Raw genomic sequence first — 57,671 nt, 5'->3', positions numbered from 1 at the left:
TCGCTCCATCGCGCGCTTCCATATACCCGTCAAGTGAGACCATCATCGAATAAATCACCTGTCTGTTGCGCTTTCGGCTCATTGAACGCCCCCTCCGCTCTGGCTGACGCGAAAGCTGGCATGGATCACCGAGCCACTCGTCGATTGGCTTGTCAGCTCCAGATTCGGTAAATGATTACCGCGATGTTCGAACAGCCTTACTCCGTCACCGAGCAGTACCGGGACGATGTGCAAATGAAGCTCATTAAGAAGACCAGCCGCAAGACATTGCTGCACGACGTCCGCTCCCCCGCCAACTGAAATCTCCTTTTCACCCGCTGCCGCTTTGGCCGCTTGATAAGCCGCAGCCAAACCGTCCGTCCAGAAGATAAAGGTAGTGCCGCCTTCCATTTCCTGCGGAGGGCGCGGCTCATGAGTCAGGACGAAAACAGGAACGTGAAAAGGAGGACGACTCCCCCAATAACGCTCACCGTGGTCGAACATTGTCCGCCCGATGATCACCGCCCCCGTCCGATCAATCAACGACTGCAAATGAGCCGACTCGTGACTCTCCATTCCTCCGTCCAGACCGTGACGCTCCCGCCAGCTGCCAAGCTGATAGACCCATTCATGGAGAATACGACCGCCCGTTCCAAGAGGATGCTCTTCGGAACTGTCCGGTCCGGTGATAAATCCGTCAAGCGAGATCGACAAATCAGCAAATGCGGCCATCGCTATTTCACCTCTCCGCGATCAACAACATAAGTCGTCAGCGCTTTCACTTTTCCGTCCTCCAGATCGTACAGATCACAAACAGAGAAGGCATGTCTGATCCCTTGTTCAACCTCCATCTCCATTGTGCCTTCCACGACGGCCCACTGCTGATTGGCGACAACCCGTAGCAACTGATGCTCCTCCAGCGGCTGCGCCATCATTTGCGAGATTCCATCAAGCAGGGCCTGTTTCCCTTTCAATGCAGGCTCGCCAATTACAGTCCATTCAATATCCTCCACCACATGCTCGGCAATCCACGTAAGGTTGCCGGAAGTAAAAGCCTGGTCAAACTCCCGAATAAATGTTTCATCATTTGTCATGTCCGCCACTCCTTATCAGCCATTTGTCTTTCATTATAGACAGAGTTGCGGGTCAACATTTCTTATATTTTGCGAAGAAGCTGCTCGCTAAGAAATTTCTTCATTAAAATAGGCAAGGAAATTAAAATTGGCGGTTCGCCGATGCGCGGTGGATGCAATGATAATGCTTGATAGGGCACCCGGTTCCGACCGGAGATGATAATCGGATACGGGGAGCGGCAGCGCAATGTCTCGTGCGGAACTAAAATGCTTTGCGCAGCCGTCCCCCACTCTACCGATGTAGCCAATAAAAAGTATGTACCCGGTTCGACGCCGGAAAATGAAAACTCTCCTGGGGAGGCGAGCAATGTTCCATAAGCGGGCAAGCCTTCCGGAATCGGTTTCGTAAACAAGCCGACAAGAATCACACCCGAAATTGGATGGGCTGACTGGATGCTGCCTTCTACCACACCGCCACCTGGTTGAACAGGGAGGAGCGCCTTCCACTCCCCGGCATCCTGCAAGCGGCCAATTAGCTGCTCGGTAAGCTCCTCGGAGCGCCGAAAAAAAGCAGGCGTCATCCCGACCCGTTCCGTAAATCGCGTTGTAAATGTTCCGAGGCTTTGCTGGCCGATTTCCATCCCGATATCACGGATCGTCAAGTTTGTCGTCAGCAGCAATTCCTTTGCGTGCTGGAGACGGAGGGATGCGATGTAATAATGCGGGGAAAGACCCGTTCTTTCCTTGAAAAGACGCGAAAAATGATACGGGCTATACGCCGCTTCGCTTGCAAGCTGTTCTAAAGAAAGCGGTGCATCAAGGTGGTTGTGAATATAATCGAGCACCTGATCAACCGCCTTTTCTTTTGTCCAGTCCTTCATCTCCTCCCCCCTTTCTTGAAAATAGTATAGTTCTAAATATTCAGAAAATAAACACCGAGCAAGCTTCCTCATGACTGATGTGTAAAGAGGGTGCCCAAAAGCCTTCGCTTCAGGACACCCTCTTCCTTATTATGCAGGATACACGCTCACTTGCTTGCGATCACGACCGACGCGCTCATATTTCACAACACCGTCAACCTTCGCAAAAAGTGTATCGTCTCCACCTTTACCGACATTCACACCAGGGTAAACACGAGTACCGCGTTGGCGAACAAGAATCGAACCGCCTGTTACCGCTTGACCGTCAGCACGCTTAGCACCAAGGCGCTTTGAACGTGAGTCACGACCGTTCTTCGTACTACCTACCCCTTTTTTCGATGCGAAAAATTGTAGATTCATTTTCAACATGGAATTCACCTCCCATATTTATCGTCAATTTCAATATGCTTACTGTATTCTTCAGCGATCGACTGCAGCGACACGAGCATCGCCTCGAGCAAAAGCTGGACTTTCTCAAATGTCGCACGTTCTACATCCATCGGAACGGTACAGCGGAGAAAGCCACCATTCTCCTCCATTTCAATCTCAGGATCGACCTGACATAGGGAGATGATCGCATTTACAGCTCCAATCGAAACGGCTGAAGCGCCAGCGCAAACGAGATCGTACCCATACGGACCGGAGTCTGCATGTCCACTCATCGTAAAAGAAACGATCTCAGCGTTATCATTGCGTTTTACTTTTACCGTAATCATCGGACACTTAGGCGTTAATCTTTTCGATTACCACTTTCGTGTACGGCTGACGGTGACCTTGCTTACGACGGTAATTCTTTTTCGCCTTCATTTTCCAAACGATGATTTTCTTTTGACGACCATGCTTTTCAACCTTAGCCGTTACAGTAGCGCCCTCAACAAAAGGAGCACCAACCTTCACTTCATCGCCACCGACAAAAAGAACGTTGTCGAAGCTCACTGTTTCTCCAGCTTCTGCGTCCAATTTCTCAATGTAAACTTCCTGGCCTTCTTGAACTTTGATTTGCTTTCCACCAGTTTCAATAATTGCGTACATACTTGCACCTCCTCATATACTCAGACTCGCCATCAAAGGTAGGAAAAATCCGTTTGCGACCTTCTCTGAGCGGTTGTAGTCGTTTGGGTGCGACCAAATAACTAACAAGCGCTATTTTAGCACAAATAAAGCAGCTCTGTCAACGGCTGCTTTATACTCCCGCCTTCAATCGCTCAAGCTGGGCGGAAGCCTCAGTCAGCGTGCCGATAAAGCGGATCGCGAAGCTTTCCTCGGCCATTTTCCGGTTTGGAAAGACAAGGATCCGAAAGCCAAGCGCCTCTTCCAGCCTTTTCAAATGCTCCGATTTCGCCCCGAATAAAACGGTCGCGACATGGGATGGCAGCTCAAGCAGAAGCGCTTCCTCCCCCATTCCGCGATATTCCCAAAGCTGACGCTCAATCTTAAACGCCTGTGCTTCATCTGACAGCACTGCTCCTTTGCCGCCGCACGTCGGGCATGCTTTCGATAAGCTTGCCTGCAAGTTCTGCCTGATTTTTTTCCTCGTCATCTCCACGAGGCCAAGTCCGGTAAGGCCGTGAATGCTCGTTTTCGTCCGGTCACCCTTGAGCGCCTGTTCAAAGGTCTCCAGGACATATTTCTGATCGTCCTCACGCTTCATATCGATGAAGTCAATGATAATGATGCCGGAAATATCACGGAGGCGCAGCTGTTTGGCAATTTCCTTTGCCGCTTCGGCATTCGTTTTGCGAATCGTGTCATGGAGATTTGTCTTACCGGTGAATTTACCGGTATTGACATCGATCACCGTCAGCGCCTCCGTTTGATCGATCATCAGATAAGCGCCGTTTTTCAGCCAGACCTGCCGTTTCATCGCCCGTTCCAGTTCTTTTTCAATCCCGAACGCAGTAAAGATGTTCTCCTTTTCATGATAGAGGCGGAGTGTCGTTTCCCCCTGACCATAAGGAGCAAGCAGTCCCTTTAGCTGGCGGTATTCTTCAAGGTGGTCAACAACGATTTCGCTGACCGTGGCAAAAGAAAAATCGCGCATAATCCGCTCAATTAAGCCGGTATCCTGATGAATGAGCGCAGGAGCCTTACGATGCTTTTCCTGCTCCCATAGCTTGTGCCAGCGCTCGCGCATGAATTGCAGCTCGCTTGCGATCACTTCCGCTGACTGACCTTCACAGGACGTCCGAATAATCAGCCCTTCATCTCCTTCCAGCAAGGATTCTCCCACCTGTCGCAAGCGCTCCCGCTCTTCCTCGGAGGAAAAGCGGCGCGACACCCCGACATAGCCTCCCTGTGGCATATAAACGATAAATTTTCCCGGAAATGAGACGACTCCCGTCAAGCGCGGCCCTTTTGTCCCGAAGCCTTCTTTTGTCACCTGTACAAGGATCTCTTCCCCTTCCTTCACAAATTCGGAAATACTTCTGCGCTTTTTCTCGGCCTCATCCTCCGTTGATAAATGAAAAGAAAGCAAGTCATCACGGTACAGAAAGCCGTTTTTGTCTCGTCCAATATCGATGAATGCCGCCTGCATCCCCGGCAGCACATTGACCACCTTCCCACGGTAAACATTGCTGACCACACGGTTATGTACCGGACGCTCTATCATCAGCTCGACCACTTCGCCGTTCTCCACAATCGCCGCCCGCCGTTCTCTCGTCGCCATATTGAAGTAGATCTTTTTCACACTCGTAACCCCTTTTATTCATGAACATTCTTCTCTCTATTGTACCTTATTCTTGTCCCCGCTGCTCGACAATTATCCTGCCTTATCTTCTGTCGTCCTGAGCAAAAGGGAATGAGGAAAGAGGGGCGTGATGGTTTTTCATTTGAAAAAAAGCTTGCACGAGCTCTGCTTCCGTTACGTGAGCGACAGATGCCTGCCACGGCCGGTAAATGCGAAAGTCGTGCCGGTAGCCTCTCCGTAATTGCTTGACCGCGTCCCGCACGGCGAGTGAATCCTTAAGGCGGATGACAGAATGGCGCCGAGCTGCGCTTTCATTTGAGCGAGTCATAAGAAAGCGCATGAAATGATAATGGCGCTGTTTCCACTCAAAATAATTGGCCAGCAGCAAAAAGGAAATCACGACCCATAAATTCAAATGAAACGGAAAATAGACCGCGCTGAGCAACACGAGCAACACGAGCGCCCCGATTGAAAGCTGACGCGCCCGCAGCAACGCTTTCTGATAAGGCAACACAGCCGTGAGCCAGAGATGGAGCAGCCGTCCTCCGTCAAGCGGAAGTATAGGAATGAGATTAAAGCCGAGGATCATCAGATTGTGCCAGACAAACAGCTGATGATCAGCTGCGCTCCAAAAAGGCAGCCCGATGCAGGCAAATGAGGCGAGCATCATCCAAAGATGCTGCAAAGGCCCGGCGATAACGACGATCGCTTCTTCGTAAATGGGACGATTCCCGCCATGATCCACTTCTGCCACGCCACCAAATGGGAGCAGCTCTATTTTGTAAATCCGCCATTTAAAAGCAATCGCAGCGAAAGCATGCCCCAGCTCATGAATAAACACAATCAGAAAAACCATCAGCACTTCACGGAAGTATCCAGTAGCAACCCCGATCCCGAGCACTAGCCAAAACAAAGGGTTGATTTTGACTTTGATCAGCAAATCGCGCATCTTATTCAAAGGAAAGGACATCTGTTGGATCAATATAATGTTCGTCCTTTTTTAATGCGAAATAAAAAATTCCTTTTTGCGCCTCTTCATTAATGGAGACGGTGCCGATCTTCGCCCCTGCCTGGATATGGTCATACATCTTCACACCGATGTCATCAAGCATCCCATAAAGTGACTCTGTTCCGTCATAATGTTGAACGACTACCGTTTTTCCAAGGTTCTCTTCCTCCCGTTCCCCGACTGAAATCACATATCCGCCTTTCACGGCTTCAACCTCAGCCTCAAGCCCGGTTTCAATCAAAATACCGCTGCCGTTTTGCTGGAAATCTTCACGGATCGTCCCGGCCGCCGGCAAAGCATAGACCATTTCGACCTGCTCCTCTGGATCACCCTGAGCGACCTCCTGGTTGACCGGCACGAGAGCAAGCGGCCTTCCAAACTGGTTTTCATACCAGTTGGCAATTGCCGCAAATTGCAGCTCCTGTTCATAGGCATCCGTAATAAATGCCTTCATTCCATCAAGCTGTGGAGAATTAGACTTAAACAGAATCGCGATTACGAGCGCCAAACAAACCGCTGTCATAATCCGAAAGACAAGAAAGTCACCTGGCTTTCCGCGATGCTCCCGCTCCTCCTTCTCCTGGTGAACATACACGTCAAAATCTTCTCTCGACTCCTCATGACGGTTCATCAGCAGGGGAATCGCTCGCTCCCGTCCTTTTCGACTGCTGTCAATCTGCCGTCTCTTTTTTTCCAATTCTCTGCGTACCTTGTTTAACCGATCGGACATGTCCTCCCCCCTCTTTTTGCCAAGCTGCTAAAAAAGTACGATTTTCACTTTTACAGCAGCTTTTAGTTACGAAAAAGGAAGTTGTTTTTCAGTGGCCTCCTTTTGCTCTTTAGTAAACTATATGACTTGTCCGTTTTTGATATGCCATAATAGATGGTGGAGGACCTATTAGTCTGAAATAAACGAAAACAGAGAGGATGATTGCGATGAAAAAACGCCGCATTGGCAATTCAGAGCTTATCGTTAGTGAGCTTGGCTTAGGGTGTATGAGCATCGGCACAAACAAGAAGGAAGCAGCAGCGGTTATTGACGCCGCGCTTGCAGAGGGGATCAACTATCTCGATACTGCTGACTTATACGATCAAGGGATGAATGAGACGATCATCGGGGAAGTGATCAAGCAAAAGCGGGGCGACATCATCCTCGCGACGAAAGCTGGAAACCGTTTTGAACCGGGAAAAGAAGGCTGGAGCTGGGATCCTTCGAAAAAGCATATCAAATCCGCTTTAAAGCAAAGCCTTACCCGGCTTCAAACTGACTATATTGATTTATTTCAGCTGCATGGCGGGACAATTGAGGATCATATTGATGAGACGATAGAAGCCTTTGAGGAGTTAAAACAGGAAGGTGTGATTCGTTACTACGGCATTTCTTCCATTCGACCGAATGTGATTCGCGAGTATGTCAAACGCTCTTCCATCGTCAGCGTAATGATGCAATACAGCCTGCTCGACAGACGTCCTGAGCCGCTATTTCCTTTATTAGAGGAGCATCACATCAGCGTGCTGGCGAGAGGACCGCTGGCAAAGGGGCTGCTCACGAACCGTCCGCTGGCGCAAGCTTCCTCCGCGATCAAGGAAAATGGCTATCTCGATTATTCCTATGACGAATTGACCGCATTCAAGCAAAAGCTGTCAGAAACCATCGTCGGCGAGAAAGACATTCATGCGCTTGCGCTTGGTTATTGCTTAGCGTCGCCAGCCGTCGCCTCCGTCGTAGCCGGTGCCAGCAAGCCTGAGCAAATTATCGCAAGCAGTGCAGCTATGCAACAGGCAGAGCTGACCGAAGATGAAATCAACATCTTGCAGCAGCTTACAAAAGCCGGCCGCTATACCCAGCATCAAATATAAGAAAAAAACATCGCAGCGGCTCCGTTCTGCGCCTGCTTTCGAGCTTAAGAAAAAGACAAAAGGGAAAAGCAACCCTTTTGTCTCAAGCTCGAAGCACCTACATCCTCATCTGGTCCTGAAGAATTTCCTGAATGACGTGACAGAGCTCAGGAATAATGATCCGCTCCATCGCCAGCTTCACCGCTCCCGTCGCACCCGGCATTGAAAAAATCGCCTTGCCGTCACGCACACCGGCGATGGCCCTGCTTAAAATCGCCGCCGTTCCGACGTCCTCTGTAAAGCTTAAGTGGCGGAAGATTTCACCAAAGCCCGGCATTTCTTTGTCCAAGCTGTCCCGCACTGCTTCATGAGTCGTATCGCGCAAGGCAATTCCCGTGCCGCCTGTCATTAAAATCGCATCGATATCCGCGCGGCTTGCAGCAATTTTTAACCAGTGCTGAATTTGGCTATATTCATCCTTGACAATTTGATACTCGGTTACCGCATGTCCATTTTCTTCCAGTAACTTGCGAATAAGCGCACCGCTTTCATCATTTTCATAGGTTCTCGTGCCGGAGACCGTTAAAATCATACAGCGGACGTTTTTACTCGCTTCTTCAATATGTTCCTGCTTCATCTTCTTCTCCACCTTTACACCATCGTTTCACCCTTGCTTATGTAACAGCCCTATCTTATCCATTACCTTTCTATGCCTCTGTTAAACCATGTATTCTCATTTCTCGTCAACTCTTTCATCCGATAGTCCCAATATTCAATGAATTCATAGAATCTTTAGGTCTTGCAAACTTCTCAAACTACTTTTACTATTAAGAGAGAAGAGCGATAAAGAGAAAAGGGGAACAACGTATGGGGTCATTTTTAGTCGCCTTACTTGAGGACGAGCCAAGTCATGCTACATTAATGGAGTATCATCTGACTCAGCTGGGAGCAGAAGTGCTGCATTACACAGAGGCAGATTCTTTTTTAGAGATAGAAACGAGAGTCTCCTTCCATCTGATTATTGTCAGTGATCAGCTGCAAAATGAGAGCATGCTATCTTTTATTACTGCCTTGGAACAACAGACAACAACACCGATCCTCGTTTTGACGACCGGACGTCAAAAGCGTGTTCATAGCGAAAAGAATATTGCTTACCTCGATAAGCCTTTCTCCATTCATGAATTCCGCCAGACCGTTGAAGCATCTGTCAAGCAAACACTTACGATTATATAAAAAAGAGCCTGAGAGAAAAGGGGAAAAACTCCCCTTTTCTCTCAGGCTCGAAGCAGTGGGCAGAACGGAGCCACTGCCATGTCTTACCTCACACTAAAAAACTGCTTAATCTTCGCAAAGACGCCTTTGTTTTCTTCAAGTGACATTAACGGCACCGTTTCTCCTAAAATGCGTCTGGCAATATTACGATAGGCGATAGAAGCCTTGCTTGTCGTTAATAGTGCAATAGGCTCGCCTTTATTCGCCTGTTTGATCACTTCTTCATCATCGACGACGATGCCAAGCAAATCAATCGCCAAAATCGAAGTAATTTCATCAACATCAAGCATTTCTCCATTTTTCATCATATGGCCGCGAATCCGGTTGACGATCAGCTTGGGAGACTCGATATCCCTTTGCTCCAGTAGGCCGATAATCCGGTCCGCATCACGTACTGCCGGCACCTCCGGGGTTGTGACGACAATCGCCTTATCGGCCCCTTCAATCGCATTTTTAAAGCCTTGTTCAATACCTGCCGGACAATCGATGAGCACATAATCGTATTCCTGCTTTAATTCATCAATAATGCTCTTCATCTGCTCCGGTTCTACAGCCGATTTATCCTGCGTCTGGGCCGCCGGGAGCAGGTATAAGCAATCGAAGCGCTTGTCCTTTATTAGAGCCTGCTTCAGCTTACAGCGTCCTTCGGTCACATCGACGAGGTCGTAGATGATTCGATTTTCCAGCCCCATTACAACATCAAGATTGCGAAGACCAATGTCTGTATCCACTAAGCAAACTTTCTTCCCCGACAGCGCAAGAGCGGTGCCGATATTAGCTGATGTCGTTGTTTTTCCTACGCCACCTTTTCCACTTGTAATGACGATTGCCTCACCCACATTGAAGACCCCTTTCTATCACTTTCTTAATCTATCACTTGCTTTTCGTTTTGAATATCGACAGGATGCGTATGTAGAAGCTGCTGCACTCGTCCGAGCTGGACTCTCGCATGCTCGTCCAAAAAAGCACTTGTCATAATTTCTTCTTCCTTCTCATCACCGTCTGCTTCGAATTGGCGAATCCCTCCGGCAATACGGAGCTGCGACGGAGCCATGACAGAAGCCGCGATCACCGCTGATTCATCACCTTGAAAGCCGGCATGGGCAATGCCGCGCAATGCTCCGACGATATAAATGCTTCCCGTCGCCATGATCGTGCCACCGGGATTAACATCACCGATCAGCAGGACGTCACCCCGGATTTTCAAGACTTGACCTGAGCGGATAATCCGCGTCAGCGTCACCACCTGTGCCTGCTGGCGAAGAAGCTCGGCCTCTTCCGTTGAAAGCACCTCTGATTCAAATTCCTCGACAATCAAATTACGGCCTTCTGTAATCAGCTGTGACAGTTCTTCTTTCTCAGCGGAATTGAGATAGCGGTAGCCTGCATTCACTTTTACAAGAGTATCTCGCCCTTCGCTATCCTGGTAATGCTTAGACGAAAGCTTCTCACGTAATTCCGTTAACAGAGATTCGTAAGAGCAATGGTCATCCAACTGGAAGATAAGTCCTTCCTTTGTTCCCTTTATTGTTACATGTTGCTTTTTTTGCGTCATTCGTGTTTCACCTCAGCCTGACTCACTTTGATACTCCAATAAAATGAACGTCTTTGCCAAGTGGCAGCACCGCTGGCAACTAGAGCTTATACAATTAATTCAACAGTCCGGCAAACAAACCCTCTTTTTCCCGGCAATGTACTCGTATCTCTGATTACCGCGCGCGAAGATTGGCTTGCTTTTTCACATGTTCAAACAGTTTGCGCGCCGGATAATAAATTAAGATGGCAAACGCGCTGTTTAAAATCAGACTCGGGAGCAGACGCTCGATGGCAAAAGACGAAGCTGGCAGGTCGGTTAGACCGATTAGCAAATAGAGACCATACTGATAATACTCAAAGAACAAAATGGCACTCAAAACGAGCATCAGCTGGATCAAAAGTGAATCTTGAATCCGCTTCGAAAAAAAAATGAAAAAATACCCGATAAAAGCAAGTCCGAACGCGTATACGCCAAGCAGCTGTGTGTAGACAATGTCATAACAAAAGCCAAAGGCGAGACCGTAGAACAGACTGCTCTGCCGTCCAAAGTGCAGCCCGATTAAGACAACCATCACGATCAGAAATCGGGGAACGAGAACGGAATCGGTATGAGTCGGAGTCATAAGCTGAAATAAGGTCCCCTCGACAATCAACAGCACAAAGACAAGGCCTGGAATGTAAAACCGGCTCACGATTCCTCCTCCTCAAGCAACGAGGAATCAAGCGTCGTGCTCGTCCGCTCGATCACATAGACATAGTCCAACCCATAAAAGTCGGCCGTCGGTTCGATATAGGCGTTTAACGTAAGTCCGTATTCATCCGGCTCCACCGCGACAATCTCACCAATCAGCAAGCCGCTTGGGTAAACCCCGCCTTTTCCCGAAGTCGTCACCATTTGCCCGGGTTCAATTTCAGCTTCAATATCGAGCTTTCTTAAAATAAGCAGGCCTGTCTCCTCATCGTAGCCTTCAATAAAGCCATATTCAGGCTCGTCCATCGAAACCATTGCCGAAACACGGTTTGTCCGATCATTGTCTGAAAGAAGCTGCACGACGGACGAAAATTCGCTAACCTGCCTAACCTTGCCGACAAGCCCGCCCCGGGAATCGACGATCCCCATATTCGGCTCGACTCCGTGCTCCGATCCTTTGTTAATCCCAATATATTCCGACCAGCGATCCGGATTGCGGTGAATGACGACCGCGGTGCGAATCATATAATCATGCAAGCTTTCTTCAAGCTCCAGCATTTCTTTCAGATTTTCATTTTCATTCCGCAGTAAATTCCGTTCAACAGAGATTTGCGCGTATTCCTCAAACCGTGATTTTAGCAGCTTGTTTTCCTCATACACATGATGAATATCCCGAACATTTTCAAAGAAACCCGCAACAGCATATGCGGGTTTCATAAAAATCGTTTGCACCCATCCAACAGCATCGCGTACAACTTGCTCTGGACCTGTCACCCGTTCACGGTCTGTGAGGGAGTAGCCAATGAGCGCCACTAAAATAATAATGCTGACGAGCAGAATAATTAACTTTTTGTTTGAAAAGAAGGATGGCATGCTGACACCTACTTACAATTTTCTGTCCGAACGGGACGTGATCCCCGCTTTAGACCGGAATAAATGAAGATTTTCAAGCGCACGACCTGTTCCAATCGCGACGCAATCAAGCGGGTTCTCTGCGACTAAAACCGGCATATTCGTCTCATCGCTTAACACGCGATCCAAATTGCGAAGCAACGCGCCTCCCCCGGTAAGAACGATACCGCGATCCATAATGTCTGCCGCCAGTTCAGGCGGAGACTGCTCCAGCGTGTTTTTCACCGCTTCAATAATCGTCGTCACCGTATCTTCCAGCGAGCCGGCAATTTCTTCCGCTGTCACCGTAATCGTCTTCGGCAGCCCTGTCACAAGGTCGCGCCCGCGAATATCCATATCATCGACGCCATCCGGCGCTCCGGCCGAACCGATTTCTAGCTTTAACGCTTCTGCCGTCCGTTCACCAATCATCAGATTATACGTCTTTTTCACATAGGAAATGATCGCATCATCCATTTCATCGCCGGCAACCCGAATCGACTGACTCGTCACGATCCCGCCAAGCGAGATAATCGCCACCTCTGTCGTACCACCGCCGATGTCGACAACCATGCTGCCCGTTGGCTCCCATACAGGGAGATCAGCGCCAATCGCTGCCGCAAACGGCTCTTCAAGCGTATAGGCTTCCTTCGCCCCCGCCTGTTTTGTCGCATCCTCGACAGCACGCTTTTCCACCGCCGTAATGCCCGATGGCACGCAAACCATCACCGACGGCTTTGTAAAGATCGAGCGGTTTTTCTGAGCCTGACGAATGAAATATTTCAGCATCGTTGCCGTCGTATCAAAATCAGCAATAACCCCGTCTTTCATTGGCCGAACCGCGACGATATTCCCCGGTGTACGTCCGATCATATTTTTCGCGTCATTTCCAACCGCTTCAATTGAACCAGTATCCGTCCGTAAGGCAACCACTGATGGTTCACGCACAACGATGCCTTTTCCTTTCACATATACGAGTGTATTCGCCGTCCCTAGATCAATACCAATATCTTTTGAGAACCCACCAAACATCTATGTATCTCCCTTCATGCTTAACCGAAATCATAACCTTTATTATATCGAAGAATGTTAGAAAAACATAGCCTAACTTTTCAGTTCTCCTAACCTTCCCGTCACGACTCCCGTTTCCCGCCTTAGTAAGCGTACCACTTTTGCCGGGAACTGAGCCATCCGCACTTCGCCCGAGGACCATTGACCGATTAATTAAGATGCCCTTTCTCCTTCAGGCTGATATACCTTCTATCACCAATAATAACATGATCGAGCACTTCAATTCCTAATACTTTTCCTGCTTCATGTAGCCGTTTTGTGACATCGATATCCTCACGGCTTGGCGTCGGATCTCCCGATGGATGATTATGGAGGCACACAACCGAGGCGGCCGAACGGCGCAGCGCTTCTTTAAAAACCTCGCGCGGATGGACAATGCTGGCATTTAGGCTGCCGATAAAAATCGTCTTGCGGTGCAGAACCTGGTTCTTCGTATTTAAATACAGGCAATCAAAATGCTCTTGAAGCAGGAAGCGCATATCTTCCATGACATAATTAGCGACATCCTCCGGAGAACGAATCACATAGCGTTCATCCGGTTGAAGGCTGTGCAGCCGCCGGCCCAGCTCGACTGCTGCTGCTAATTCCACAGCTTTCGCCTGGCCGATTCCTTTTACGAGGCAAAGCTCTTCAATCGCGGCTTCCTTTAACATCGATATACCATCAAAAGCCGTAAGAAGACGCTGGGCCAATTGAAGAACCGATTCCTGCTTCGTTCCCGTCCGAAGCAGGATCGCAAGAATTTCCTGATTGGATAAAGCCCGCGCCCCTTCTGTCAAAAGTCGTTCACGCGGACGTTCACGGACGGGGACATCACGGATGAGGAGTGATTGTTGAGGCAATGACAGACGCTCCTTTCTAATCTGTACGAATACGGGGACTTTCATGTGCAGAAATGAAAAAATGGACGACTTCAAAAAAACAATACGGGTGACTGCGCGCTCACTACACCATCGCCCTTGCCGGCACTAATCATTATATGTGCGGAGAAGGAACAATTCCCAATTTCTTTAATTCTCTAAGCGTACGCGCCAGCGGCAAGCCGACCACAGTGTAATAGTCGCCTTTAATCTGCTTCACTAAAAAGGCACCGAAGCCTTGAATTCCATACGCTCCGGCTTTATCGAGCGGCTCTCCGCTCTCGACGTACATCGCAATTTCTTCTTCAGTCAGCGAATAAAATTCCACCTCCGTTTTTTCGAAAAATGTTGTCGTGCCAGCCTGGGAACAAAGCGTTACCCCGGTATAGACAGAGTGAGTTCGTCCTGACAACAGCGTAAGCATTTGCCGCGCTTCCCGTTCGTCTTTCGGCTTGCCGAGAATCGTGTCTTGAAACGCGACAACGGTGTCAGAACCAAGGACTACCGCATCCCGGTGCTGCTTCCAGACATCCTCAGCTTTTTGATAGGCAAGCTGTTTAACGGCCTCCTCGGGTGATAAAGTTGGTTCAATTTGTTCGGAAATCATACTTGGAACAACGTTGAAAGAAAGATGGACCTGCTGAAGTAATTCTTTTCGTCTTGGGGAGCCTGAGGCTAAGATTAATGAATGCATGAAGGGATTCACCTCTACAATTATGTTTCTTTTTATTGTACAGGCTTTCTTTAAGAATACCAAATTTTCACACTTCACTCAATAGACTTTGACGCAGAAAAACCACTTTCCTCGACAAAGGAAGTGCCATCTTCTCCGAAAAAAAACGGCCCTATCCTGCACAAAGCGAGCAAGGACAAAGCCGTCGACTTTCCTTATTTGGACATTTCAGAAAACTGGCGTTATTCTTTATCCCAGCGTAGCCACCAGCTGTTCATAGGCCAGTAAGGCTTCCAACAGGGCCTGCTGGGTGCCCCATAAGGCAGCAGCATCTTCCGTCTCAACGTAATGTTTCAGTTGATCCTTTCCTTTTACTAAAGCGTCACCAAGCGCGAGCGCGGAAGGCTGAGCCGCATCAGGAAGCTTGGAAAACACTTGATCCCGTTCCACTTGCAGCGTATCGAGATTTTGCTCAAGCTCGGCTGCTTTTTCAGCTGTCGGCAATGTTCCTCCGGTCAAGCCATCGACAGAGAGATGCAATAGTTCCTTATATTGCCCTACCGCCCGATCAAACCAGCTCGTTACGTCCTCTGGCTGCCCTGTTACCGCTTGTCCTTCAATGCGGTATGACTTCACATACGTCTCTTGTCCATATTCCTGATAAAGGTTGCTGATCTGTCCAGCCTGAGCACGATCTCCGCCGAGACCGATGAACATATAAAATGGATCAGTATGTTCAGTTAACAAGGCCGCCAGTCCTCTATCCTGGAGAATTTGCACACTTTCCATTCCCTTTTCCGCCGCCGCGAACGCCCCTCCTTGAACAACCTCGACTGCCAGCACCGGCAGCCCGGCATCCGTCCCGGAGAAGACCGGTACATCGGCGTTGGCGCTGTTTGCTTCCGTCCCTTCAGCAGGCTCACCGGTAAAAAGAGTTAGCACGACCAGCCCCATGCCGATTCCGATGACAAGGGCCGAGCAGATCGCAGCTAACAGTGTCATCGACAAATGCGGTTTGGCGCCTTTGTAAAGAGCTTTTTTCTTCCGCTTAAATGGAAGTCCCGGGCTTTTCTCGCGGTTGCCATCGTCCCAATAAGGCTGCTCGTTCCGTTTACGCTCGGCCTGTCTTTTCTTAAAATCAAGCACATTATTAGGCCGGGGGATTAAGCTGCTGTCATCATTCTGCTGTTCGTAAGCGACTTCTTTCACCTTCTGCTCTTTCCCATTTAAACGAACTGAAATCGAATGCTTCTCCCGCTCCATATCTAGCACCTCTCTCACTCGTTAGTCTTTACTTTATTCTATTAAAAATCGCTAGCTAATAGAACTAGAAGTTTACCAAGATTTGAAATCTGTTCCGGAACAAAGCTGTTTCCGTCAATTTTCCCACTTGAATGCTACGGGCGGTGCGGCTTGTCCTTCATTCCCAGCCATCCGCCAGGCAATTTGTTCAGCCGATTCTTCTCATATACCATTCTACTAAAGACTCTCCAAAAAAATAAGCGGTTATAGCCCCTAACACGATAAATGGGCCAAACGGAACCGGCTTCCGTCGTTCTACCTTACCAATTACTAGAGCAGCCCCTCCCAGTAACGCCCCGGACAAACAGGAGAGAAAGAACGCCAGCAGCGTATGTTGCCAGCCGAGGATCAGGCCAAGCACACCAAAAAGCTTTACATCGCCTCCACCCATGCCTCCACGGCTAACAATGGCGATGATATAGAGCAAAGCAAAGCCAGCAATGGCGCCAAGAAAGGCATCCCACCACGGCTCTGACGGCAGAAAGCAAAGCCGAAGCAGCAAAATCAGCGCCGTGAAAAACAGCAGCACACGATCAGGAATCAGCATATAGCGGACATCACTGACAAAAATAATCGCCAGCAAGGACACGAGCACAAGTAATAAAAGCGTATCTCCCGTCCACCGGTAAACATAAAAAGAGAGGGCAAATAATAGGCCGGTTCCAAGCTCTACCGCCGGATACAATGGGGAAATCACCGCCCTGCAAACCCGGCAGCGGCCCCGCAAACACATATAGGATAAGAGAGGAACCAGCTCCCACGCGGAGAGACGATGCCCGCAGACGGGACACTGCGAACGCGGCTTAACAATCGATTCTCCTACGGGTAGGCGTAAACCAACAACATTATAAAAAGAACCTACTATGCAGCCTACTAAAAACAAATAGAGCATCACCAGGCGCTCTACCTCGGTCATGATCTTCCTCCTTTTCTGTTTTTTTCTAAAAGTGATTGAAAGAAAGGAAAAAAATTGATGGGCACGGAGAAAATAAGAGGTGCCGTTACGAAAAACTAGAAAGGGGTTGCGAAGAGAAAAACTTTATTATCACAATAGAACGAATAGTAGGAAAAGTCAATGCAAATGAGCTTGGGCGAAAGGTTTTTTCCCATTAGCCCAGCCCCGTTGGGAAGAGACCACTGAAAAAGTGAAAATCGTACTTTTTCAGCAGCTTCGTTCTGAATCGGTTTCTCACACCGGACATGCGGCGAGTAAAGCGATTTGTGCAAGCGTTTAAAGGCTCCCCTCTCCAGCCGGAAAGCCAGTCTCCTTCCAGGCTGCTCTGACTGCTGAAACAAAATAAAGAGAACCGCAAATCAGCAGCAGTTCATCCGCCTCCAGCTGCCTTACTTCATCAGCGACAGCCCGCTGCCACTTCTCATCATAGCGCTTTGCCGTTACCTCGGCCTGCTCATATAATGCTTTCGCTGCCGCGGCCCGAAAGAAGTCGAAGCTCGTAAAGGTAAAGGCTGCATCCAGTCCGGCAAATGGGGTAAGCAGGCTTTTCATATCCTTTTCCTTCGTCGCAGCGAGCAGCAGCTTATAGCGCTTTTGCGGATAATGCTGCTTCAACGTCTCGGCCAATGATTCAAACCCTTCTTTATTGTGTGCGCCGTCTACGATGACAAGCGGATGATCCGAGAGCCGTTCAAAGCGGCCATTCCACTTCGCCTGTGCCAGCCCCTCCTTCAAAGCCTGTTCGCTGATTGAGTAATCAAACTGCTCATGTAATTTCTGTAAAGCGGCTAGGGCCACGGCGGCATTGCTCCGCTGATGAGCACCGGCCATCTGAATCGTCACTTGTAGACTCTTGCCGTTTTTCCGTTGAAACAGAAAGCTTTGCTCTTCTTCTTTGACGGACAGCAAATCTTGTGTAAACGTCGAACCGAGCTGCTCATATTCACTTTGCCGTTCCTCCGCCGTTCTTTTGATAATCGCTTGGGCCTCCGGCTGACTTACTCCGGAAATAACAGGACGGCCGTTTTTAATGATTCCCGCTTTTTCATATGTAATGTCCGCTAAGGAATCACCAAGAATGTGCATATGGTCATAGCCTATTGACGTGATGATTGAGAGCAGCGGCGTCACAACATTGGTCGAATCAAGCCTGCCGCCAAGACCTACCTCAAGCAAAACAAGATCAGGCTTGGCGATCCGGGCAAAGTAATCAAACGCCAGAGCGGTAATCACTTCAAATTCAGTCGGGCTGCCGAGCTCCGTTTCTGCCAGCTCGTCCACAAGTGGACGAAGCTTGTTCGCGCAGGTGACGAGATCGCCGCCCGCAATCGGCTGACCATTCACAGATACCCGTTCTTCAAAGCATTCGAGATAAGGGGACGTAAAGGTCCCTACTTTGTATTGTGCTTTTTCTAATACATGACGCATAAAACTGACGGTTGAACCTTTTCCGTTCGTTCCGCCAATATGGACAACGGCCAATTCCCGTTCCGGGTGATCAAGCCGCTGAAGCAGCCACTCCATCCGCTTCAGTCCCGGCTTAATGCCGAAGGGGAGCAGGCTGTGAATCCATTCGATCACTTCATCCGCCGTTTGCATTCCTATCCCTCCTGATGACTTTCTGTTTTTCAAAACGCAAGCCGGTGTCCAGCTGATCGAAAAAAGCAGCGGATTTATGCCGGGCATAACTAGCAGGGCTAGCTTTCAAACAGGTGCCCGGACATGTTTCGCTGCTTCGTCCATTATCCTTCTAATTCCGCTATCCGCTTCTTAACCGTATCGCGCTTCGCCTGATAATCAGCCTGCTTCGCTTTCTCTTCCTCGATAACATGAGCTGGGGCCTTCGCAATAAATCCTTGATTGGCAAGCTTTTTGTCGACACGCTCTACTTCCTTGTCGAGCTTTGCCAGTTCTTTTTTCAACCGTTCGATTTCAGCGTCAAGGTCGAGCAAGCCGGCAAGAGGCAGGAACAGCTCGACGCCGCTAAGCACCTGCGACATTGATTTCTCCGGCGCTGTCACATCTGTTCCGATCACAAGTTCATTTGGATTACAGAACTTCTCCAAATAGCTGCGACCGCGCTCCAGCCGGGCAAGAACTTGTTCGTCCTTGGCATGAATCAGCAGCTCAATTTGCTTGCTCATCGGTACATTCAGCTCAGCGCGCGTATTGCGGACGGAACGAATGATTGATGTTAACAGCTCCATATCAGCCTGCGCATCTTCAAAAACGAATGTATCCTGCTTCACCGGCCACGATGCCACTGTGATCGATTCGCCCTGATGCGGCAAGTGCTGCCATATTTCCTCGGTAATAAATGGCATCATCGGGTGCAAAAGTCGCATTGTCTGGTCAAGAACATAGGCCAAAACGGAACGAGTCGTTTTCTTAGCCGCCTCATCCTCTCCATACAGCGGCAGCTTGGCCATCTCAATATACCAGTCACAAAGATCATCCCAAATGAAGTTATAGAGCAGTCGTCCCACTTCTCCAAATTCATAGCTGTCAATTAAGCGGGTAACGTCTTCAATTGTTTGCTGCAGGCGAGTCAAAATCCATTTATCGGCAATCGACTTCTCGCCGCTCAAATCAATCTCTTCATAGGTCAAGCCTTCCATGTTCATTAGGGCAAAGCGTGACGCATTCCAAATTTTATTCCCGAAGTTCCATGTCGCTTCGACTTTTTCCCAGTAAAAACGCAAGTCATTTCCCGGGGAACTTCCGGTTGAAAGGAAGAACCGTAAGGAATCGGCCCCATATTTGTCGATGACATCCATCGGATCGACGCCATTGCCTAATGATTTACTCATTTTCCGCCCTTCAGAATCACGGACAAGACCATGAATCAGCACATCGTTAAATGGCCGCTTTCCGGTAAACTCCAAGCCTTGGAAAATCATTCTTGAGACCCAGAAGAAGATAATATCGTAGCCGGTTACGAGGACATTCGTCGAGTAAAAACGCTCAAAGTCCGGCGCCTTCTCTTCGGGCCAGCCCATTGTCGAAAACGGCCACAGAGCAGAGCTGAACCACGTATCAAGCACGTCGTCGTCCTGCTTCCAGTTCTCCGGATCAGCCGGTGCCTCATGTCCGACATGCACCTCGCCCGTTTCCTTATGGTACCAGGCTGGAATGCGGTGCCCCCACCATAGCTGGCGTGAAATACACCAGTCGCGGATATTTTCCATCCAGTGCAAATAGGTCTTTTCAAAACGTTCCGGTACAAAGTTAACCTTGTCGGCAGACGCCTGCAGTTCAACGGCCGCCTTGGCGAGCGGCTCCATCCGCACGAACCATTGCGTCGATAAATACGGCTCTACGACCGCTCCGCTGCGCTCAGAATGACCGACGGAATGCAGATGATCCTCAATTTTGAACAGGACGCCATCCTCCTGCAAATCCTTGACGATTTGCTTTCGGCACTCAAAGCGGTCCATCCCTTTGTACTTTCCTGCTTTCTCATTCATCGTCCCGTCTTCATTCATCACAAGAATCCGTTCCAGCTGATGGCGGTTGCCGATTTCAAAGTCATTCGGATCGTGGGCCGGGGTAATTTTCACCGCTCCTGAACCGAATTCCATATCAACATAGTCATCGGCGACAATCGGAATCTCGCGCCCGGTGATCGGCAGCGTCACCGTTTTGCCGATCAAATGCTTATAACGCTCATCCTCGGGGTGGACGGCTACCGCCGTATCACCGAGCATCGTTTCAGGACGTGTTGTCGCGATCTCGATTTCCCCGCTGCCGTCCGTCAGTGGATATTTCATATGATAGAAGGCACCCTGAACATCTTTATAAATAACTTCAATATCGGAAAGAGCTGTCTTCGTCTGCGGATCCCAGTTAATAATATACTCCCCGCGGTAAATCAGTCCTTTGTTATAAAGGGAGACGAAAACTTCGCTCACCGCCTTGGACAACCCTTCATCCAGCGTGAAACGTTCACGGGAATAATCAAGGGAAAGCCCGAGCTTCGACCATTGATTGCGGATGAAGGACGCATATTCTTCCTTCCATTCCCACGATTTTTCGATAAAGCGCTCACGCCCAAGATCGTAGCGGTTCAGCCCTTCTTCTTTGAGCTTTCCTTCTACTTTCGCCTGCGTCGCAATTCCGGCATGGTCCATTCCAGGCAGCCATAATGTGTCATATCCTTGCATCCGCTTCACTCGAGCGAGAATATCCTGCAATGTCGTATCCCAAGCGTGGCCGAGATGAAGCTTTCCTGTCACATTTGGCGGCGGGATGACAATCGAATATGGTTTCTTCGTTTCGTCTCCCGTCGCTTCAAAAAATTTCCCTTCCAGCCAATAGGAATACCATTTTGCTTCTGTTTCCTGCGGATTGTACTTCGTTGGCATTGTCATGTCCTGGTTACTCATTTTTATATGTTGCCTCCCTGTAATAGCATTGTGGCCGCCCAATACAAAAACCCCCTCCATCCAAAGGACGAAGAGAGTTGACTCGCGGTACCACCTTTGTTTGCAGAATAAATCCTCTGCACACCTTATCCTGATAACGGTCAGTATCCGGCTTGCTTACTTCGATCATTTTCAAGAAAATGTCTTTCACCAAGCAGCTCCTAGGCGACCTTCGATTCGTACCTCTTAAGAAATCTCCCAGCAAATGATTTCTCTCTCTGAAAAGCATCCGAACCTACTCTTCCTATTCAACGCCAGCGTTATAATTGTGTTTTTATTTTAGCTTGAATGCCAGTCATCCGTCAATAAGAGGACTTGTCCCCTTAGGTTGATTTTTTCCTTTTCTGAACAAGAAGGATGACATTCTTTTAAACGATTTTGTCGCTCTTCTACCAAGCATCGACGAAAAAACCACTTTTTATTCCAGCTGTTCACTGTCATAGGCTTCTTCCGGAACAAGGGGAACTTGCTCATCTGTTTTTTCCAAAAGAAGCTCAAAACCGATCTGCTGCGGATAGCCGCTGAACGGGCCTAAATAGTCCGGCCTGATCGGCTGCGCCGCAAATTCCATCAGCAGCTCGTCTTCCGTCACCGTGAGAGTGAGCGTCGTCTCTTCCTGGCGTTCTAACGAATAGCCGCGAAAGTCCGTCTCATCGAATTCAGTAAATACCGCCTGATAAACCGTCCGGTCCTCCTCACTTTCCTTCCGTACTTCCTCCGCTTCGAGCAGCATATCCCTCATCCATTGAAAAGGATTGTCGAGCGGGGCAAATTCAGCGACAAAGCGGTCAGAGGTCGTCCCTTGAACCCACTTATCCCCGCTTTGTACAAACAGGCGATCCCCTTCAAAATGAGCATCAAAGGTGAAAAATGAATCATTTGAAACAGCGGCGGACACTTGGAAAAAGCTCTTCTCGTTCGACCAGATTCCTTGTTCCTCTGTCGCTACTGTTCCGTCCTTTTCATAAGAGGAAGCGACTTGATAAACTGCCTGCTCCCACTCTTCTGACTGAGCGTTCCAATCCCTCCATATCGCATCCATTTTCGTCGGCACGAGGAAATAGGCAGCCGCGGCCCCGATCAGGAGGGCAATGATTGGAATGAGTATCTTTTTCATCGGTCTATAAATAGCCATTTAAGTCATAGCCTCCACTTTGCTGCCAATAACCAATTTCCCGCTTCTCGGTAAATTCAAGGCGATTGACCCATTTGACCGATTTGTAGCCATACATGTCAGGATGATAGAGACGGCACGGAAAACCCATCGCCTGCTTCAGCTGTTCTCCGTCAAGCTCATAGACGAGAAGCGCCTCTTCGTCAAGCAGCTGCGTCGTTAAAAACGAGTCAAAATACATCCCGTCGCCGGAATAAGCTGTCACATAATCACTTTGCGCTTCGATCCCGAGCTGCGTCATTAAGTCTTTTACTTTAACCCCTTTCATCTCGACATGGCGCACGCTCCAGCCGGTCACACAGTGGAAATCATCGACGATCGTCGTCGCCGGAAAACGCGGCAAATCATAATACGTGATCGTCTCGCTTTTATTCGTCAGTCCATCGATCGTCAACGACCACTCTCCAGGTTGATAGCGCGGGTAATCATTTGTGACATTATAAATCCGGAAATAGCCACGCCGTCTATTTTCACTGTCAACGGCAGATAAAACCGGGGTCAGCCATTTCAGCCAGCTTCCAATCATCAAAAACAGCACGGTTAAGCCGCTCAGCTTCAAAAAGTCACGACGCTCGAACTTGTTCTCGGCAATCGCCGGAGGAAGAGCGACATGCTTTGTCCACCAGTCCGGCCATGGAGCTTTCCAGGAGTACAGATGTCCGAGCGAATGGACGAGCAGCCACGGAATATACAGAAAGGTTGTCCAATCATGGATGACGACCGCTCCATTGCGCAGCGTGACGGGAAAATAAGCCTGCCAGTACATCATCGCACCCGAAACTGCCCATAAAAAAAAGAAAATCGTATGCAGCCAGAAGTTGAACTTACTGGCCCGCGGCTTTTTAAGAAGATAGCGCCCAACGCGCAGAATGGAATAGCAGACAACCCCAATATAGAGCACAGCAATCGTCACATGAACGGATACGAGTGGCACGCCAAGCTGATTAAACCATGTCCGGGTCGTTGTCATATAAAGACAAAGTCCCGTTACAAGAAGAAGAACGAGTAAAACACCATGAATCAGATGGACTCTAGTAAGCCATCTCATCTCTGCCACACCCCATTTTTCAGAAAAGCGCTTCAATTTTTTTTAGTATACACGATTTCAGGGGAACTGGGAACGAATATGCTGCCGCCGCATAATCTGTAGAGACAAACGGTTTTAGGAGGGAGGCCTCTTTATGAAACGCCGCTTTCGTCATTTCCCGCCGCCACCCCGTCCTCGTTTCTGGTGGAAAATCAGAGCGATATGCTTGCAGATCTTCGTACCGCTTATTGGCTTTCAGTTGATTCGGACATTTTTCTTGCCGACGACATTTGATATTATTCTCCTGACGCTTATGATCGTATTTTATTTATCGCTGCGCCTCGAATTATTTTAAGAGGAGTTGTCCAAAGCTACGCTTTACGACAACTCCTCTTTTGTGAAGCAGCTTTTATCCTGCAGACAGCGAGCAGGAAAGAATGCCCTCCTCCTCGCTTTTCCCTGCTATTGGGAAGCCTCCTGTTCAATCACAATCAGCTTCTGCGTCAACCGCTGTACCTTGCGCATCGCAGTTAACCGCTTCTCTAACCGTCTGACATGCTCAAATTCACTCATGCTGCTCCGGTTTGAAACATAAGCTTCCACCGAGTAAGCGACCGGCTCAGGAAAGTTTAAGTAGGCACATGTTAAGTGCTTCTCTTCATCAAGAAGCGGAAGATGGTGCTCATAGCGAATAAACCAGCGCTGTACTTCTTCCTCCGACCAATAAGCATTTGGAAAGCTGTAGCGGCAAAAGCTCGCCAAGTCACGAGCCGGGGTATCAATACTCGCTCGTTCAAAATTGAGCAGCAATGCTTCGTTATCCGGAGAAAAAAGAGCATGAGAACGCTGCAGCCGCCCGTGGCAAAGCACAGTCCGGTATTTTTCCTTTTCAAGACAAAGCTCATACCATTTCTGCAAATGCTCCGTCGCCGCCTCCGCCATTTGGTCGAGCATAAACGCATGGGTTAAAAAAGTCAGCTCAAAAGGAGACATATACGTTTTATTCTCAGCCTGATCAGCAAAGCGCTGCAATTCCAGCCGTCTCATTTCCCATCTTTGGACAAGCTGCTGCACGGATTGCTCGACCTGTTCCTTTTGAAAAGCCTCCGTTTTAACGGTCAGCCGATGGATCACACCAAGCTGATCGGCCAGTTTTTCCTCACGCGATTCTCTTGCTGTATATTCAATCGTTTCAAACCACGGCATTAAATAATACGTGTGAGAGCCTGTCGCTACCGTATACTCCCCGTACTTCGTCGGCAAAATCGGCACCGCCTGCTTATAACCAAGCTTTGTCAGCTTGCGCAGAGCATGAATAAACTCATCTGCCTGATGGGTCGACATTGTCGTTTCCTTTAAAGCAAATTCACCGCGGTTCGTGGAAATCCGCTTTATTTTCCCGAGATCTTCAACCTGCTGTGGATACAGATCATAATAAAAGAGAACAGATGCGTACGGCGCAGGTTCATACCTCATGACGTCATCACCCTCCTTCTGCTGTCAATCGAGGAACTGAGCAGGGCCACCAGTTCCTTGCTGCGCTCCCATTTTGCAACGAGCTGATTGATTTCACCGGAAATCGCCGCATCCGTCGGATTTGTCTCAAGCAGCGTGACGAGAGAATCGAGCTCATAAGGCTTCAACAGCTCTGCCAGCAATAACATCGCCTGCTCATTCGAGACATATGTCTGCATCCCTTTCCACAGCTCAAGGCAACCATCCTTTCCATAATGCTCAAGCCAGCTTTCCAAAAATGACCGCACGGTGAAGTACCCTCTCTCCGGACGCTCCATCGTCCCCTGCCAGATCATCACCTGATACACATGCCTCGTCTCTTTGCTGAAGTGGAGCGGATCAAGCAAAGGGAGCCGCTCATCAGCCAGCTTGCTTTCAAGCGCCGCAGCCTTCTTCCTCCGCACAGCTGCTTCCCTTACTAATGACGAGACGAAGGCGTGCTGCTCCTGAGGAAGAATAGGAAGCGATTCCCGCAGCTCCGCATACAATGGCTCCCGCTTCACGACCGGTTCAACGGCGGCTTCTGTTTCCAGTCCAAAGGCGATCATTGTTCCAATCATTAAGCCAATCTTTTCAGCTACTTCCTTGCTCGGGACGGTTCCGGTTACTTCATCATGCACCGTCAGCCAGCCATCCTTCCACTCCAAAGCGGGCTCCTTGTTCGTCGCCCGAATCATCCGATCTGCTAAAATGAATGGCGTGACACGACAATGATCACGCCATTCAATATGCCAGTCAAGCAGCTCTTTATCGGACCAATACCGCAGTCTTTTCCGTCCCTGTTCCGTCTCTACAAGCGCTTCATTGACCAACCGGACATCCTGCCAGGCAAATCGCTCTTTAAGCCAATCCAGCAATTCCATGTAGGTACTCCTTTTTTACGATTCTGAGGAAACCGGAATATAAAGTATTTGACCTTCCTCGACCTGTTCATTTTGTAACCGGTTGATGCGGACGAGCTGATTGGTGGAGACATCGTAGCGGTCAGCAATCGTTTCAAGTGACTCGTTCTCCTGAATAATGCACATTTTCAGCTTAATGAACCGTTCTTCCTTCTTCGCCATCATTTTCGTTAAATAGAGCGCGTTTTCCTCTCGTGGGGTCGGCGGTTCACTTTCTGCAGGTGCCTCCTCTTCCTCCTCTACAGACAGTTCTTCCTCGGCCAACGGTTCTTCCTCTACCCTTTTTTGCGCCGCCAATGTGATTTTCGTTTCCGGCTCGGTGCGGGTCGGCGCCGCTTCCTCTTCCTCTCTTTCTTCCCCTGTCTCGACAACTGCCAGCTCTGCTTGTTCCGGCTCATTGCGCATCAGCGCCGGCTCCTCCTCCCGGCTCTCTGCCGCCACCTCAAGCGCGACCGGCTCTTCTGCTTCTGGCTTCTCAGACTCTTGACGGCTCAGTTGTGCTGCCGCCTCCTCCTGCTGCTCTTCGACTGCCTGCTTCGGTGGGGCGGCCGCACTCGGCACAGGCTGTGGCGGCTGCGGGACGCTCGGCGTTACGAGTGTGTTTTCCTGAACGGACGGTCTTACCGGACGAACCTTTTGCGCTGATGGCTGAGTCTGCTGCTCCCTTCTTTGCTCTGGTACGGTTGAACCAGGCGTCGCCGGCTGTCTTTTCGCATCAAAGGCGAAAGCCGTCGGGATCGCTCTCTCGGCCACTTTCGGCTTCGGCTCTTCTGCCTGGGGCTGTGTATCCTGCAAATTCGTCATTCCGCTGATGCTAATATCAGCCGTTAGTTGAATGCAGCTCTTCTCAGGCAGATCATAGTCGAAGGACTCTACCTGGACGTAGACATCATCCAGATCATGAATTCGGCTGACCGGAATTGTCACATCAATCGGAAAGAAATGTTTAATCGAAGCTTTGCCATTGTCGTTCGTCACAACTTCCCCCGCCGAACGGAAAGACACCTGCCGTTCTAAAGAACATTCCACATTGATCTCTTCCTCCTTTACCGCCGGCTCATATTCACCGACTAATCGCAGACCACCGCGAATATAAACGTGATCGGCCCGTTCCTCAATCACGATTTCCGGCTCAAGTGACATTCCGAGGATTTCTTCAATTTCTTGCCCTTTATTTAACCAAACTGATTCCTCAATCGAAAATGAAAGCTTAGATGAATGCTCCTGTGTCATCCTTCATTCCTCCTTCTCCTTCTCACGAAATAACGTTCGTCTCTGCCGTATTCTAGTCAGTACAATAACACTCTATGACAAGTTCTATCGCGATATTCTTCAATTCTGAAAATCACTCCATTATCGGCAGCAATTCATTTAAAAGGAAGGGAAAAACGAAACGGACATAGCGGAAGCTCCACGATATGAAAGAAGGACCTGAAAGCCGAAGCTCTCAGGTCCCTCTCACTGCTATTTAAGAGTTGAAAATACGCGTTCCGCAGCCGCGATCGTTTGATCAATGTCTGCTTCTGTATGCTTTGTCGACAGGAACATTCCTTCAAATTGTGACGGCGGAAGAGAAATACCTTGCTCAAGCATCCCCTGGAAATAGCGGGTAAACATCTCCAGATTGGACGTCTGTGCTTTTTCAAAGTTGGTCACCGCTTCATTTGTGAAGAAAAAGCCGACCATTGAACCCGCCCGATTAATATGATGTGGAATCTCGTACTTTTCGGCCGCCGCAGCTAAGCCTTGCTCCAGGCGCTTCGCCAACTCGTCAAAGCGCTTGTAATCCGCTTCAGTCAGCTGAGCAAGCGTCTCATAGCCCGCACACATCGCCAGCGGATTGCCTGATAGCGTACCCGCCTGATAAATCGGTCCGCTCGGGGCAATCTGCTCCATAATGTCACGTCTGCCGCCATAGGCCCCGACCGGCAGACCGCCGCCGATCACTTTCCCTAAGCACGTCAAATCAGGCGTTACGCCAAATGCACCTTGCGCGCATTGATAGCCGACGCGGAAGCCGGTCATCACTTCATCAAAAATAAGTAAGCTGCCGTGCTCCTCCGTAATGGCGCGAAGCTCTTCAAGGAAACCTGGCTCCGGCGGTACGACGCCCATGTTTCCGGCAACCGGTTCAACGATCACGCCGGCAATATCCGAGCCGAATTTCTCGAAAGCATAGCGAACGCTCTCTAAATCGTTATATGGCACAGTCAGTGTATTTTCCGCAATGGAAGCCGGTACACCAGGACTATCCGGCAGCCCGAGCGTCGCGACACCGGAGCCGGCTTTGATCAGCAGCGAGTCGCCATGGCCGTGGTAACAGCCGATGAATTTTAAAATTTTGTTCCGGCCGGTAAACCCTCTCGCCAGCCGCAACGCACTCATCGTCGCTTCCGTGCCGGAATTGACCATCCGTACCACTTCAATCGACGGGACCCGTTCGATCACGAGACGAGCGAGCTTTGTTTCCAGCTCGCTCGGCGCGCCGAAGCTCGTTCCTTTTTCAGCCGTCTCTTTTAAAGCGGCAATCACTCGTTCATCCGCATGGCCTAAAATAAGCGGTCCCCAGGAAAGGACATAGTCAATATATTCATTTCCGTCAATATCATAGATTTTGGAGCCGGCTCCTCTTTCCATAAAAACAGGCTCCATTTTCACTGATTTAAAAGCTCGTACCGGACTGTTCACTCCACCTGGCATTAATGGCTTCGCCTGTTCGAATGCTTGCTTTGATTTTTCAAATGAGCGCACTTGCATCAGCCTCCTTTATGAATTGGAAATCCAGCGTGCAACATCTTTCGCATGGTAAGTCAAAATGAGATCAGCACCTGCGCGCTTCATACTGATCATTTTCTCCAACACGATTGCCTTCTCGTCGATCCAGCCATTTTGACTGGCTGCCTTCACCATCGAATATTCCCCGCTAACATTATAGGCAACAATCGGCATACCGGAAAAATCCTTGACTTCCCGAATAATATCCAAGTATGAAAGGGCCGGCTTGACAATCAGCATGTCAGCTCCTTCTTCAATATCAGACTCCGCCTCGCGTAATGCCTCGAGCCGATTGGCCGGGTCCATTTGATACGTTTTGCGATCGCCGAACTTCGGCGAGCTGTGGGCGGCATCACGGAACGGACCGTAAAAAGCCGATGAATACTTGACCGCATAGGACATAATCGGAATATCTTCAAAACCGGCTTCATCAAGACCGTGGCGAATCGCAGCAACGAAACCGTCCATCATATTTGAAGGCGCGATAATATCGGCACCAGCTTCGGCCTGAGAAACGGCGGTTTTCGCTAATAGGCTCAACGAAGGATCATTTAACACCTGACCGTTTTCGATCACGCCGCAGTGCCCGTGATCGGTATACTGGCAAAGACATGTGTCGGCAATAATCGTTACGTCCGGATAATGTTGTTTAATTTGGCGAATCGCTTTTTGCACGATTCCGTGATCATGATAAGCGGACGTTCCAACATCATCCTTATGATTCGGCACGCCGAACAGCATTATGGCCGGGATTCCAAGTGATACGACTTCATCGATTTCAGCATCAACAAGATCAAGCGACAATTGGAACACACCTGGCATGGAAGCGACTTCATTCTTTTCATTCGTTCCTTCCGTGACAAAAAGCGGATAGATTAAGTCACTCGCATGAATCTGCGTCTCCTGAACCATCTTTCGAATCGAGTTCGTTTTCCGTAAACGGCGATGACGTCTAAATTGTAAATCAGTCATTTTCCTTCTCTCCCTTCGTATGTAACACAAGTTGTTCCACTAAAGCTTCTATCGTATATTTAGCAGGCATGAGATCAACCGATAAGCGGTAATGACGTGCCGTCCTGGCGGCGATTGGCCCGATGCAGGCTATTTTCGCCGATGCTGTCACCCCTTCAGCTTCCAGCTCTTTTAACAGCTCCGCATAATGAGAGACTGTCGACGAGCTTGTAAAAGTAACATAATCAAGGGTCGTATGCTGAAGCGCAGCACGTAGCTCCGCCTTTGCTGACGGCGGGCAAACCGTCTCATAAACGATCAGCTCCTCCACTTGAACACCTAGCTTCGTCAGCTCATTTGGCAACAGGCTTCTTCCAAGATTCCCGCGTGCGAGCAGAAGACGATCTCCTCTTTCCACCTTCGGACTCAACGCTTCGAGCAGCCCCTCGGCGACAAAGCTTTCCGGAATCAGATCAGCCCGCAGTCCGTACCGGCTAAGCGCCGCCTCCGTTTTTGCGCCGACCGCTGCTATGTTGACAGGCAAGGATTGACCCGTCAGCCGAAGCTCGCGCAGCCGCTCGAAAAAAAAGCGCACGCCGTTGGCACTCGTAAAAACGAGCCATTTGTAGCTGTCCAGCTGCTTGAGCACCGCTTCGCTTCGTGCGCCGTCTGCCGGAGCTTGAAAGGCGATCAACGGCACTTCAATCGCTGTCCCCCCATGCCGTCTAATAAGGGCGGAAAGAGCCTCAGCTTGTTCCTTTGCTCGCGTAACGAGAATTCTTTTTCCAGCCAGGGGAAGCTCCGTCATTGCTGATCCAGCTCTTTTTTCACTTTATCGAGAATTTCCTTCGCTCCTTGCGCCAATAAGCGCTTCGCTGCTTCCTCACCGATCGTCCGCGGATCGTCTCCGTTGACCGTCTCCTTCAAGAGAACATCGCCTTCCGGAGAACCGACAAGGGCAGTCAATGACAAGCTTTGATCAGCTTCAATAACGGCGTAACCGGCAATCGGAACCTGGCAGCCGCCCTCCATCCGGTGCAGGAACGTCCGCTCCGCAGTCACCGTTCTTGCCGTTGTGTCGTCATTAATATGGGCGAGAAGTCCGATCAAATCATCATCATCGGTGCGGCATTCAAGTCCGAGTGCCCCCTGCCCGACTGCCGGCACGCATAGCTCAGGCTCTAAATATTGCGTAATAAGCTCCTCGGAAAACTGCAGTCTTTTCAATCCGGCAGCGGCTAAAATAATCGCATCAAAGCCTTCCTCACGAAGCTTGCGCAGCCGCGTTTCTACATTTCCGCGGATCCACTTCACTTCCAGATCCGGTCGCGCAGCAAGAAGCTGAGCGGAACGCCGCAAACTGCTTGTCCCGATGACGGCTCCCGGCTTTAAATCGTTAAGCAGAACATGATCATTGGAAATTAAGACATCACGCGGGTCTTCGCGCTCTGTAATCGCTGCCAATGTAAATTGATCCTGCAAAACAGACGGGACGTCCTTCATACTATGTACGGCAAGATCAATCTCTTTATTAGCTAAAGCCTGCTCAATCTCCTTGACAAACAGCCCTTTGCCGCCGACCTTCGACAACGTCACATCAAGTATCTTATCACCTTTTGTTACAATCTCTTTTACTTCAAATTTATAGGGCAGCTCAAGTTTGTTTAATTGAGCGATGACCCAATCGGTTTGGGTAAGAGCAAGATTGCTGCGTCTTGACCCAATCACAATTTTTCGCATATGCGTTCTTCCTTCCTTTCAATCTTCTGTTCTCTCTATTCTAACCTGATCCGGCCCGATTCAACAGGAAATAAGAAAATCGTAAAACGGCTTTTCTTAGAAGCGGTGCGTGGAGCCGACGCTCTTCCGTTAATCGCCCTAAAAATTTATACCCTTTATGCTCTTTCAAGGAAAAATCCCGTCCCGCGCTTAATACCATAAATGAAAATTCGAATACTGCCCTGACAGGAAGTAATTAATCAACAGGACGAGAAAGCCGGCAATGCCTAACAGCGCCATATTATAGCCTCTCGTAAATTTGACGACCCTCATATACAGATAGACTCCATAAATCCCGAGGACGAGCACGGAGCTAATCACCTTTGAATCAAGCAGGGGGATATATGTCGCTTGCGTCGATGCCCAGACGAAGCCGAGAATCAGACCAATAAACAAAAGCGGCCAACCAATGATAACCGCGCGGTAAGAAAGCGTATCAAGCGTTGTTAAGCCGCCGAAGCGAAACAGCCTCTGGCCCCATGCCTTTCGTTTCAGCATCTGGTGCTGAAGCACGTACATAATCTGGCACGCAAAGGAAAGAGTAAAGGCAGCATAGGATAATAAAATAATCGAAATATGAATGACGAGCAGCTCTGAAGCGAGCAGAACCGTCAACGATTGCGGAATATCGCCATCAGGGGTAAACAAGCTGAAAGCCATCATGCTAAAGCCGATCACATTGGCAAAAAACACAAGGAAATCAACCCGGAAAAACCAATTGATCACCAGTGACAAGGTCACGACAAGCCAAGCGTAAAAAAACAGCCCTTCAAATGGCGTCATAAGCGGGACACGATTTAACTCCAAGGCTCTAATGATAAAAAAAGAGGTCTGTAAAACCCAGACAATAGAAAGCAACCAGAAAGCCAATCGATTGACTTTCCGGTTGTGTTGTAAAAAATCGATAAAATAGCCAAGTACGCTGAAGCTATATAAGACAATCGTAACAGGATAAATCCAGTTCATGATGAGTCCCTTCTCTCTTAAGAGCGGACAACAGCAGCTTTATGCGATGCCGTTACATATTCTTGCTTGTGCGCCTCCCACTTTTTCTCTACTTCTTCAATTCGAGCACTTTCCTGTTGAGCAGTCAATTCTTCTTCAAGACCAAAAATTTGGGTAAATAGATCGAGCGCTTCATCAGCATCCGGCTGCGCAGCAAGTTCTTTTACTTTCGTAACTGGATCACGCAAAAGCTGGTTCACAATGCTCTTTGTATGTTTTCGCAAGATTTTCTTTTCCCGCTCCGTTAAGTCAGGCAGCTTACGCTCAATGCTTTCCATTGTTTCAGCCTGTACCGCCAATGCTTTCGTCCGGAGAGCGGTAATGATCGGAACAACTCCTAACGTATTTACCCACTGCGTAAATTCAACGATTTCCTCTTCCACCATCAGCTCAATTTTCTCCGCTTCCCGCTTCCGTTCAGCGAGATTTGCTTCGACAATGTTTTGCAGATCGTCAATATCATAAAGATAGACGTCGTCAAAATCAGCCAGCGCCGGATCAAGATCGCGCGGCACAGCAATATCGACCATGAAAAGCGGACGGCCTTTCCGCTTTTTCATCGCTTTTCCCATCATCTCTTTTGTGACGACAAAGTCTCTTGCCCCCGTTGAACTGATGACGACATCGGCTTCCGCCAGCGTCAATTGAAGCTCTTCAAAAGGACGCGCTTGTCCGAGGAACTTCATCGCCAGCTCAGCTGCCTTCGCTTCTGTCCGGTTAATAACGGTAATTTTCGTAGCGCCATTGGCGTGAAGATGCTTCGCTGTCAGCTCACTCATCTTCCCTGCGCCAAGAATCACGACATGTTTACCGGCGAAGTTGCTGAAAATATTCTTACCAAGCTCGACCGCTGCATAGCTGACAGACACCGCATGCTGACCGATTTCCGTATTGGAATGAGCTCGCTTCGCAAGCGTGATCGCCTGCTTGAACATCTGATTAAAGATCGTGCCCGTTGCCTGCTGCTCCTGAGCGATTAGAAAACTTTCACGCACCTGCCCGAGGATTTGGGTTTCACCAAGGATCATCGAATCCAGGCCGCACGTAACCCGGAATAAATGTTCAATCGCTTGCTGATCTTCGCGGATCGTTACATACGGCAGAAATTCTTCCTTTTCCATGTCAAACCATTCAGCCAGAAAGGTTTTCGTGTAATGACGACCGGTGTGCAGCTGATCCGCGACAACATACACCTCGGTCCGATTACAGGTCGATATAATCGTGCACTCAAGAATACTTTTCATATGACGCAGCTTTGTTAACGCTTGAGGGAGCTCTGCTTCCTGAAACGCAAACTTTTCTCTCATTTCGACAGGAGCCGTTTTATAGTTAAACCCCACAACCAGTATATGCATCCTGACGTTCACCCCCATAATAAAAATCCCTAAGAAAACGCCAGAAGCGTCTTTCTTATCCTTCATCCGTTCTCTATCTTTTCTACCCTTTATCCTAAAGGGCGAATCCGATTCACTTTTAACTGTCTACATTATAACATGTCTAATGTAGCACTTCCAAAAAAATTGTGAACAGATCATGAAGGCTATGCTATCATGATCATATTGCAAGCTACATTCAGCATTATTACACAATCTCTACTATAACTATCATAACCGCGTAATGCAATAAGTATGTCTTATGCTTTCATCAAAGGGAGGATTTTATGAAACAGGGGCGGATTTTCCCGGGCTTTTTACTAATTGGTATTGGATGTTATTTTTTGCTGCAGCAGCTTTCTTTCCCATTTGCCGCGCAGCTTTTGTCCTGGCCTTCGATTCTCATTGTAATCGGGATCGCTTTTTTGGCCCAGGGGTATTGGGGCAGGGAAAGTTCAATGGTCTTTCCCGGAAGCCTCCTTACCGGACTCGGTGTTCACTTTCACGGCTTGCAGTTCATTGCGTCATGGCCGGATCATTGGGGAATGTATCCGTTCATTATCAGTCTTGCCTTTTTTCTTTCCTTTCAAAAGACGAAGCGTGATGGGCTGATTCCTGCGATCATCCTGCTGATCATTGCCATTATCAGCTTCACTTCACTCAACCCGTTCGCCTGGCTGCTGCATACCTTTGCGTTTCTCGGCGGCATTTGGCCGCTTATTCTCATTGCGCTCGGTATCATTCTTTTAATTAAAAGATGAACAGGAACGCAGAAAGAGCTTGAGACAAAACTAGCTTTGGACCTACTGGCAATGGCTTCACACGCCACAAGCCCGTTGTGAGAAACCCACTCACAACGGGCTTTAAAAGAGCGTGGAGGTTCCGCTCATTACATTGACGCATAGTAGAGAATTTTTTTCCATAATTCTTCTTTTCCATGGGCCGTTTCTGCCGAGAAAAGCATAATCGGATCGCTCTCATCCTTTTGCAAATCCTTAGATATGATGCTAAGATGCTTTTGCCATTTTCCTTTTGGGATTTTATCGGCCTTTGTCGCGACAACGATCACCTGCATATCAAAGTGCTTCAGCCAGTTGTACATCATTTTATCATCTGCTGACGGCGGATGTCGCAGATCGACAATTTGAATGACCGCTTTTAACTGCGGGCGATTTTGTAAATACGTTTCGATCATTCGTCCCCAGGCCTCGCGCTCGGTTTTCGGCACCTTGGCAAAGCCGTAGCCAGGTACATCGACAAAATAAAGCTGCTCATTCACCTCATAAAAATTTAACGTCTGCGTTTTTCCCGGTTTCTGGGACGTACGGGCAAGTCCCTTCCGATTGATCATCTTATTAATAAAAGACGATTTTCCGACATTGGAACGGCCGGATAACGCGATTTCAGGAAGTTGCGTATCGGGGTATTGGTCCGGCTTGACAGCGACCTTTGCCAACTCTGCTTTTGTTACTTTCATTGCTTTTCTCCTAACGCATGAGGAAGCACTTCATCCAAGTGTGAGACGAGGATGTACTCCAAGTCAGCCCGTACACTTTCCGGCACCTCTTCTAAATCTTTTTCATTGTCCTTCGGAATGATGATTGTTTTCAGACCGGCGCGGTGAGCGCTCATCGACTTCTCTTTCAAACCGCCGATCGGCAAGACACGACCACGGAGCGTCATTTCTCCAGTCATGCCAACTTCCTTTTTCACAGGGCGGCCCGTCAAAGCGGAGATCAGTGCCGTTGCCATTGTAATACCGGCTGACGGCCCGTCCTTCGGCGTCGCTCCTTCCGGCACATGGATATGAATATCACTGTTTTCATTGAAGCCCGGGTCAATTTCAAGCTCTTCAGAACGGGAACGAATATAGCTGAACGCCGCCTGAGCCGACTCCTTCATCACATCGCCGAGCTTTCCGGTGAGTGTCAGTTTTCCTTTTCCCGGAGAAATCGAAACTTCAATCGAGAGCGTATCGCCGCCGGCAGTCGTATAGGCCAGTCCAGTCGCCGCTCCGACCTGGTCCTCCACTTCAGCAAGACCATAGCGGAAGCGCGGCTTTCCAAGCATGTCCTCTACAACTCTTTCCGTCAGGATAACTCGCTTCTTCTCACCCGACACAATGATCTTGGCAGCCTTCCGACAGGCCGAAGCCAATTGTCTTTCCAAGCTGCGCACGCCTGCTTCGCGTGTATAGTAGCGGACAATTTTCTGCAATGCTGTATCCTTTACTTGCAGCATCCCTTTTGAGAGACCATGATCCTTTTTCTGCTTCGGCAATAAATAATTCTTCGCAATTTGGATCTTTTCCACTTCCGTGTAGCCGGCAATTGGAATAATTTCCATCCGGTCGAGCAGCGGTCCCGGAATCGTGTTAATATTATTGGCCGTTGTGACAAACATCACCTTCGATAAATCATAAGGTTCTTCAATATAATGATCGCTAAAGCTGTTGTTCTGTTCCGGGTCGAGTACCTCCAGCAGGGCGGCAGATGGATCACCGCGAAAATCATTGGCCATTTTATCGATCTCATCAAGCAGAAATACCGGATTAATCGAACCTGCTTTTTTCATCCCTTGAATAATTCGGCCGGGCATCGCTCCGACATACGTGCGGCGATGACCTCTAATTTCGGCTTCATCGCGAACGCCGCCTAAAGAAATTCGGACAAAATGACGGTTCAGTGAACGGGCAATCGAGCGGGCCAACGATGTCTTCCCGACTCCAGGCGGTCCCGCCAGGCAGAGGATCGGCCCTTTTAGTTCCCGTGTTAATTGCTGAACAGCCAAATATTCCAGCACGCGCTCCTTGACCTTTTCCAGCCCGTAATGATCCTCGTTCAAAATTTCTTCAGCGCGAATGACATCAAGCTGATCTTCCGTTTCCGTCGTCCACGGCAATTGAACAAGCCAGTCCAAATAATTTCTCAGAACGGAGCTTTCCGCAGAATTCGGCGGCATCTTCTCGTAACGGTCAAGCTCTTTTAACGCTTTTTCTTCGACAGACGGCGGCATTTCGGCTTTTTCAATCCGCTCGCGAAGACTCGCTACTTCTCCCGTGCGTCCTTCCTTATCGCCAAGCTCCTTCTGGATCGCCTTCATCTGTTCGCGCAAATAATATTCCTTTTGCGTTTTTTCCATCGACTTCTTGACGCGCTGGCCAATTTTCTTTTCTAATCCGAGCACTTCCTGCTCATTGTTCAGAATATCGATCAACGTCATCATCCGCTTTTCAACAGACGTCGTATCAAGCAGCTCCTGTTTCTGAGCCAGTTTCAACGGAAGATTCGCGCCGATCACGTCGGCGAACTGGCTTGGATCAGTCATATCTTTGACGATTGTCAATGTATCGGCTGATATTTTTTTGGAAACTTTCGTATATTGTTCAAACATCTTAAGAAGATTGCGCATCGTTGCTTCCAGCTGCGGAGTCATCTGACTATCCTCGTCCTCAAGCAGAAGCGCTTCTACCTGAAGAAAGTCCCCTTCATCAACGAATTGTTCAATCCGGGCTCGTTTCAGTCCTTCTACATGGATGCGGACTGTCCCATTCGGGAGTTTCAACAAACTCTTTACTTTCGCTATAGTTCCTACTGTATAAATATCTTCTTTCGTAGGTTCATCTATAGAAATTTCCTTTTGAGTAGCAAGTAAAATCTGATGATCATGTTCCATGACCTGCTCTAACGCTTGAACGGACTTTGCCCGACCGACATCTAAATGCAGCACCATTGCCGGAAAGACAAGCAATCCGCGTAACGGTAGAAGCGGAATTTGTCGTTTTGTCGCTGTATCGACCATCCGCATACACCTCCATACATCCTATTTCCAATCTAGCATTCACAAAGAACAGCGTACTTTCTTCCCACTGTTCCTTGAGATCTTTTGGGGAAGATTCTAATCTTTTTCAATTTTATCTTATCCCCCAACCTTTGTCTAATCTTATACTGGTGCTATGGATGTATTCATTTCAATTCCGGCAGGGACCACTTCCTGATCTGCTTCGGCTCCTTCCATTGCCAGCTCAAGAACCTCATCAAGATGCTCAACCGCAATCACCTCAATCCCGGTGACTTCCTGCAGGAGAGCCTGCTCATTTTCCTTAGGTATCATCACGGTTTGCGCGCCTGCAAGCTTTGCTGCTTCCACCTTCGCGACAACGCCGCCGACCGGCTTCACTTTTCCATGGATGCCAAGCTCGCCGGTCATCGCCACCGTATTTTTAATTTTTTCTCCGCGAATCGCCGAATAAATTCCTGTTGCGATCGCAATTCCCGCAGATGGACCATCAACGGGTCCTCCCCCCGGGAAATTGACATGAATATCATAATCCTGAGTCGGAATCCCCATTCTTCGCAAGACAGTCACGACGTTTTCCACTGACCCTTTCGCCATGCTTTTCCGGCGAATCGAACGCATTTGGTTGCCTGTGCTTTCCTCCTCGGCAATACCGGTTATGTTTACATTCCCTTTTCCCTCATTTTTAATAACATTAACTTCAATTTCCAGCAATGCTCCGAGATTAGGCCCATACACTGCGAGACCGTTGACGAGCCCTACCGCCGGCTGATGGTGAATCTTCCGCTCTGGACGCGGGGCCAACTGACTCGCATGAAGCACCCATTCGACATCGGCGCAGCTCAATGTTGTTCTGCCCTCCGACGTGGCAACACCGGCGGCGATTTGCACAATATTTACCGCTTCACGGCCATTGGTGGCGTATTTGGCAATGCATTCAATCGCTCCCTCTTCGGCTGTGAACGAGATTTTCGCCGCTGCTTTTTCAGCTATTTGAATAATTTCTTTCGGCTTGAGCGCGCGGAAATAAACCTCCAGGCAGCGTGACCGAATCGCCGGAGGAAGCTCCTGCGGCGTTCTTGTCGTCGCCCCAATTAAACGAAAATCCGCCGGCAATCCCTTTTGAAAAATATCGTGGATATGGCGGGGAATTTGACTGTTTTCCTCACTATAGTAAGCAGACTCTAAAAAGACTTTGCGGTCCTCCAGCACTTTAAGCAGTTTATTTAATTGGATCGAATGAAGCTCGCCAATTTCATCGATGAACAACACACCGCCGTGCGCTTTCGTCACCGCGCCGTGCTTCGGCTGGGGAATGCCGGCTTGTCCCATCGCTCCGGCTCCCTGATAAATCGGATCATGGACGGAACCAATGAGCGGATCGGCAATCCCCCGTTCATCAAAGCGGGCTGTCGTACCATCCAATTCAACAAAAACAGCATCCTGGGAAAATGGAGATTTTGCGTTGCGCTTCGCTTCTTCTAACACGAGCCGAGCCGCCGCTGTTTTGCCGACCCCGGGCGGTCCATAAATAATCACATGCTGCGGGTTCGGTCCGCATAATGCGGCACGCAGTGAGCGAATCCCTTCCTCCTGCCCAACAATATCAGCAAAGCTTGCGGGCCGAACCTTCTCGGAAAGCGGCTCGCTTAATGAAATGGAGCGCATCCTTCTTAATTGTTCCATCTCTTTTCTTGATTCCCGGTCAATCGAGACGCGCTGACTCCGTTGATTCCGTAATAAATTCCAAAAGTAAATGCCGATGACAACGCCAAAAAAAAGTTGCACAACCAATGCAATTCCAGTCCAATTCATACATACCCCTCCAGAAGTTGTCGTTTGTTTCTTTTAGTATGACCGGGAACCACTTCCCTAATCAAAGAAACTTCTGAGAAAGATTGGTTACGTTTATCAGGGCCTCCACAAAAAGAGCCCGGAAAAAAGGTGAACGTTCACCTTTTTTTCCAGGCTTAAACTAGGCGCAGAAACGAAGCCACTGCCCTGTCCTACTAAGTGTTTGTAATTCCTCTCGTTGCATATTAGCTAGGAGAACTTCACTCCTAGCTAATTTAATAGAGCTTGCAGCGGCTCCGGTCATTACTTACAGCGGTTACGTTCCGGGCGCAGCCAGAAGGAAAGAAAACCACTTTCCTTCTGGCTTTAAAACCGTGGCCCGGACTCCACGCGCTGTTTTGGAGATGTCTACGCATAATGGCTCCGCGCGCTGCGTGTCAGCCAGGGCTGACTTAAAGAATTGCAGCGGCTCCGCTCATTACTTAAAAAGAGTGTTCCCATGTGGGAACACTCTTTTTGTTTACGCGCTTTCTTTTGGTTCGGTTTGGGAGAGTGTAATTTCTGTGCCGTCTTTTGTGAGCAGCGTTGGTGGCTCATTGTCTGTGACACACTTATCATGAATGATACATTTCACGACATCATCGCGTGATGGGAGGTCAAACATCACATCAAGCATTAATGTCTCGATGATGGAACGGAGGCCGCGGGCCCCTGTTTTCCGCTCAATCGCTTTGTTGGCAATTTCGCGCAAAGCTTCCTCTGTAAATTCAAGCTCAACATCGTCAAGCTCAAGCAGCTTTTGGTATTGCTTTACTAGCGCATTTTTTGGCGCCGTCAGGATTTCAACCAATGCGTCAATATCAAGTGGCTCAAGGCTAGAAATCACCGGCAGACGGCCGATAAATTCAGGAATTAAACCGAACCGAAGTAAATCTTCCGGTAAGACTTTGCCTAAATATTCGCCTGGCTTCAGTTCCTCCTGTTTCACTTCTGAACCAAATCCGATGACTTTTTTCCCGAGGCGGCGTTTAATGATCTGCTCAATTCCGTCAAATGCTCCACCGCAAATGAAGAGAACATTTGTCGTATCAATTTGAATGAACTCCTGATGCGGATGCTTGCGTCCCCCCTGCGGCGGCACGCTCGCTGTTGTTCCTTCCAAAATTTTAAGCAGCGCCTGCTGCACGCCTTCACCGGATACATCACGTGTAATGGATGGATTTTCCGATTTGCGGGCGACTTTATCGATCTCATCGATGTAAATAATTCCTTTTTCTGCTTTCTCGACATCATAATCAGCGGCCTGAATCAGCTTCAAAAGAATATTCTCGACGTCTTCCCCGACATAACCGGCTTCAGTTAAAGAAGTCGCGTCGGCGATCGCAAACGGCACGTTTAAAATCCGCGCCAACGTTTGAGCTAATAACGTTTTCCCGCTTCCAGTAGGTCCGATCATACAGATATTACTTTTCGCCAGCTCGACTTCATCAGAGCGGTTTAAAGAGTTGATTCGCTTGTAATGATTATAGACGGCGACCGAAAGCGACTTTTTGGCGCGATCTTGTCCAATGACATAGTCATCAAGAATTTGTCTGATTTCGTGCGGCTTTGGAACTTCCTGATATTCCACTTCTTCTTCCGTTCCAAGCTCCTCTTCCACAATCTCCGTACAAAGCTCAATGCACTCATCGCATATATACACACCAGGTCCAGCTACAAGCTTGCGGACTTGGTCTTGTGTTTTTCCACAAAAAGAACATTTTAATTGTCCTTTTTCCTCGTTAAACTTAAACATATTATCACCCCTAAAGAATAATTGTATCATCCTCGATGCTTCTCTATCTAGGATAAAGCGTTCCCAACTTGCTGACTTCACGACGACCATAGGGACGATACCTGTAAATCAAGCTTCTGATCGTATGTTTCGTCATTGTATCATACAAACGCAAAAACCACTAAAAAAAACTCTTTTTACCCGTCTTTCAGCTCAAAGCTTAATATGTACAGACCTTCATAGTGCTATGTGGATTACTTCATTTTATGTAAGGATTGCTTATACATTCAAGATTTAGAGAGAAAAATCCTTTTTCTTTTCTAAATTGATACACTTTTCTCACCTACTTCAAACCTGTTTTTCTAAGCTTGTTCTAAAAACAGGCATGTCATACACGAAAGAGCGAGAAAGTGAAGAATCATGATGTGGAAAAAGAGGTGTCTGAAAAGGCCGATTTTACCTTTTAAAACACCTCCGAAGCAATGGACCGAGCCGGCGTGAGTAATGTGCCTCACACCGTTACAGCCATCTTTAAACTTTGTACAAAATTAATGAATGACTTTATTTCTTTTTGCTGTTGTCAACAAGAAATTCAACAGCCTTTTGAACTTTCAGGTCACCTTTGATTCCTTCAAGTCCGCCCTGCGCGGCGAAAATCGTCTTGATTTCCTCAACCGACCGCTGGTACATTTCAGCCATTTTTTCAAGTTCCTTGTCAACATCTTCTTCCGTTACTTCCAAGTTCTCCGCATCAGCAATTGCTTCCAGCGTCAAATTGATACGGACGCGTTTTTCGCCGTCAACCTTGAACTGTTCGCGCATTGCCGACTCGTCTTGACCGGAAAACTGGTAATACATCTCAAGGTTCATTCCTTGCATTTGCAGACGTTGTTCGAACTCCTGCATCATCCGATCCACTTCAGTCGTAATCATTGCTTCCGGAATGTCGATCGTAGCATTTTCTGCCGCTTTTTCGACCAATGTGTCACGGATTTCATGGTGAGCTTCATGCTCTTTATCTTTTTGCAGCTTATCTTTCAGTTCCTTTTTCAATTCATCAAGTGTTTCCACTTCTTCATTCGCATCTTTCGCAAATTCATCATCAAGCTCAGGCAATTGCTTGCGCTTAATATCGTGGATCTTCACCTTGAACGTCGCTGGCTTCCCAGCAAGATTCTCCGCATGATATTCCTCAGGGAATGTCACTTCCACATCTTTTTCTTCCCCTGCTTTTAAGCCGACAAGCTGCTCTTCAAAGCCGGGAATAAATTGACCAGAACCGATTTCAAGCGAATAGTTTTCAGCCTTTCCGCCTTCAAACGCTTCCCCGTCAACGAACCCTTCAAAATCCATCACTGCAGTATCGCCGTTTTCGATTGCGCCATCTTCAACAACGACAAGCTCTGCCTGACGTTCCTGTAGTGATTTTAATTCTGCATCGACGTCTTCATCGGTTACAGTTGTATCCTTTTCTTCAACTTCAAGCCCTTTGTACTCGCCAAGAGTCACTTCCGGCTTGACCGTTACTTTTGCTGTGAAAACAAGGTTCGCACCTTTTTCCATTTTTTCAATGTCAATTTCAGGACGGTCAACAGGCTGAATACCTGTTTCGTCAACCGCACCGGCATACGCTTCTGGAAGAAGAATATCAAGTGCATCCTGATAAAGTGCTTCTACACCAAACTGCTTTTCGAACAGGGCACGAGGAACCTTCCCTTTACGAAAACCTGGTACGTTTACTTTTTTGACGACCTTTTTGAATGCTTGATCAAGAGCCTCGTCCACTTTTTCCGCAGCTACATCTACAGTAAGGACACCCTCATTACCTTCTAACTTTTCCCATTTTGTAGTCATTTACTTTCCCTCCAACTATACACATCTTCGTTTCCGAACGATAGATTTCTCATCATCATTGACAACCATTCTAGTATAACATAATGCCCGGTCTTTTCAAATATTACTTAGCGTCTCCGTTTAACGATTTTCATTTCTTGTATAAAACGGATCGGCTTGATAGACAAGACGTTCCAGCTGATTGACTTCAGCCACTTTTTCAGCCAGGGTGCTGCCGGAAACAGCATAGCGGCCTTCAATATGCTTCAGCTCTTCCTCGCCACCGATCCGTTCACACGCACAATAGTGAAAGACGGCCGTCCAAAGCTCCGCATCCTCAGGCTCCGGCAAAAACGGGAAAAGCGCAAAGAGATGGGCGGAGCTTAGCTGACGGGCAAATTCCAGCAGCTGCGGGCTTTCCTGTCCAAGCTCCTCATCAAGCTGTTTCAATAACGCTTTCCCAAACGATGATTCAAACGGCTCGACCAATTGAGCCGGTACAACTACGGCTTCTCTTTCTACTTTTGAAATATGTATTGGTTGATCATACCCTTTTTCCTGAAGGGCGAGCAGCGCCATGCTGCTCAGAGCTAAATCCTGCTCCGGCTTTTGTAAAAAATCAGCGAGCGCTTTCGTCGCTTCGACATCCGGAAGCTTCTTCAATTGTAAAATCGCCTGCATTTGCAATTCCGGTGAGCGTGAATCAAGCATATGTAAAATGTCTTCGGGCACTCCCTCAGGCTCGGTCTCCTGCTGAGCCAGCCATTCCTGGTCACCCGCCATCTGTCTGCTGAAGTGAAGAAGCTGATAAAAGGATTCCGCATATTGCGCGGGTACTTTGTTTTCAGAAAGGACCGCATCAAGAATGTCAACGACCTCTTGATACTGACCGAGCTGCACGAGCAAGGAGATATGAACCTGGAGATTATCATAATAATCGCCGATCCCTTCCTTTAGCAGTTCACTCGTATGCTCAACCGCCTCATGGAGCCGCCCGAGCTCAACAAGGCTCAGCATCTTGCCAAACAGAACTTGAGGGTGATCTGGCTCATGCTCCTCGGCCGAAAGAAAAAACTCCAGCGCAGCTGCACCGTCCTTTGCCTTTAACGCATCCATCCCTTTTTCAATCAAACGTTTCACAAGCCCAGGATATAAAATCACTTTCTTATCCGTTTTATGTATTCGTTTATCCATTATGGAATCGCTCCACTCTTTCATGAGTTTGACTAATGATATTCCTTATAGTTTAACAATTCCCAATTCATGTGACAAACAACCCTCTTTTTTGGCAAAGCCTGTTGAATTCTCCTTTCTAAAATAGAGAAAGAGGTCTGTCCCTATAGTCGGCGGCAGTCCGGGTCCTCCCATACACCCGAAATCGTCTGCCGACTAATAAGGTCAGACCCTCATCTAACGTTAGCCGTTATCCAATCTTCTGTTCATATTCTTTAATCTTATCCTCATAGGTAAGAGTACGACCGATTTCATCCCAGCCATTAAGCAGCATCTCTTTCCAATAAGGATCAATCTCGAAGGATGCTTCAAAGCCTTCGCCCGTGATTTTTTGTGCCTCTAAGTCAACTGTAATCTCAACAGCCTGATTCGCACCGCTTGCGAGTAGCTGATTCACTTTCTTTTCATCAAGACGGATTGGCAGCATGCCATTTTTGACACAGTTATTATAGAAAATATCAGCAAAGCTTGGAGCGATAATAATTTTGAAGCCGTAATCCTGCAAAGCCCACGGGGCATGCTCGCGCGATGAACCGCAGCCGAAGTTATGAGCAGCGACTAAAATCGTCGCTCCTTTTGTGTGAGGCTGATTCAGTTCAAAATCCGGGTTCGGCGAACCATCTTTCAGGAAGCGCCAATCAAAAAATAGAAATTGTCCAAAGCCGCTGCGTTCCACCCGCTTCAAAAACTGCTTCGGAATGATTTGATCCGTGTCGACATTAACCCGGTCCATCGTTGCTATCGTTCCTGTATGCTTAACAATTGGTTCCATTGTACTCCCTCCCTCTGTTTAATGAGCGACTTGCTCCTTCTTCCACTTTCTCACATCAACAAAACGGCCATTGATCGCGGCGGCGGCGGCCATTTCCGGACTGACGAGATGAGTGCGCGCGCCTTTCCCTTGACGGCCCTCAAAATTCCGGTTAGAGGTTGATGCGCAACGCTCTCCTTCCGGCACAACGTCAGGATTCATACTTAAGCACATACTGCAACCGGAGCTGCGCCATTCAAAGCCCGCTTCCTCAAAAATGCGATCAAGCCCTTCTTCTTCCGCAAGCTTTTTCACGCGTTCTGAGCCTGGTACGACAAGTGCCCGGACATTCGGAGCGACCTTGTGTCCTTTAACGACTTCCGCCGCGGCACGAATGTCGCTGATGCGTGAATTCGTACAGGAACCAATGAACACATGCTGAATTTCAATTTCTGAAATCGGCGTGCCTGGACGAAGATCCATATAAGCTAGCGCCTGAGCAATCGCACGTTGCTCCGTTTCATTTTTACCATCTTCAGGAGAAGGCACCACTTTTGAAATTCCTGCTCCTTGTGACGGGTTCGTTCCCCACGTTACCATCGGCTCGATCTCACTCGCATCAATCGTCACCACGCGGTCATAAGCCGCGCCTTCATCAGTAGCCAAAGCCCGCCACTTTTCAACAAGTTGATCAAAGGCTTCTCCGGAAGGAACGTTTTCGCGCCCTTTTAAATAATCAAAAGTTACTTGGTCAGGGCTAATCAGTCCTGCTTTAGCTCCTGCTTCAATCGACATATTACAAATCGTCATCCGCTCTTCCATCGTCAAACCGCGAATCGCATCTCCGGTAAATTCAATAACGGAGCCCGTTCCAACGTCAACGCCAAATTTAGCAATGATCGCTAAAATAATATCCTTTGCTGCCGTTCCCGGCGATAACGTACCTGTTACCCGTACTTCAAGCGTTTTCGGGCGGGCTTGCCATAGTGTTTGCGTCGCAAGCACATGCTCGACTTCACTCGTACCAATCCCGAAAGCAAGCGATCCAAAAGCACCATGCGTAGACGTATGACTATCTCCACATACAATTGTTTTTCCTGGCTGGGTTAACCCAAGCTCCGGTCCAATAACATGGACAATTCCGTTTTCAGGATGTTCAAGATCGACAAGATCAATGCCAAATTCACGGCAATTCTCTTCCAATGTTTCCATCTGCTTGCGGGCAATCTGATCGGTAATGTTATAACGGTCGACCGTCGGTACGTTATGATCCATCGTTGCAAAGGTTAAATCAGGGCGCCGCACCTTACGTCCTGCGAGCCGCAATCCTTCAAATGCCTGTGGAGAAGTTACTTCATGGACCATATGAAGATCGATGTAAAGTAAAGACGGCTTCCCCTCTTGTGCGACAACCTCATGCGCTTCCCAAATTTTTTCGATAATCGTTTTTGCAGCCATCATTCGCTCCTCCTTTTCTAGTAACCATACTCGGGTAGAAATGAGAGCAATGGATATGCTCCATTGCCCCGTGTACTTCTAAGATGTTGCCGTTGTCTGTTTTAATGCTTCTACGACTTTTTCCGTCATCTCGTCCGTTGACAAAACATTCGCCTGGTCTGTTAAGTCAGCCGTACGATAACCGTTCTTTAATACATCATCAATCGCCTTCTGCAACGCTTTCGCTTCCTCCGGCATTTCCAGCGTATACGCGAGCATTAACACGACTGAAGATAATGTCGCCAACGGATTGGCAATTCCTTTTCCGGCAATATCCGGCGCTGAACCATGAATCGGCTCAAATAACCCCGGGCCCGACTCACTTAAACTGGCAGATGGCAGCATCCCGAGTGACCCTGTAATCATTGAAGCCTCATCACTTAAAATATCACCAAACATATTTTCCGTGACGATGACATCAAATTGTTTCGGATTACGGATGAGCTGCATTGCCGCATTATCAACGAGCATGTGACTATACGTCACTTCCGGATAATCCCCGGCAACCTCTTCCACTACTTCGCGCCATAGCCGACTTGATTCAAGCACATTCGCTTTATCCACCGACGTTAAAATACCGCGCCGCTCACGAGCCAGCTCAAATCCTCGTCTGACGATTCTTTCAATTTCGCTTCTCGAATAAATTAATGTGTCAACGGCAGTTTCCTCTCCGTTCACCTCTCTGCGCTCACGAGGTTCCCCGAAATACAATCCGCCAGTAAGCTCTCTTACAATAAGCAGATCAACTCCCTGGACGACTTCATCCTTCAGGGGAGAAGCATCGGCCAAGCTGTCAAAAATCGTCACCGGACGCAGATTAGCAAATAAACCAAGTGATTTGCGCAAACCGAGCAGCCCTTTTTCCGGACGGATATCACCAGGCAGGGAATCCCATTTCGGTCCGCCGACGGCTCCTAATAATACGGCATCACTTTGCTGACAGGCATCAATCGTTTCTTGCGGTAACGGCGTACCGTATTCATCGATTGCCGCTCCCCCCAGATAAGCGTGCTTCACTTCAAATTCATGTCCATATGCTGTCCCGATTTCGGTCAAGACCCGTTCAGCTGCTGCTGTCACTTCTGGTCCAATCCCGTCACCCGGAAGAATGACAATACGTTTTTGCATGCAGTTGCCCCCCTTTCTTCCTGCTTTGTTATGCTCTATTGAGCCGGAAACAGCCATCCCGATAGAATGGCTTTATCGTAATTCGGCATATTTTCTGACATATAACGTTATAACTATCTGAATAAACGTCAGTGAATGTCTCTGCATCGCATCGGCAATAGGCTTCGCTTTCCGCGGGAAGCTGGTGAGCCTCTTTTTGCTCGCACTTGAGGTCTCACCGTTGCTTTTTCTAAAGCTGCTGAAGAAGCACGATTTTCACTTTTTCAGCAGCAAGTTTTTTCAGTGGGTTCGCTTCTCCTCCCGCTGGAGTCTACACCAATTACATCCGCTGCATGATTACTTTGTACGGAATTTCCGTTCCACATTTTGTCAATTGAAATTAGTTGTTAGCGCCAACTGCACCTTTTTGTGCTTTAACGAAAGGCATCATTTCACGAAGCTCACGACCGACAACTTCGATTGGGTGGTTCTTTTCTGCTTCGTTGATTGTTGTGAATTCAGGACGGTTTGCCTGATTTTCAAGAATCCAGCCTTTTGCGAATTTACCAGTTTGAACGTCTGATAAGATTTCTTTCATTGCCTTCTTCGTTTCATCTGTTACGATACGAGGTCCAGCCTGGAAGTCACCCCATTGAGCCGTATCGGAAATGGAATAACGCATGTACTCAAGTCCACCTTCGTACATTAAGTCAACGATTAGCTTTAATTCATGCAAGCACTCGAAGTAAGCAACTTCCGGCTGATAACCAGCTTCAACCAATGTTTCAAATCCGGCTTTGACAAGCGCCGCCGTTCCACCGCATAGAACAGCCTGCTCACCGAATAGATCTGTTTCTGTTTCTTCCTTGAATGTAGTTTCAAGCACACCAGCACGGGCTGAACCAATTTGCTTTGCATAAGCAAGAGCGATTTCTTTCGCCTGACCTGTTGCATCCTGGAATACAGCGATTAATCCCGGTACCCCTGCTCCATCTTCAAATGTACGGCGTACTAAGTGACCAGGACCTTTTGGTGCAGCCAAGAAGACGTCGATATTTTTAGGTGGAACGATTTGGTTAAAGTGAATATTAAAGCCGTGAGCGAAAGCAAGTGTTTTTCCTTCTGTTAATTCCGGCTCGATTTCGTTTTTGTACACAGCCGGTTGAATTTCATCTGGAAGAAGGATCATGATTAAATCTGCCTGCGCAGACGCTTCACGAACGGAATATACAGTAAAACCATCGTTTTCAGCCTGCTCCCATGATTTCCCTTGGCGAAGTCCGATGATTACATCAACACCGCTTTCACGCATATTTTGTGCATGAGCATGGCCTTGAGAACCGTAACCGATAACAGCTACCTTCTTTCCTTGTAATACTGCCTCGTTTACGTCACCATTGTAATAAACTTTTGCCATAATAAATCTCTCCTCGAATTTTGAATTTTGTTTTTTTATTAGGAAATGAATTCCAAACTAATTGATAAGGGTCAGCCGATATGGATCGGTGACAGGTTTTTTCGTGCTACGATTGAAGGCCGTAATACCTGTACGGGCGAGTTCTTTAATGCCATAAGGACGGAGCAAATCGATAAATGCTTCCACCTTTTGGTGATCACCCGTAATTTGCACAGTCATGCTTTCCCTGCCAATATCAATGACACTGGCCCGGAATGGATTAACAAGGGCAGCTACCTCACCACGTTGCTGCGGAGTGACAACGACCTTAACTAGGGCCAGTTCTCTCGCAACAATAGATTCATCGGTAATGTCCTTCACCTTCAACACATCGACCTGCTTATTCAATTGCTTGATGACTTGCTCAATGTTTTGCATGCTGTCGACAAGGACGACAAATGTCATTCTCGAAATCGCCGGGTTTTCTGTCATTCCGACGGTAATGCTTTCGATGTTAAAATGCCGTCTCGCAAACAACCCGGTGATGCGGTTAAGGACACCTGACGTGTTGTTAACAAGTGCTGTTATCGTCCGTTTCATGGCTTAACCCCCTCCATTTGATGATGACCTTTTCCAGGAGGAATCATCGGATAGACGTTCTCATCCTTGGCGACGCGAATATCCATCAGCACCGGGCCCGGATGGGCAAGCATTTCATTCAACGCTGCCGGTAAGTCGGATTTCGTATCAACTCTGATTCCTTTAATGTCATAAGCGCTTGCCAGCTTGACAAAATCAGGCTGAATCGGGAAGAGCGAATTTGAATAGCGCTCGCCGTGGAAAAGCTGCTGCCATTGTCTAACCATACCGAGTGAGGCGTTATTGACGATGACCACTTTGACCGGCAAATTCAACTCCTGAAGAATCGAAAGCTCCTGAGCTGTCATTTGGAAGCCGGCATCGCCAGTTACGGCAATGACTGTTGATTCCGGCTCGGCAAACTGGGCGCCGATCGCAGCAGGGAAACCAAAGCCCATCGTTCCCAGCCCGCCGGACGTCACCCAGCGGTTTGGCTTATTAAACTGATAAAACTGCGCTGACCACATTTGATGCTGACCAACATCAGTCGTAATAATCGCCTCGCCTTTTGTCGCGTCATGCAGCATTTCCAGAAGCTGCTGCGGCTTGATCGTTTCGCCATCCTCTTTATACCAGAGCGGATATTCCTGTGCCATTTTTTGAAGATGACGACGCCATTCGCTTGTGTCAGCCGGCTCGGTCTTCTCTTCAAGCAGCATTTGCAATGCCTGCTTTGCATCGCCGACGACCGGAATTTCGGTTTCGATGTTCTTCCCGATCTCTGCTGGATCAATATCAATATGGACAACACGCGCTTCAGGAGCAAAATGGTCGAGGTTCCCGGTTAAACGGTCATCAAAGCGCGCTCCGATGCTGATAAGCAAATCAGCTTCATGAATCGCCATATTGGCGGTGTAAGTACCATGCATCCCTGCCATTCCGAAGAACAGTTCATGGCTGCCAGGAAATCCGCCTAAGCCAAGCAATGTATGAACGACCGGAATCTGATACGCTTCCGCAAAGCTTTGCAGTTCATTAGCCGCTTTGCCGTGAAGCACGCCGGCTCCGGCGAGGATTACCGGCTTTTTCGACTCGGCTACCGCTTCCATCACCTTGCGAATTTGCAAACGGTTCGGAACGATTGTCGGCTGGTAGCCAGGAAGGACGACCTCCTGGTCATAGTCAAACAATCCACTCGCCAGAGAGACATCCTTTGGCAAATCAATCAAAACCGGACCCGGACGGCCTGTTGTCGCGATATGGAAAGCCTCTTTAATAATGCGCGGCAGCTCTTCAATCGAGCGGACCTGATAGTTATGCTTTGTAATCGGCATTGTAATTCCAATCATATCCGCTTCCTGGAACGCATCGGTTCCAATCACAGAAGTTGCTACTTGGCCCGTTATGACAACTAGAGGGAGAGAGTCAATCATTGCATCTGCGATTCCGGTCACAACATTCGTTGCCCCCGGACCAGACGTCACAATACAAACCCCCGGCTTTCCAGATACTCTGGCATAGCCTTCTGCGGCATGAATTGCGCCTTGCTCATGTCTTGCGAGAATATGACGGATTCCCGTTTTATAGATTTCATCATAGGTTGGAAGAATCGCGCCACCGGGGTAACCAAAAATGACATCGACGTTTTCTCTTGCAAGTGCTTCAATTAACATGCCTGAACCTGACAATTCTTTAATTGATTCATTTGCCTGCTGTTCTTTTTTCTTTACTTTCATACTCATCTCCTCGTGCCTCCTTACATAATCATAACTTTCTCTCCACACTGTCCAAAACAAAAAACCTTTCCACCCCATAGAAAGCCATCTCTGGCTTAAGGGGCGAAAAGGTTTCCTTTCCACGGTACCACCCTTATTCATTGAATTAACCATCATTCAATCTTACGGATAAGTTCAGGGACTTATCACATTTTGATAACGAGTGCTGTGAACACTCGACTAACCCTAATAGAATCCGTTCAGGCCAGTACTCAGAGGCGAGCTTCATCATTACTGACTTCACCGCATCTCAGCAACCGCGGCTCTCTGTTGAAGTCATCGTAAAGATTACTTTTCCTCATCTTCGTTTTCAAGCTATTAGATTTTCATAATTCCGCCTGTGTTGGCAGATGTGACTAATTTTGAATAACGGGCTAAGTAGCCTTTTTTAACTTTTGGTTCAGGCTCTACCCATCCTTCTTTACGCTTCGCATGTTCTTCCTCTGATACTAGCCACTCAATTGTCCGGTTTGTCAGGTCAATGCGAATCTTATCGCCATTTTCCACAAAAGCGATCGGTCCGCCTTCAGCTGCCTCAGGAGAGATGTGACCAATGGAGATCCCTCTGGAAGCTCCTGAGAAACGGCCATCTGTAATCAGTGCGACCTTTGTTCCTAAGCCGCGACCGGTGATCGCTGACGTAGGAGCAAGCATTTCCGGCATTCCCGGGCCACCCTTCGGCCCTTCATAACGAATGACGACAACGTGGCCGGCACGGACAGTGCCATCATTGATTCCTTGCTGCGCCTCATCCTGTGAGTTAAAGACAATCGCTTCCCCTTCAAAAACTTTAATCGAAGGATCAACAGCTCCAACCTTGATGACCGCACCGTCCGGGGCAATGTTTCCATAAAGGATTGACAGGCCGCCGACCGGGCTGTATGGATTATCTTTTCGACGAATGACATCATCATTAGTAATTTCTGCATCTTTGACGTTTTCATACAAGCTTTTTCCGGTAATGGTAATGCGATCGCGGTGAATCGCACCTTCGATTTCACAGAGCTCTTTAATAATGGCGCTTACGCCACCCGCTTTGTGAACATCATCCATCGAATAATCCGATGCCGGACTGATCTTACATAAATACGGTACGCGTTCAGCTACTTGGTTAATCCGCTGTAAATCATAGTCAATCTCTGCTTCGTTGGCAATCGCCAATGTATGAAGGACAGTGTTTGTAGAACCACCCATCGCCATATCAAGAGCGAAAGCATCGTCAATTGTTTCTTCCGTGACGATATCGCGTGGTTTAATGTCATTTTTAATCAGGTTCATCAAATGCTTCGCCGCATCCTTAATGAGCTGATGCCGGTCTTCTGAAGTCGCGACGATCGTTCCGTTGCCCGGCAATGCCAAACCGAGCATTTCCATCAACGAGTTCATGGAATTGGCGGTAAACATCCCCGAACAGGACCCACAGGTTGGACAGGCTGACTGTTCAATTTCAAGCAGCTCTTCCCTTGTCATTTTTCCTGACGAAACAGCGCCCACTCCTTCAAAGACAGATACGAGCGAAAGGCTTTGACCATCTTTCGTCCGTCCCGCTTCCATCGGTCCTCCTGATACGAACACGGAAGGGACATTGGTCCGCACTGCCGCCATTAGCATTCCCGGCGTGATTTTATCACAGTTTGGAATGTAAAATACTCCGTCAAACCAGTGAGCATTAATAACGGTTTCTGCTGCGTCACAGATAATTTCGCGACTCGGAAGGGAATAGCGCATGCCGATATGCCCCATCGCAATCCCGTCGTCAACTCCGATTGTATTAAATTCAAATGGAATACCGCCGGCTTCTCGAATCGCTTCCTTTGCCACTTCCGCAAACTTATTTAAATGCATATGGCCTGGAATAATATCGATGTATGAATTACAGACACCGATAAACGGCTTATCCATTTCGTCTTCTTTTACACCTGCAGCGCGTAGAAGACTTCGATGAGGTGCCCGGTCGATTCCTTTTTTTATCATGTTACTTCTCATACAACTCTCTCCCAACTTCAACGCTTCTCGCTGTTTCTATTAACTGATTTCTACTTCCGGATATACTTTTTCACCATCTTCAATTACTTTCGCTCTGAAAGCTTCAAGAAGCCGGTTCGTTTCTTTTCCAGGATGGCCATCCCCGATTTGGCGGCCATCGACTTTCACGACGGCGATCACCTCAGCTGCTGTTCCTGTTAAAAAGACTTCGTCAGCTGTATACACATCATGTCTCGTGAATGGTTCCTGCTTAACCGTATAGCCAAGCTCGAGAGCGATTTCGATAATCGCGTTCCGCGTAATACCTTCGAGGGCACCGACGTAGCCTGGAGGCGTGGAGAGCGTGTTCCCTTTTACGATAAAGACGTTGTCCGCCGAGCCTTCGGCGACATAGCCTTGATCATTGAGCATCAGCGCTTCACTGACTCCGGCAAGACTGGCCTCGATCTTCACAAGAATGTTATTCAAATAATTCAGAGATTTAACTTTAGGACTAAGAACATCCGGCCGGTTCCGTCTTGTCGCGACCGTGATAATTTCCAACCCACTTTCATACAGTTCCTTTGGAAACAGGGCAAGCTCTTCCGCGATTACAATCACTTGCGGATTCGAACAGGATGATGGATCCAGCCCTAGATTTCCAACTCCCCGCGAAACGACGAGGCGGATATAAGCATTCTGCAATTTGTTCTTTTGCAGCGTCTTAATTAAAATGTCAGTCATTTCTTCTTTCGACTGTGGAATCATAAGCATGATCGATTTAGCAGAATCATAAAGCCGATCAAGATGCTCCTTTAATCTGAATACATTCCCCTCATAAACGCGAATTCCTTCGAATACGCCATCCCCATATAAAAAACCGTGGTCATAAACCGAAATCTTTGCATCTTCCTTCTCAACGAACTCTCCATTTAAATAGATCCACTGTTCAGCTATGACGCTCACTCTCCTCATCATTCATGCCACTTCTAGTATGTGTAAAACGCGAGATGTTCGGCATATGAAATATCTCTCTTGAGCGGACATTTGTTTATAATATTAGTTGTTGTTTGAGGTTTATAATACGCTGAATCAGGGGCATGGTCAACCACTTTTTCAGAAAATAATTTGACTATTTTGATTTGTCAGCCCTCTTGTATGCGCTTACATCGCTGTTATTGCCTGTTCCGACGTTAGATTTTTCGACATAAAAAAAGTTTCGGGCCTCTATCTTTTCGTTTGCTGCCGTTGTTTCTCCTTCACTTGAATTAATTCGCACCTGCTATTTTTTAGCATAGAATGACAAAAGCTGGGACATCCTATAGAGGGGTGATAAGCAATGATTAAATTCCTGAAACGGACGTTAAGACGATCCACTAAATTTCCTTATATTCACATCCGCCAGCGCTCAAAAGCATCACTTGTCATTGTCAAAGACCTTTCCAGCCGCTGTAAAACCGAAGCGGAACAAAAGCTTTATCAGCAATTGCGGGCAAGGCTCTATTATCCGACTCCGAACTATTATGTTCAAGGCGTCTTGATTTCCCTGGCCTTAGTTCCATTCAAGCTCGCTTTCATCGAATCGCATCCGGGTATCAATCAGTCACGCATCAGCCGTCAGCTTAGAAAAAAAGGCTGGCAGGTCGTCTATTACGATGCAGAAAGCTTGCTTCACGATGAGAACCGTTATGTGAACAAACTTTTACAAGCCGCCCCGCAACCAATAAAAAACGTCTCTTCCTGATCTTACTTCGGGAAGAGGCGTTTTTGGGCTAAGGAAACGCGATCTTAAAAGCCACTCTCCCTTGTAACTCATAAGTAGCGCATAGCGGCTCTTCATCTTTCTTTATCGTTTCTGTCAATAGCAAAAAGCCTTCTGTTCTATTCGCTAGAAAGAAGGCTGCTCTATTTTCACTTATGTAATAGTCAAATGGCGTCCCAGGAGAGATTCGAACTCCCGACCGACGGCTTAGAAGGCCGTTGCTCTATCCAGCTGAGCTACTGGGACCAAAAGCGGGTGATGGGAATCGAACCCACGACATCAGCTTGGAAGGCTGAGGTTTTACCACTAAACTACACCCGCACGTTTTTAATATTATCCTCTTATTTTCAGCACGCAACTGGCATGCCTCTTCCTCTTCTCGCTTACCCTTCGATGCTTCTTGCGTCGAGGCAACTCGGGGGCTTTTCGTCGATGCGTCGCTCGTGGCTGAGGTTTTACCACTAAACTACACCCACATATTAGTATTATTTTATTCCTATTGGTTTCAGCACGCAACTGGCATGCCATACTTTTCTTCAGGACACTTATTTTCCCGACGACATTTATAACTATACAGAAGTTTTGTGGGGTTGTCAATAGTTATTTTCCAATTGGAAGAGATGTCTCAAAAGGGGATAAATCGCCCTTTTTAAGACATCTTCGAATGGCTATCCCTTCTATAACGGAAAGGAGTAAATCATATCTTCGACCACATCTCCGTCTTTTGTATAGAAGGTGACAATCGTCTCGGTCTCTGTACGTTCGCAAAGACAATAAGTCCCTTCCTTCCTGTCCCGCGGCAGACGGATGCTTCCTGGATTAATGTAAATAATATCATTTTCCTTGAAGGCCGTGGCGACATGTGAATGACCAAAGCAGGCGATATGCGCGCCTACTTCCTCGGCCCGGTAGCTTAGTGTGACGTAGGTCATTTTAACGTTGTATTTATGACCATGTGTGGCATAGAGGGCCACCCCCAGAACCGTCTCGCTCCATTCATCGGGAAACGGACTGGCATCACAGTTTCCTCTGACGACAATTGCCTGCTGAAGAGCCTGATGCTGTTCAGGAAGTTCGGAATCACCGCAATGCAGGACGAGATCGACTTCAGCCCGATGCCTTGAAATGATCGCCTCTACCTCTTCTACCAGGCCATGGCTGTCACTTAAGATCAATGCTTTCATACCATCTCCTCCTTACTCCCAGTCTGACCGATTTGCTGTAAGCTGCTTCATCGCCTCAGCCCGATGGCTGACACGATTTTTCTCCTGCGGGGAAAGCTCTGCCATCGTTTTTTTCAGCTCAGGGACGTAAAAAATCGGATCATAGCCAAACCCGTTTTCACCAGATGGTCTCAGCGCAATCTCTCCCTCACAAAACCCTTCGTAGTACCGAGTCACCTTGTTTGGACTTGCCACCGCAATTACGCATACGAAGCGTGCGGTTCGCTCCTCTTGGGGAACTCCCTGCAACTCAGCCAGCACTTTTTCGTTATTTGCCTGATCATCCTTATCAGGGCCTGCATAGCGGGCGGAGTAGATGCCTGGTCTTCCATCAAGAGCATCAACGACGAGACCCGAATCATCGGCCAAAACAGTCTTGCCAAAGGCTGCCGCGATCGCTTCCGCCTTCTTTGCCGCATTTTCACGAAAGCTGTGTCCATCCTCGATGATCTCCGGTATTTCCGGAAAATCGAGCAACGAACGGACTTCCCAGCCCAATGGAGCAAATAACTGCTGAAAATCCTTTACTTTTCCAGCGTTCTTTGTTGCAATGACTACTTCCCGCTTCATTCCTCTTTCTCCTTCTGACCAATTCGCGCGGCAATTTCTCCAAGAATTTCTCTTTGTTTCATGATCAACGAATCGATGCCGCCCTCCGCCAAATCAAGCAGCTTGTCCAGCTGAGTCCGGGAAAACGTTGCTTCCTCCCCGGTTCCCTGCAATTCAATCAGCTGATGCTCTCCTGTCATCACCACATTCATATCAACTTCCGCGGCGGCGTCTTCGATATAGCATAAATCAAGCAGCTCGCCTTGCTCTTTCATGACGCCGACAGAAATCGCCGCCAGAAAATCAACAATCGGCCATTCCTTCATTTTACCAGCCTTCATCGCTTTTTCCATCGCCAGAGCGAGGGCGACGAACGCGCCGGTAATCGAAGCCGTGCGTGTGCCGCCATCTGCCTGAATAACATCACAGTCAATCCAGATCGTTCGTTCTCCGATTTTCGATAAGTCGATAACGGCCCGAAGCGAACGGCCGATCAACCGTTGAATTTCCATCGTCCGCCCCGACACTTTTCCCTTTGAGGACTCTCGAATATTCCGCTGTTCGGTCGCGCGAGGAAGCATCGCATATTCAGCGGTGATCCAGCCTTTTCCCTGACCGCGTAAAAAAGGAGGAACTCGATCCTCAATACTTGCCGTACAAATGACCTTTGTTTCTCCCATAGAAATCAGCACCGATCCTTCCGGGTGCTTAACAAAGTGTGGAATGATCTCCACACGTCGTAGTTCATGATTTGCCCGTCCGTCCGTTCTCATCATTTGCCTCCTCAATCTACCGTTCATTCGTTTTATGTAATAAGGAATCGGATAGGAGGTTACTCATTAGTTGAGTAGCCGACCTTCCACACCACCGTACGTACCGTTCGGTATACGGCGGTTCCTAAGTTTACACCTTAACAGTTTTGAAATGTTCCGAGAAAGATGCGTATCCTG

General features: G+C 48.3%; 55 protein-coding genes, 2 tRNA genes and 3 other annotated features (1 of these 60 running past the window's edge). Of the genes, 5 read left to right on the top strand and 52 right to left on the bottom strand.

Annotated features, from left to right (window positions below; genetic code table 11):
- The 10 genes from M3202_RS13575 to M3202_RS13530 all read right to left on the bottom strand — a co-directional run.
- Window positions 1-82, bottom strand: the 5' portion of a protein-coding gene (locus M3202_RS13575) for a dihydrofolate reductase family protein (RefSeq protein ID WP_251223874.1). It extends 518 nt beyond the left edge of the window; the window shows 82 of its 600 coding nt (coding positions 1-82); its start codon is at window positions 80-82; its stop codon lies beyond the left edge, outside the window.
- Window positions 79-711, bottom strand: coding sequence for a dihydrofolate reductase family protein (locus M3202_RS13570; RefSeq protein ID WP_251223873.1), 633 nt, complete (start codon window positions 709-711; stop codon window positions 79-81). The genes M3202_RS13575 and M3202_RS13570 overlap by 4 nt, the downstream gene beginning before the upstream one ends.
- Before the next feature lie 2 nt (window positions 712-713).
- Entirely contained in the window at window positions 714-1,073 is a 360-nt protein-coding gene (locus tag M3202_RS13565) for a nuclear transport factor 2 family protein (protein WP_251223872.1), read from the bottom strand.
- Window positions 1,074-1,135: 62 nt separating this feature from the next.
- Complete coding sequence (locus M3202_RS13560; RefSeq protein WP_251223871.1) at window positions 1,136-1,933, bottom strand: AraC family transcriptional regulator; 798 nt, start codon at window positions 1,931-1,933, stop codon at window positions 1,136-1,138.
- 129 nt (window positions 1,934-2,062) lie between these two features.
- Window positions 2,063-2,341: a 50S ribosomal protein L27 gene (gene rpmA, locus M3202_RS13555; protein WP_251192492.1), complete on the bottom strand. Its 279-nt coding sequence runs from the start codon at window positions 2,339-2,341 to the stop codon at window positions 2,063-2,065.
- A gap of 5 nt (window positions 2,342-2,346) precedes the next feature.
- On the bottom strand, window positions 2,347-2,688 hold the full coding sequence (locus M3202_RS13550) for a ribosomal-processing cysteine protease Prp (RefSeq protein WP_251223870.1): 342 nt from the start codon (window positions 2,686-2,688) through the stop codon (window positions 2,347-2,349).
- 7 nt (window positions 2,689-2,695) lie between these two features.
- Window positions 2,696-3,004, bottom strand: coding sequence for a 50S ribosomal protein L21 (rplU, locus tag M3202_RS13545; protein WP_251192490.1), 309 nt, complete (start codon window positions 3,002-3,004; stop codon window positions 2,696-2,698).
- Window positions 3,005-3,016: 12 nt separating this feature from the next.
- Window positions 3,017-3,089 (bottom strand) — a sequence feature (ribosomal protein L21 leader region).
- A 66-nt stretch (window positions 3,090-3,155) separates the two neighbouring features.
- Window positions 3,156-4,661 carry an Rne/Rng family ribonuclease gene (locus M3202_RS13540; protein WP_251223869.1) on the bottom strand — a complete coding sequence of 502 codons (1,506 nt, stop codon included), beginning with the start codon at window positions 4,659-4,661 and terminating at the stop codon, window positions 3,156-3,158.
- Window positions 4,662-4,743: 82 nt separating this feature from the next.
- A complete protein-coding gene (locus M3202_RS13535; protein ID WP_251223868.1) occupies window positions 4,744-5,643 on the bottom strand; it encodes a M50 family metallopeptidase in 900 nt (299 codons plus the stop codon).
- Window positions 5,612-6,400, bottom strand: coding sequence for a M23 family metallopeptidase (locus tag M3202_RS13530; protein WP_251223867.1), 789 nt, complete (start codon window positions 6,398-6,400; stop codon window positions 5,612-5,614). Before M3202_RS13530 ends, M3202_RS13535 begins: the two co-directional genes overlap by 32 nt.
- Window positions 6,401-6,606: 206 nt before the next feature.
- Between M3202_RS13530 and M3202_RS13525 the strand changes: the two genes are divergently transcribed.
- A complete protein-coding gene (locus M3202_RS13525) occupies window positions 6,607-7,530 on the top strand; it encodes an aldo/keto reductase (RefSeq protein WP_251223866.1) in 924 nt (307 codons plus the stop codon).
- A gap of 97 nt (window positions 7,531-7,627) precedes the next feature.
- Here M3202_RS13525 and M3202_RS13520 read toward each other — a convergent pair whose 3' ends face one another.
- On the bottom strand, window positions 7,628-8,146 hold the full coding sequence (locus M3202_RS13520) for a MogA/MoaB family molybdenum cofactor biosynthesis protein (protein WP_251223865.1): 519 nt from the start codon (window positions 8,144-8,146) through the stop codon (window positions 7,628-7,630).
- A gap of 230 nt (window positions 8,147-8,376) precedes the next feature.
- Here M3202_RS13520 and M3202_RS13515 point away from each other — a divergent pair, with 230 nt between their 5' ends.
- Window positions 8,377-8,742, top strand: a complete 366-nt coding sequence (locus tag M3202_RS13515; RefSeq protein WP_251223864.1) for a DNA-binding transcriptional response regulator — start codon at window positions 8,377-8,379, stop codon at window positions 8,740-8,742.
- Between the two features lie 83 nt (window positions 8,743-8,825).
- Here M3202_RS13515 and minD read toward each other — a convergent pair whose 3' ends face one another.
- From minD to M3202_RS13450, 13 genes are all read right to left on the bottom strand, one after another.
- Window positions 8,826-9,620, bottom strand: coding sequence for a septum site-determining protein MinD (gene minD, locus M3202_RS13510; RefSeq protein ID WP_251192483.1), 795 nt, complete (start codon window positions 9,618-9,620; stop codon window positions 8,826-8,828).
- 26 nt (window positions 9,621-9,646) lie between these two features.
- Complete coding sequence (gene minC / locus M3202_RS13505; protein WP_251223863.1) at window positions 9,647-10,336, bottom strand: septum site-determining protein MinC; 690 nt, start codon at window positions 10,334-10,336, stop codon at window positions 9,647-9,649.
- A 154-nt stretch (window positions 10,337-10,490) separates the two neighbouring features.
- Window positions 10,491-11,009: a rod shape-determining protein MreD gene (gene mreD, locus M3202_RS13500; RefSeq protein WP_251223862.1), complete on the bottom strand. Its 519-nt coding sequence runs from the start codon at window positions 11,007-11,009 to the stop codon at window positions 10,491-10,493.
- Window positions 11,006-11,881 (bottom strand): rod shape-determining protein MreC, encoded by an 876-nt coding sequence (mreC, locus tag M3202_RS13495; RefSeq protein ID WP_251223861.1) that lies wholly within the window; start codon window positions 11,879-11,881, stop codon window positions 11,006-11,008. Before mreC ends, mreD begins: the two co-directional genes overlap by 4 nt.
- Window positions 11,882-11,893: 12 nt before the next feature.
- On the bottom strand, window positions 11,894-12,931 hold the full coding sequence (locus M3202_RS13490) for a rod shape-determining protein (RefSeq protein ID WP_251223860.1): 1,038 nt from the start codon (window positions 12,929-12,931) through the stop codon (window positions 11,894-11,896).
- A 188-nt stretch (window positions 12,932-13,119) separates the two neighbouring features.
- The gene (gene radC, locus M3202_RS13485; RefSeq protein WP_251223859.1) at window positions 13,120-13,812 is read right to left on the bottom strand and encodes a RadC family protein; all 693 of its coding nucleotides are present in this window, start codon (window positions 13,810-13,812) and stop codon (window positions 13,120-13,122) included.
- Between the two features lie 133 nt (window positions 13,813-13,945).
- The gene (locus tag M3202_RS13480; protein WP_251223858.1) at window positions 13,946-14,524 is read right to left on the bottom strand and encodes a Maf family protein; all 579 of its coding nucleotides are present in this window, start codon (window positions 14,522-14,524) and stop codon (window positions 13,946-13,948) included.
- Window positions 14,525-14,752: 228 nt separating this feature from the next.
- Window positions 14,753-15,766: a hypothetical protein gene (locus M3202_RS13475; protein ID WP_251223857.1), complete on the bottom strand. Its 1,014-nt coding sequence runs from the start codon at window positions 15,764-15,766 to the stop codon at window positions 14,753-14,755.
- A 187-nt stretch (window positions 15,767-15,953) separates the two neighbouring features.
- The gene (locus M3202_RS13470) at window positions 15,954-16,721 is read right to left on the bottom strand and encodes a prepilin peptidase (RefSeq protein WP_251223856.1); all 768 of its coding nucleotides are present in this window, start codon (window positions 16,719-16,721) and stop codon (window positions 15,954-15,956) included.
- A gap of 315 nt (window positions 16,722-17,036) precedes the next feature.
- A complete protein-coding gene (locus tag M3202_RS13465) occupies window positions 17,037-18,359 on the bottom strand; it encodes a bifunctional folylpolyglutamate synthase/dihydrofolate synthase (RefSeq protein ID WP_251223855.1) in 1,323 nt (440 codons plus the stop codon).
- Between the two features lie 143 nt (window positions 18,360-18,502).
- Window positions 18,503-21,145, bottom strand: coding sequence for a valine--tRNA ligase (locus tag M3202_RS13460; RefSeq protein ID WP_251223854.1), 2,643 nt, complete (start codon window positions 21,143-21,145; stop codon window positions 18,503-18,505).
- 60 nt (window positions 21,146-21,205) lie between these two features.
- Window positions 21,206-21,445 (bottom strand) — a binding site (T-box leader).
- Window positions 21,446-21,602: 157 nt separating this feature from the next.
- A complete protein-coding gene (locus M3202_RS13455; protein WP_251223853.1) occupies window positions 21,603-22,319 on the bottom strand; it encodes a hypothetical protein in 717 nt (238 codons plus the stop codon).
- Window positions 22,306-23,406, bottom strand: a complete 1,101-nt coding sequence (locus tag M3202_RS13450; protein ID WP_251223852.1) for a molybdopterin-dependent oxidoreductase — start codon at window positions 23,404-23,406, stop codon at window positions 22,306-22,308. Before M3202_RS13450 ends, M3202_RS13455 begins: the two co-directional genes overlap by 14 nt.
- A 133-nt stretch (window positions 23,407-23,539) precedes the next feature.
- Between M3202_RS13450 and M3202_RS13445 the strand changes: the two genes are divergently transcribed.
- On the top strand, window positions 23,540-23,740 hold the full coding sequence (locus M3202_RS13445; RefSeq protein ID WP_251223851.1) for a YszA family small membrane protein: 201 nt from the start codon (window positions 23,540-23,542) through the stop codon (window positions 23,738-23,740).
- Window positions 23,741-23,847: 107 nt separating this feature from the next.
- Here M3202_RS13445 and ysxE read toward each other — a convergent pair whose 3' ends face one another.
- From ysxE to hemA, 9 genes are all read right to left on the bottom strand, one after another.
- Window positions 23,848-24,861, bottom strand: a complete 1,014-nt coding sequence (ysxE, locus tag M3202_RS13440; protein ID WP_251223850.1) for a spore coat protein YsxE — start codon at window positions 24,859-24,861, stop codon at window positions 23,848-23,850.
- Entirely contained in the window at window positions 24,858-25,763 is a 906-nt protein-coding gene (locus M3202_RS13435; RefSeq protein WP_251223849.1) for a hypothetical protein, read from the bottom strand. The genes ysxE and M3202_RS13435 overlap by 4 nt, the downstream gene beginning before the upstream one ends.
- Window positions 25,764-25,778: 15 nt before the next feature.
- Window positions 25,779-27,035: a stage VI sporulation protein D gene (gene spoVID, locus M3202_RS13430; protein WP_251223848.1), complete on the bottom strand. Its 1,257-nt coding sequence runs from the start codon at window positions 27,033-27,035 to the stop codon at window positions 25,779-25,781.
- A 231-nt stretch (window positions 27,036-27,266) separates the two neighbouring features.
- Window positions 27,267-28,553, bottom strand: coding sequence for a glutamate-1-semialdehyde 2,1-aminomutase (hemL, locus tag M3202_RS13425; protein ID WP_251223847.1), 1,287 nt, complete (start codon window positions 28,551-28,553; stop codon window positions 27,267-27,269).
- A 15-nt stretch (window positions 28,554-28,568) separates the two neighbouring features.
- A complete protein-coding gene (gene hemB / locus M3202_RS13420) occupies window positions 28,569-29,549 on the bottom strand; it encodes a porphobilinogen synthase (RefSeq protein WP_251223846.1) in 981 nt (326 codons plus the stop codon).
- A complete protein-coding gene (locus tag M3202_RS13415; protein ID WP_251223845.1) occupies window positions 29,542-30,336 on the bottom strand; it encodes a uroporphyrinogen-III synthase in 795 nt (264 codons plus the stop codon). The genes hemB and M3202_RS13415 overlap by 8 nt, the downstream gene beginning before the upstream one ends.
- The gene (gene hemC / locus M3202_RS13410) at window positions 30,333-31,268 is read right to left on the bottom strand and encodes a hydroxymethylbilane synthase (protein WP_251223844.1); all 936 of its coding nucleotides are present in this window, start codon (window positions 31,266-31,268) and stop codon (window positions 30,333-30,335) included. Before hemC ends, M3202_RS13415 begins: the two co-directional genes overlap by 4 nt.
- Before the next feature lie 189 nt (window positions 31,269-31,457).
- The gene (locus M3202_RS13405) at window positions 31,458-32,273 is read right to left on the bottom strand and encodes a cytochrome C assembly family protein (protein ID WP_251223843.1); all 816 of its coding nucleotides are present in this window, start codon (window positions 32,271-32,273) and stop codon (window positions 31,458-31,460) included.
- A gap of 17 nt (window positions 32,274-32,290) precedes the next feature.
- Entirely contained in the window at window positions 32,291-33,667 is a 1,377-nt protein-coding gene (gene hemA / locus M3202_RS13400) for a glutamyl-tRNA reductase (protein ID WP_251223842.1), read from the bottom strand.
- 305 nt (window positions 33,668-33,972) lie between these two features.
- Here hemA and M3202_RS13395 point away from each other — a divergent pair, with 305 nt between their 5' ends.
- Complete coding sequence (locus M3202_RS13395; protein WP_251223841.1) at window positions 33,973-34,446, top strand: LiaI-LiaF-like domain-containing protein; 474 nt, start codon at window positions 33,973-33,975, stop codon at window positions 34,444-34,446.
- 128 nt (window positions 34,447-34,574) lie between these two features.
- Here M3202_RS13395 and yihA read toward each other — a convergent pair whose 3' ends face one another.
- The 14 genes from yihA to ilvE form a co-directional block, all read right to left on the bottom strand.
- A complete protein-coding gene (gene yihA / locus M3202_RS13390; protein ID WP_251223840.1) occupies window positions 34,575-35,162 on the bottom strand; it encodes a ribosome biogenesis GTP-binding protein YihA/YsxC in 588 nt (195 codons plus the stop codon).
- Window positions 35,159-37,486, bottom strand: a complete 2,328-nt coding sequence (lon, locus tag M3202_RS13385; protein ID WP_251223839.1) for an endopeptidase La — start codon at window positions 37,484-37,486, stop codon at window positions 35,159-35,161. Before lon ends, yihA begins: the two co-directional genes overlap by 4 nt.
- Window positions 37,487-37,627: 141 nt before the next feature.
- Window positions 37,628-39,298 carry an ATP-dependent protease LonB gene (gene lonB / locus M3202_RS13380; RefSeq protein ID WP_251223838.1) on the bottom strand — a complete coding sequence of 557 codons (1,671 nt, stop codon included), beginning with the start codon at window positions 39,296-39,298 and terminating at the stop codon, window positions 37,628-37,630.
- Between the two features lie 499 nt (window positions 39,299-39,797).
- Window positions 39,798-41,072, bottom strand: a complete 1,275-nt coding sequence (gene clpX, locus M3202_RS13375; protein ID WP_251223837.1) for an ATP-dependent protease ATP-binding subunit ClpX — start codon at window positions 41,070-41,072, stop codon at window positions 39,798-39,800.
- A gap of 540 nt (window positions 41,073-41,612) precedes the next feature.
- The gene (gene tig, locus M3202_RS13370; RefSeq protein ID WP_251223836.1) at window positions 41,613-42,905 is read right to left on the bottom strand and encodes a trigger factor; all 1,293 of its coding nucleotides are present in this window, start codon (window positions 42,903-42,905) and stop codon (window positions 41,613-41,615) included.
- A gap of 120 nt (window positions 42,906-43,025) precedes the next feature.
- Window positions 43,026-44,078, bottom strand: a complete 1,053-nt coding sequence (locus M3202_RS13365; RefSeq protein WP_251223835.1) for a tetratricopeptide repeat protein — start codon at window positions 44,076-44,078, stop codon at window positions 43,026-43,028.
- Window positions 44,079-44,307: 229 nt separating this feature from the next.
- Window positions 44,308-44,889, bottom strand: a complete 582-nt coding sequence (gene leuD, locus M3202_RS13360; protein ID WP_251223834.1) for a 3-isopropylmalate dehydratase small subunit — start codon at window positions 44,887-44,889, stop codon at window positions 44,308-44,310.
- Window positions 44,890-44,907: 18 nt separating this feature from the next.
- Window positions 44,908-46,326 (bottom strand): 3-isopropylmalate dehydratase large subunit, encoded by a 1,419-nt coding sequence (gene leuC / locus M3202_RS13355; RefSeq protein ID WP_251223833.1) that lies wholly within the window; start codon window positions 46,324-46,326, stop codon window positions 44,908-44,910.
- 78 nt (window positions 46,327-46,404) lie between these two features.
- On the bottom strand, window positions 46,405-47,493 hold the full coding sequence (gene leuB / locus M3202_RS13350) for a 3-isopropylmalate dehydrogenase (RefSeq protein ID WP_251223832.1): 1,089 nt from the start codon (window positions 47,491-47,493) through the stop codon (window positions 46,405-46,407).
- Window positions 47,494-47,872: 379 nt separating this feature from the next.
- A complete protein-coding gene (gene ilvC, locus M3202_RS13345) occupies window positions 47,873-48,889 on the bottom strand; it encodes a ketol-acid reductoisomerase (RefSeq protein ID WP_251223831.1) in 1,017 nt (338 codons plus the stop codon).
- Between the two features lie 57 nt (window positions 48,890-48,946).
- On the bottom strand, window positions 48,947-49,468 hold the full coding sequence (gene ilvN / locus M3202_RS13340) for an acetolactate synthase small subunit (protein ID WP_251192447.1): 522 nt from the start codon (window positions 49,466-49,468) through the stop codon (window positions 48,947-48,949).
- Window positions 49,465-51,189: an acetolactate synthase large subunit gene (gene ilvB, locus M3202_RS13335; protein WP_251223830.1), complete on the bottom strand. Its 1,725-nt coding sequence runs from the start codon at window positions 51,187-51,189 to the stop codon at window positions 49,465-49,467. Before ilvB ends, ilvN begins: the two co-directional genes overlap by 4 nt.
- Before the next feature lie 89 nt (window positions 51,190-51,278).
- Window positions 51,279-51,536 (bottom strand) — a binding site (T-box leader).
- A 4-nt stretch (window positions 51,537-51,540) separates the two neighbouring features.
- Entirely contained in the window at window positions 51,541-53,208 is a 1,668-nt protein-coding gene (ilvD, locus tag M3202_RS13330; RefSeq protein ID WP_251223829.1) for a dihydroxy-acid dehydratase, read from the bottom strand.
- A 39-nt stretch (window positions 53,209-53,247) separates the two neighbouring features.
- Window positions 53,248-54,144 (bottom strand): branched-chain-amino-acid transaminase, encoded by an 897-nt coding sequence (gene ilvE, locus M3202_RS13325; RefSeq protein ID WP_251223940.1) that lies wholly within the window; start codon window positions 54,142-54,144, stop codon window positions 53,248-53,250.
- Window positions 54,145-54,526: 382 nt separating this feature from the next.
- Here ilvE and M3202_RS13320 point away from each other — a divergent pair, with 382 nt between their 5' ends.
- Complete coding sequence (locus M3202_RS13320) at window positions 54,527-54,931, top strand: hypothetical protein (protein ID WP_251223828.1); 405 nt, start codon at window positions 54,527-54,529, stop codon at window positions 54,929-54,931.
- Window positions 54,932-55,118: 187 nt separating this feature from the next.
- Here the strand turns inward: M3202_RS13320 and M3202_RS13315 are convergent.
- From M3202_RS13315 to rph, 5 genes are all read right to left on the bottom strand, one after another.
- Window positions 55,119-55,195 (bottom strand) — tRNA-Arg (locus tag M3202_RS13315).
- A gap of 4 nt (window positions 55,196-55,199) precedes the next feature.
- Window positions 55,200-55,270, bottom strand: a tRNA-Gly gene (locus M3202_RS13310).
- A 356-nt stretch (window positions 55,271-55,626) separates the two neighbouring features.
- Window positions 55,627-56,133, bottom strand: a complete 507-nt coding sequence (locus tag M3202_RS13305; protein ID WP_251223827.1) for a metallophosphoesterase family protein — start codon at window positions 56,131-56,133, stop codon at window positions 55,627-55,629.
- A gap of 12 nt (window positions 56,134-56,145) precedes the next feature.
- Window positions 56,146-56,742, bottom strand: coding sequence for an XTP/dITP diphosphatase (locus tag M3202_RS13300; protein ID WP_251223826.1), 597 nt, complete (start codon window positions 56,740-56,742; stop codon window positions 56,146-56,148).
- The gene (gene rph / locus M3202_RS13295) at window positions 56,739-57,494 is read right to left on the bottom strand and encodes a ribonuclease PH (RefSeq protein ID WP_251223825.1); all 756 of its coding nucleotides are present in this window, start codon (window positions 57,492-57,494) and stop codon (window positions 56,739-56,741) included. Before rph ends, M3202_RS13300 begins: the two co-directional genes overlap by 4 nt.
- Window positions 57,495-57,671: the final 177 nt, after the last annotated feature.

Source organism: Halalkalibacter oceani (assembly GCF_023715605.1).
GTDB lineage: Bacteria > Bacillota > Bacilli > Bacillales > Bacillaceae_D > Halalkalibacter > Halalkalibacter oceani.
The sequence above is the reverse complement of the archived record's forward strand: the minus strand, read 5'-3'. Positions and strand labels throughout refer to the sequence as shown.

Excerpts from the sequence above, each read along its gene's own strand:
- M3202_RS13525 (WP_251223866.1), top strand. The coding sequence starts at position 6,607 with ATGAAAAAACGCCGCATTGGCAATTCAGAGCTTATCGTTAGTGAGCTT.
- M3202_RS13415 (WP_251223845.1), bottom strand. The coding sequence starts at position 30,336 with ATGACGGAGCTTCCCCTGGCTGGAAAAAGAATTCTCGTTACGCGAGCA.
- ilvC (WP_251223831.1), bottom strand. The coding sequence starts at position 48,889 with ATGGCAAAAGTTTATTACAATGGTGACGTAAACGAGGCAGTATTACAA.
- hemB (WP_251223846.1), bottom strand. The coding sequence starts at position 29,549 with ATGACTGATTTACAATTTAGACGTCATCGCCGTTTACGGAAAACGAAC.
- clpX (WP_251223837.1), bottom strand. The coding sequence starts at position 41,072 with ATGTTTAAGTTTAACGAGGAAAAAGGACAATTAAAATGTTCTTTTTGT.
- lon (WP_251223839.1), bottom strand. The coding sequence starts at position 37,486 with ATGGTCGATACAGCGACAAAACGACAAATTCCGCTTCTACCGTTACGC.
- M3202_RS13300 (WP_251223826.1), bottom strand. The coding sequence starts at position 56,742 with ATGAAGCGGGAAGTAGTCATTGCAACAAAGAACGCTGGAAAAGTAAAG.
- M3202_RS13490 (WP_251223860.1), bottom strand. The coding sequence starts at position 12,931 with ATGTTTGGTGGGTTCTCAAAAGATATTGGTATTGATCTAGGGACGGCG.
- M3202_RS13365 (WP_251223835.1), bottom strand. The coding sequence starts at position 44,078 with ATGGATAAACGAATACATAAAACGGATAAGAAAGTGATTTTATATCCT.
- ilvB (WP_251223830.1), bottom strand. The coding sequence starts at position 51,189 with ATGAGTATGAAAGTAAAGAAAAAAGAACAGCAGGCAAATGAATCAATT.
- M3202_RS13460 (WP_251223854.1), bottom strand. The coding sequence starts at position 21,145 with ATGAGTAACCAGGACATGACAATGCCAACGAAGTACAATCCGCAGGAA.
- M3202_RS13475 (WP_251223857.1), bottom strand. The coding sequence starts at position 15,766 with ATGGAGCGGGAGAAGCATTCGATTTCAGTTCGTTTAAATGGGAAAGAG.
- leuC (WP_251223833.1), bottom strand. The coding sequence starts at position 46,326 with ATGGCTGCAAAAACGATTATCGAAAAAATTTGGGAAGCGCATGAGGTT.
- M3202_RS13305 (WP_251223827.1), bottom strand. The coding sequence starts at position 56,133 with ATGAAAGCATTGATCTTAAGTGACAGCCATGGCCTGGTAGAAGAGGTA.
- M3202_RS13560 (WP_251223871.1), bottom strand. The coding sequence starts at position 1,933 with ATGAAGGACTGGACAAAAGAAAAGGCGGTTGATCAGGTGCTCGATTAT.
- leuB (WP_251223832.1), bottom strand. The coding sequence starts at position 47,493 with ATGCAAAAACGTATTGTCATTCTTCCGGGTGACGGGATTGGACCAGAA.
- M3202_RS13395 (WP_251223841.1), top strand. The coding sequence starts at position 33,973 with ATGAAACAGGGGCGGATTTTCCCGGGCTTTTTACTAATTGGTATTGGA.
- M3202_RS13445 (WP_251223851.1), top strand. The coding sequence starts at position 23,540 with ATGAAACGCCGCTTTCGTCATTTCCCGCCGCCACCCCGTCCTCGTTTC.
- rplU (WP_251192490.1), bottom strand. The coding sequence starts at position 3,004 with ATGTACGCAATTATTGAAACTGGTGGAAAGCAAATCAAAGTTCAAGAA.
- minC (WP_251223863.1), bottom strand. The coding sequence starts at position 10,336 with ATGACGCAAAAAAAGCAACATGTAACAATAAAGGGAACAAAGGAAGGA.
- M3202_RS13320 (WP_251223828.1), top strand. The coding sequence starts at position 54,527 with ATGATTAAATTCCTGAAACGGACGTTAAGACGATCCACTAAATTTCCT.
- ilvD (WP_251223829.1), bottom strand. The coding sequence starts at position 53,208 with ATGAGAAGTAACATGATAAAAAAAGGAATCGACCGGGCACCTCATCGA.
- M3202_RS13405 (WP_251223843.1), bottom strand. The coding sequence starts at position 32,273 with ATGAACTGGATTTATCCTGTTACGATTGTCTTATATAGCTTCAGCGTA.
- lonB (WP_251223838.1), bottom strand. The coding sequence starts at position 39,298 with ATGAATTGGACTGGAATTGCATTGGTTGTGCAACTTTTTTTTGGCGTT.
- spoVID (WP_251223848.1), bottom strand. The coding sequence starts at position 27,035 with ATGACACAGGAGCATTCATCTAAGCTTTCATTTTCGATTGAGGAATCA.
- M3202_RS13515 (WP_251223864.1), top strand. The coding sequence starts at position 8,377 with ATGGGGTCATTTTTAGTCGCCTTACTTGAGGACGAGCCAAGTCATGCT.
- tig (WP_251223836.1), bottom strand. The coding sequence starts at position 42,905 with ATGACTACAAAATGGGAAAAGTTAGAAGGTAATGAGGGTGTCCTTACT.
- leuD (WP_251223834.1), bottom strand. The coding sequence starts at position 44,889 with ATGGAACCAATTGTTAAGCATACAGGAACGATAGCAACGATGGACCGG.
- M3202_RS13550 (WP_251223870.1), bottom strand. The coding sequence starts at position 2,688 with ATGATTACGGTAAAAGTAAAACGCAATGATAACGCTGAGATCGTTTCT.
- M3202_RS13480 (WP_251223858.1), bottom strand. The coding sequence starts at position 14,524 with ATGCATTCATTAATCTTAGCCTCAGGCTCCCCAAGACGAAAAGAATTA.
- ysxE (WP_251223850.1), bottom strand. The coding sequence starts at position 24,861 with ATGAGGTATGAACCTGCGCCGTACGCATCTGTTCTCTTTTATTATGAT.
- M3202_RS13435 (WP_251223849.1), bottom strand. The coding sequence starts at position 25,763 with ATGGAATTGCTGGATTGGCTTAAAGAGCGATTTGCCTGGCAGGATGTC.
- M3202_RS13470 (WP_251223856.1), bottom strand. The coding sequence starts at position 16,721 with ATGACCGAGGTAGAGCGCCTGGTGATGCTCTATTTGTTTTTAGTAGGC.
- M3202_RS13465 (WP_251223855.1), bottom strand. The coding sequence starts at position 18,359 with ATGCAAACGGCGGATGAAGTGATCGAATGGATTCACAGCCTGCTCCCC.
- rph (WP_251223825.1), bottom strand. The coding sequence starts at position 57,494 with ATGAGAACGGACGGACGGGCAAATCATGAACTACGACGTGTGGAGATC.
- M3202_RS13455 (WP_251223853.1), bottom strand. The coding sequence starts at position 22,319 with ATGGCTATTTATAGACCGATGAAAAAGATACTCATTCCAATCATTGCC.
- hemC (WP_251223844.1), bottom strand. The coding sequence starts at position 31,268 with ATGCGAAAAATTGTGATTGGGTCAAGACGCAGCAATCTTGCTCTTACC.
- M3202_RS13565 (WP_251223872.1), bottom strand. The coding sequence starts at position 1,073 with ATGACAAATGATGAAACATTTATTCGGGAGTTTGACCAGGCTTTTACT.
- M3202_RS13520 (WP_251223865.1), bottom strand. The coding sequence starts at position 8,146 with ATGAAGCAGGAACATATTGAAGAAGCGAGTAAAAACGTCCGCTGTATG.
- M3202_RS13570 (WP_251223873.1), bottom strand. The coding sequence starts at position 711 with ATGGCCGCATTTGCTGATTTGTCGATCTCGCTTGACGGATTTATCACC.
- M3202_RS13530 (WP_251223867.1), bottom strand. The coding sequence starts at position 6,400 with ATGTCCGATCGGTTAAACAAGGTACGCAGAGAATTGGAAAAAAAGAGA.
- hemA (WP_251223842.1), bottom strand. The coding sequence starts at position 33,667 with ATGCATATACTGGTTGTGGGGTTTAACTATAAAACGGCTCCTGTCGAA.
- rpmA (WP_251192492.1), bottom strand. The coding sequence starts at position 2,341 with ATGTTGAAAATGAATCTACAATTTTTCGCATCGAAAAAAGGGGTAGGT.
- mreC (WP_251223861.1), bottom strand. The coding sequence starts at position 11,881 with ATGCCATCCTTCTTTTCAAACAAAAAGTTAATTATTCTGCTCGTCAGC.
- ilvN (WP_251192447.1), bottom strand. The coding sequence starts at position 49,468 with ATGAAACGGACGATAACAGCACTTGTTAACAACACGTCAGGTGTCCTT.
- M3202_RS13450 (WP_251223852.1), bottom strand. The coding sequence starts at position 23,406 with ATGAGATGGCTTACTAGAGTCCATCTGATTCATGGTGTTTTACTCGTT.
- yihA (WP_251223840.1), bottom strand. The coding sequence starts at position 35,162 with ATGAAAGTAACAAAAGCAGAGTTGGCAAAGGTCGCTGTCAAGCCGGAC.